This is a genomic window from Lapidilactobacillus wuchangensis, from assembly GCF_003946645.1.
Taxonomy (GTDB): Bacteria; Bacillota; Bacilli; order Lactobacillales; family Lactobacillaceae; genus Lapidilactobacillus; species Lapidilactobacillus wuchangensis.
This window is the reverse complement of the sequence record NZ_RHOU01000007.1, coordinates 57,672-115,342: the sequence shown is the minus strand read 5'-3', so window position 1 is coordinate 115,342 and position 57,671 is coordinate 57,672. Positions and strand designations below refer to the sequence as shown.

45 protein-coding genes (2 of these 45 cut by a window edge) are annotated in these 57,671 nt (G+C 38.9%); 38 read left to right on the top strand and 7 right to left on the bottom strand.

Going from position 1 to position 57,671, the window contains the following annotated elements; translation table 11 throughout:
* Both EKM82_RS07400 and EKM82_RS07395 read right to left on the bottom strand, forming a co-directional pair.
* Window positions 1-690, bottom strand: the 5' portion of a protein-coding gene (locus EKM82_RS07400; protein ID WP_225419686.1) for an alpha-galactosidase. Its footprint begins 1,587 nt before the window's first position; the window shows 690 of its 2,277 coding nt (coding positions 1-690); it begins with the start codon at window positions 688-690; its stop codon lies beyond the left edge, outside the window.
* Window positions 677-1,636: an acetylxylan esterase gene (locus EKM82_RS07395; RefSeq protein WP_125767661.1), complete on the bottom strand. Its 960-nt coding sequence runs from the start codon at window positions 1,634-1,636 to the stop codon at window positions 677-679. Before EKM82_RS07395 ends, EKM82_RS07400 begins: the two co-directional genes overlap by 14 nt.
* Window positions 1,637-2,135: 499 nt before the next feature.
* Between EKM82_RS07395 and EKM82_RS07390 the strand changes: the two genes are divergently transcribed.
* From EKM82_RS07390 to EKM82_RS07360, 7 genes are all read left to right on the top strand, one after another.
* Window positions 2,136-3,440 (top strand): ABC transporter substrate-binding protein, encoded by a 1,305-nt coding sequence (locus EKM82_RS07390; RefSeq protein WP_125767660.1) that lies wholly within the window; start codon window positions 2,136-2,138, stop codon window positions 3,438-3,440.
* A gap of 113 nt (window positions 3,441-3,553) precedes the next feature.
* Window positions 3,554-4,438 (top strand): carbohydrate ABC transporter permease, encoded by an 885-nt coding sequence (locus EKM82_RS07385; protein WP_125767659.1) that lies wholly within the window; start codon window positions 3,554-3,556, stop codon window positions 4,436-4,438.
* A complete protein-coding gene (locus EKM82_RS07380; RefSeq protein WP_125767658.1) occupies window positions 4,438-5,268 on the top strand; it encodes a carbohydrate ABC transporter permease in 831 nt (276 codons plus the stop codon). Before EKM82_RS07385 ends, EKM82_RS07380 begins: the two co-directional genes overlap by 1 nt.
* 13 nt (window positions 5,269-5,281) lie before the next feature.
* A complete protein-coding gene (locus EKM82_RS07375) occupies window positions 5,282-5,899 on the top strand; it encodes a hypothetical protein (RefSeq protein ID WP_125767657.1) in 618 nt (205 codons plus the stop codon).
* Between the two features lie 512 nt (window positions 5,900-6,411).
* Window positions 6,412-8,439, top strand: coding sequence for a glycosyltransferase family 2 protein (locus EKM82_RS07370; RefSeq protein WP_125767656.1), 2,028 nt, complete (start codon window positions 6,412-6,414; stop codon window positions 8,437-8,439).
* 41 nt (window positions 8,440-8,480) lie between these two features.
* Complete coding sequence (locus EKM82_RS07365) at window positions 8,481-10,337, top strand: glycosyltransferase family 39 protein (RefSeq protein ID WP_125767655.1); 1,857 nt, start codon at window positions 8,481-8,483, stop codon at window positions 10,335-10,337.
* 61 nt (window positions 10,338-10,398) lie between these two features.
* Window positions 10,399-11,247, top strand: coding sequence for an aldo/keto reductase (locus tag EKM82_RS07360; RefSeq protein ID WP_125767654.1), 849 nt, complete (start codon window positions 10,399-10,401; stop codon window positions 11,245-11,247).
* Between the two features lie 65 nt (window positions 11,248-11,312).
* Here EKM82_RS07360 and EKM82_RS07355 read toward each other — a convergent pair whose 3' ends face one another.
* The gene (locus EKM82_RS07355) at window positions 11,313-12,218 is read right to left on the bottom strand and encodes an ArsR/SmtB family transcription factor (protein WP_125767653.1); all 906 of its coding nucleotides are present in this window, start codon (window positions 12,216-12,218) and stop codon (window positions 11,313-11,315) included.
* 204 nt (window positions 12,219-12,422) lie between these two features.
* Between EKM82_RS07355 and arfA the strand changes: the two genes are divergently transcribed.
* The 10 genes from arfA (at window position 12,423) to EKM82_RS11955 (ending at window position 22,047) form a co-directional block, all read left to right on the top strand.
* A complete protein-coding gene (gene arfA, locus EKM82_RS07350; RefSeq protein WP_125767652.1) occupies window positions 12,423-13,922 on the top strand; it encodes an arabinosylfuranosidase ArfA in 1,500 nt (499 codons plus the stop codon).
* Window positions 13,923-13,936: 14 nt separating this feature from the next.
* Window positions 13,937-15,280 carry an ABC transporter substrate-binding protein gene (locus EKM82_RS07345; protein WP_125767651.1) on the top strand — a complete coding sequence of 448 codons (1,344 nt, stop codon included), beginning with the start codon at window positions 13,937-13,939 and terminating at the stop codon, window positions 15,278-15,280.
* A 59-nt stretch (window positions 15,281-15,339) separates the two neighbouring features.
* Window positions 15,340-16,272: a carbohydrate ABC transporter permease gene (locus tag EKM82_RS07340; RefSeq protein ID WP_125767650.1), complete on the top strand. Its 933-nt coding sequence runs from the start codon at window positions 15,340-15,342 to the stop codon at window positions 16,270-16,272.
* A 13-nt stretch (window positions 16,273-16,285) separates the two neighbouring features.
* Window positions 16,286-17,152, top strand: coding sequence for a carbohydrate ABC transporter permease (locus EKM82_RS07335; protein WP_225419685.1), 867 nt, complete (start codon window positions 16,286-16,288; stop codon window positions 17,150-17,152).
* 28 nt (window positions 17,153-17,180) lie between these two features.
* On the top strand, window positions 17,181-17,801 hold the full coding sequence (locus EKM82_RS07330) for a YesL family protein (protein ID WP_125767649.1): 621 nt from the start codon (window positions 17,181-17,183) through the stop codon (window positions 17,799-17,801).
* Window positions 17,802-17,832: 31 nt separating this feature from the next.
* Window positions 17,833-18,792 carry a glycoside hydrolase family 43 protein gene (locus tag EKM82_RS07325; RefSeq protein WP_125767648.1) on the top strand — a complete coding sequence of 320 codons (960 nt, stop codon included), beginning with the start codon at window positions 17,833-17,835 and terminating at the stop codon, window positions 18,790-18,792.
* Window positions 18,793-18,809: 17 nt separating this feature from the next.
* Window positions 18,810-20,261 carry an alpha-N-arabinofuranosidase gene (locus EKM82_RS07320; RefSeq protein ID WP_125767647.1) on the top strand — a complete coding sequence of 484 codons (1,452 nt, stop codon included), beginning with the start codon at window positions 18,810-18,812 and terminating at the stop codon, window positions 20,259-20,261.
* Window positions 20,242-20,496 carry a DUF6171 family protein gene (locus tag EKM82_RS11960; protein ID WP_125767646.1) on the top strand — a complete coding sequence of 85 codons (255 nt, stop codon included), beginning with the start codon at window positions 20,242-20,244 and terminating at the stop codon, window positions 20,494-20,496. Before EKM82_RS07320 ends, EKM82_RS11960 begins: the two co-directional genes overlap by 20 nt.
* Before the next feature lie 87 nt (window positions 20,497-20,583).
* On the top strand, window positions 20,584-21,801 hold the full coding sequence (locus EKM82_RS07310) for an arabinan endo-1,5-alpha-L-arabinosidase (RefSeq protein WP_125767645.1): 1,218 nt from the start codon (window positions 20,584-20,586) through the stop codon (window positions 21,799-21,801).
* A gap of 156 nt (window positions 21,802-21,957) precedes the next feature.
* A complete protein-coding gene (locus tag EKM82_RS11955) occupies window positions 21,958-22,047 on the top strand; it encodes a putative holin-like toxin (RefSeq protein WP_125767644.1) in 90 nt (29 codons plus the stop codon).
* Window positions 22,048-22,256: 209 nt separating this feature from the next.
* On the opposite strand, the gene EKM82_RS07300 is transcribed toward EKM82_RS11955, so the two are convergent.
* The 3 genes from EKM82_RS07300 to EKM82_RS07290 are packed head-to-tail and all read right to left on the bottom strand — an operon-like array spanning window position 22,257 to window position 26,228.
* The gene (locus EKM82_RS07300; RefSeq protein ID WP_125767643.1) at window positions 22,257-23,819 is read right to left on the bottom strand and encodes a response regulator transcription factor; all 1,563 of its coding nucleotides are present in this window, start codon (window positions 23,817-23,819) and stop codon (window positions 22,257-22,259) included.
* Window positions 23,812-25,254 carry a sensor histidine kinase gene (locus tag EKM82_RS07295; protein WP_125767642.1) on the bottom strand — a complete coding sequence of 481 codons (1,443 nt, stop codon included), beginning with the start codon at window positions 25,252-25,254 and terminating at the stop codon, window positions 23,812-23,814. The genes EKM82_RS07300 and EKM82_RS07295 overlap by 8 nt, the downstream gene beginning before the upstream one ends.
* Before the next feature lie 8 nt (window positions 25,255-25,262).
* A complete protein-coding gene (locus EKM82_RS07290) occupies window positions 25,263-26,228 on the bottom strand; it encodes an ABC transporter substrate-binding protein (protein WP_125767641.1) in 966 nt (321 codons plus the stop codon).
* Window positions 26,229-26,466: 238 nt separating this feature from the next.
* Between EKM82_RS07290 and chvE the strand changes: the two genes are divergently transcribed.
* From chvE to EKM82_RS07185, 21 genes are all read left to right on the top strand, one after another.
* Window positions 26,467-27,567: a multiple monosaccharide ABC transporter substrate-binding protein gene (gene chvE, locus EKM82_RS07285; RefSeq protein WP_125767640.1), complete on the top strand. Its 1,101-nt coding sequence runs from the start codon at window positions 26,467-26,469 to the stop codon at window positions 27,565-27,567.
* An 89-nt stretch (window positions 27,568-27,656) separates the two neighbouring features.
* Window positions 27,657-29,177, top strand: a complete 1,521-nt coding sequence (mmsA, locus tag EKM82_RS07280; protein WP_125767639.1) for a multiple monosaccharide ABC transporter ATP-binding protein — start codon at window positions 27,657-27,659, stop codon at window positions 29,175-29,177.
* Window positions 29,178-29,180: 3 nt separating this feature from the next.
* Window positions 29,181-30,392, top strand: a complete 1,212-nt coding sequence (gene mmsB, locus EKM82_RS07275) for a multiple monosaccharide ABC transporter permease (protein ID WP_125767638.1) — start codon at window positions 29,181-29,183, stop codon at window positions 30,390-30,392.
* 15 nt (window positions 30,393-30,407) lie between these two features.
* Window positions 30,408-30,746 (top strand): PTS sugar transporter subunit IIB, encoded by a 339-nt coding sequence (locus EKM82_RS07270; RefSeq protein WP_125767637.1) that lies wholly within the window; start codon window positions 30,408-30,410, stop codon window positions 30,744-30,746.
* A gap of 152 nt (window positions 30,747-30,898) precedes the next feature.
* Window positions 30,899-31,981: a GntR family transcriptional regulator gene (locus EKM82_RS07265; RefSeq protein WP_125767636.1), complete on the top strand. Its 1,083-nt coding sequence runs from the start codon at window positions 30,899-30,901 to the stop codon at window positions 31,979-31,981.
* Between the two features lie 154 nt (window positions 31,982-32,135).
* Window positions 32,136-32,837, top strand: a complete 702-nt coding sequence (locus tag EKM82_RS07260) for an L-ribulose-5-phosphate 4-epimerase (RefSeq protein ID WP_125767635.1) — start codon at window positions 32,136-32,138, stop codon at window positions 32,835-32,837.
* 143 nt (window positions 32,838-32,980) lie between these two features.
* The gene (gene araA / locus EKM82_RS07255; RefSeq protein WP_125767634.1) at window positions 32,981-34,405 is read left to right on the top strand and encodes an L-arabinose isomerase; all 1,425 of its coding nucleotides are present in this window, start codon (window positions 32,981-32,983) and stop codon (window positions 34,403-34,405) included.
* 158 nt (window positions 34,406-34,563) lie between these two features.
* A complete protein-coding gene (locus tag EKM82_RS07250; protein WP_125767633.1) occupies window positions 34,564-36,165 on the top strand; it encodes a xylulokinase in 1,602 nt (533 codons plus the stop codon).
* Between the two features lie 38 nt (window positions 36,166-36,203).
* Window positions 36,204-37,646 carry a glycoside hydrolase family 43 protein gene (locus EKM82_RS07245; RefSeq protein ID WP_225419684.1) on the top strand — a complete coding sequence of 481 codons (1,443 nt, stop codon included), beginning with the start codon at window positions 36,204-36,206 and terminating at the stop codon, window positions 37,644-37,646.
* Window positions 37,647-37,690: 44 nt separating this feature from the next.
* Complete coding sequence (locus EKM82_RS07240; RefSeq protein WP_125767632.1) at window positions 37,691-38,941, top strand: glycoside hydrolase family 27 protein; 1,251 nt, start codon at window positions 37,691-37,693, stop codon at window positions 38,939-38,941.
* Between the two features lie 256 nt (window positions 38,942-39,197).
* Window positions 39,198-41,522, top strand: a complete 2,325-nt coding sequence (locus EKM82_RS07235) for a glycosyl hydrolase family 65 protein (RefSeq protein WP_125767631.1) — start codon at window positions 39,198-39,200, stop codon at window positions 41,520-41,522.
* A 230-nt stretch (window positions 41,523-41,752) separates the two neighbouring features.
* Window positions 41,753-42,571, top strand: a complete 819-nt coding sequence (locus EKM82_RS07230) for an endonuclease/exonuclease/phosphatase family protein (RefSeq protein WP_125767630.1) — start codon at window positions 41,753-41,755, stop codon at window positions 42,569-42,571.
* A 32-nt stretch (window positions 42,572-42,603) separates the two neighbouring features.
* Window positions 42,604-44,757, top strand: a complete 2,154-nt coding sequence (locus EKM82_RS07225; RefSeq protein WP_125767629.1) for a glycoside hydrolase family 3 N-terminal domain-containing protein — start codon at window positions 42,604-42,606, stop codon at window positions 44,755-44,757.
* Between the two features lie 34 nt (window positions 44,758-44,791).
* Window positions 44,792-47,929: an amylo-alpha-1,6-glucosidase gene (locus EKM82_RS07220; RefSeq protein WP_164508165.1), complete on the top strand. Its 3,138-nt coding sequence runs from the start codon at window positions 44,792-44,794 to the stop codon at window positions 47,927-47,929.
* A 122-nt stretch (window positions 47,930-48,051) separates the two neighbouring features.
* Window positions 48,052-49,293 carry a sugar ABC transporter substrate-binding protein gene (locus EKM82_RS07215; RefSeq protein ID WP_125767627.1) on the top strand — a complete coding sequence of 414 codons (1,242 nt, stop codon included), beginning with the start codon at window positions 48,052-48,054 and terminating at the stop codon, window positions 49,291-49,293.
* Window positions 49,294-49,354: 61 nt separating this feature from the next.
* Window positions 49,355-50,245, top strand: coding sequence for a carbohydrate ABC transporter permease (locus tag EKM82_RS07210; RefSeq protein WP_125767626.1), 891 nt, complete (start codon window positions 49,355-49,357; stop codon window positions 50,243-50,245).
* Window positions 50,246-50,257: 12 nt separating this feature from the next.
* Entirely contained in the window at window positions 50,258-51,091 is an 834-nt protein-coding gene (locus EKM82_RS07205) for a carbohydrate ABC transporter permease (RefSeq protein ID WP_379880135.1), read from the top strand.
* Window positions 51,092-51,112: 21 nt separating this feature from the next.
* Window positions 51,113-52,090: a LacI family DNA-binding transcriptional regulator gene (locus EKM82_RS07200; protein ID WP_125767625.1), complete on the top strand. Its 978-nt coding sequence runs from the start codon at window positions 51,113-51,115 to the stop codon at window positions 52,088-52,090.
* 75 nt (window positions 52,091-52,165) lie between these two features.
* Window positions 52,166-52,909, top strand: coding sequence for an alpha/beta hydrolase (locus tag EKM82_RS07195; RefSeq protein ID WP_125767624.1), 744 nt, complete (start codon window positions 52,166-52,168; stop codon window positions 52,907-52,909).
* A 232-nt stretch (window positions 52,910-53,141) separates the two neighbouring features.
* Window positions 53,142-55,295 carry a glycoside hydrolase family 3 N-terminal domain-containing protein gene (locus EKM82_RS07190; RefSeq protein ID WP_125767623.1) on the top strand — a complete coding sequence of 718 codons (2,154 nt, stop codon included), beginning with the start codon at window positions 53,142-53,144 and terminating at the stop codon, window positions 55,293-55,295.
* A gap of 133 nt (window positions 55,296-55,428) precedes the next feature.
* A complete protein-coding gene (locus EKM82_RS07185; protein WP_125767622.1) occupies window positions 55,429-56,391 on the top strand; it encodes a hypothetical protein in 963 nt (320 codons plus the stop codon).
* 593 nt (window positions 56,392-56,984) lie between these two features.
* On the opposite strand, the gene EKM82_RS07180 is transcribed toward EKM82_RS07185, so the two are convergent.
* Window positions 56,985-57,671, bottom strand: partial view of an IclR family transcriptional regulator gene (locus tag EKM82_RS07180; protein WP_125767621.1) — the 3' portion only. Its footprint extends 93 nt past the window's final position; 687 of the gene's 780 nt are visible here — the last part of the coding sequence; its start codon lies beyond the right edge, outside the window — the gene reads right to left on this strand; it ends in the stop codon at window positions 56,985-56,987.

The window sequence follows — 57,671 nt, the reverse complement described above, 5'->3', positions numbered from 1 at the left end:
TGCACCACGATCGCTGTCAATTGCCATTCGTCCAGTCATGAGATGACGTCGTTCGATTTGCATCTCTTTGGCCCAAGCGCCATGTAAATGAAGCAAGTCATAATTGGCATCAGGCAAATCTAAGCTAAAACTTAGCGCACGTTGTAAATGATAGCTAGTTGTTGTGTCAAGGTTGCGGAAAGTCGTACTGCGAATAATAATCGCATTTTCTTGGCTAATCGTGTAATGCAATAAAATCTGTAAAGGCGAATAGGCGTCTTGTAACGTAATCGTTAAAGTAGTGGCCGTTTCATCATGGTAACGAGCATGGGGCAACTCACCTAGGTTTAAATAGCCTGGTGTAATTTCAAATTTTTGATATTTAAACTCTGAAATGTAATCACCATCAGGATATTTAATGGCATAGGCTCCCTGACGGAAATCGGTCGTGCCAAAACAAGGATATTCTTGCTGGATGTGTTCTAGGGATGAAGTGTAATCGCCAGTTAGTTGATTATCGGCTGGCCGCAGATCACGGACAATCAAATGATGATAATCAATCGGCGTTTGAATGGCTGGGCCAAAATAGAGTTGTTCTAGTTGACCAATTTCAGGAATCACTCGGAAAAGATAACTAATTTGCTGATTGTGTAAATGAAAAACTAAATTCTGATTATCAATGGTGATCAGTTGACTATCAGTTGTCATCATGAATAAAGAACCCCCTAATTTTATCGCTGACTTTCGGTAGATATTCGTGACCATATTCAGGTAAAACAATTAAATGCTTTTTACTGCTAATTTTATTATAAGTCGCAAATTGGGTTTCTGGTGGCACAGTTGTATCCTGCAATCCCATTGACCAGTAAACTTCACCGCGAATTCTAGAGGCCAAATTCTGGATATCAATGTACTCTAATGTATGAAAGATTTCGGCTTCTCGCTCATGTAATGGATCGCGGAATTGGAACCAATATGGAATTTCTTCAAAGGCTGAATTCTGCGCACCTATTTGATAGGCATAGCGGAAGTCAGAAAGAAATGGATAACTAACTTGAATACGGTAGATTTCCGGAACTAAACTTGCACAGGCAATGGCCAGACCACCACCCTGGGAAGCACCAGTAGCATAGATGCGTTGCTGATTGACACCAGGATAGTTCATTAGAATTTTGGTTGCTTGCGCTGTATCCAAATAAACACTGCGGTAATACAGACTAGCAGGGCCACTTTCCATGCCCCGAATAATCAGCCCCTTCATTACATCGCCCTTGGGTGCAGTTGCAATCTCCGACAAGCCACCCTGACCGCGAGCATCCATTGCCAAAACAACATAGCCCTCAGCAGCCCAACCAAATTTGTCTTGATAGTCGCCAGAATCACAATGATAACCGTGAAACATGATCATTCCAGGATGAGCAATTGCTGGATCATAAGGTTTGGGAGTAATTAATTGACAATGAATCCGCGCTCCCTGAACGCCAGTAAAGAATAAATCATAGGCCTGAGCGACGTTTGAAGGAATAGCGACTTTAGTAACTTCATAAGTGTCAGGCAAGGCATTCATTTCTGCCAACCCTTGTTGCCAGAAATCATCAAAATCAGCCGGTTTTTGCGCGCTACCGGTGTAAGTTTGCCATTTTTTTAGATCAATCATTTGCGAACTTCCTTAATATAAAAAAGTGATTTCTTTTTTGATGTAGCGTTTTCATGATATAAGTATATACATATAAAAATAAATGTCAAATAGATCTATTGAAATAGCAATTTTTAAATTGAAAGTGGCTTATTATTATTAGATATAACAAATCGTTATGCCTAATTTAATTTTCTATAACTGAACTTTATTGTTAGTTATCAGTGATATATCAATGATTTTAATTTAAATAAAAATATTTTCAAATAAAGACTATACATTTAAAATGAGTCGTGCTATCATTTCATCTGTAAGCGATTTCGCTCTGAATCAAATTCGAATTAATCTAGCTGATATTTTTGCCTAAACTTAATTACTTGCCGGCAGCTATTAATAATTAAGGATAAGTTAAGCGATTAATTGGAATAACTTGTTTTGAATCGTATGGGAAATAGCAATCATCGTGTGTGACTGGTGGTTAGTTAATATTTCTGATACTCGATTTTAGGAGGATGTAAGAATGAAAAAGCGTTTGGTTTTACTTGCTGGTGTTTCGGCAGCATTGATGTTACTTTTAACGGCTTGCGGCAGCAAAAAGTCTGCTGACAAGGCTGATAAGACAGAAACAATTACGTTCATTAATCATAAAACTGACTGGCAAAGTAATGGTAAGTGGAAAGCTTATATGAAAGAGTTCAATAAAAAGAACCCTAACATTAAGGTTAAAATCGAAACCATCACGGACTATGCTGGTCAAATGAAGACACGGATGAACTCGAACCAATATGGTGATGTTTTCATGTTGCCAGATACAGTAAAACCACAAAATTATGCTCATTTCGTTGAACCGCTTGGTAAGCAAAAAGATCTTGAGAAAAAGTATATTGGATTAACAAATAAATCTTATAATGGCACTTCTTATGGGATTCCTTCACAATTAAATGCTTCAGGGATGGTTGTCAATATGAAAGTCTTTAAGGATGCTGGCATTAGCAAGTTTCCAACTAATACCGAAGACTTCATTGCTGCTTTGAAGAAAATCAAAGAAAAGAACCCTGAAGTCACACCACTTTACACGAACTATGCGGCTGGTTGGACCATGGCTAACTGGGATTTCATGCGGCCAGGTATTACTGGTGATCCGCAAGTCACTAATAAGTTATTAACTAATAAAGCGCCATTTTCTAAAGGCGAAGTGATGTACACAATTTACGACACACTGTACAAAGTCGCTAATGATAAATTAATTGAAAGTGATCCAACCACTTCTGATTGGGAACAATCTAAAGTTGATATGGCCAACAATAAGATCGGGGTCATGGTCTTAGGCAGTTGGGCAGTACCACAAATTCAAGAAGCGAATAAAGACAATGCCAAGAATATTACTTTCCAGACTTTCCCTGCTAAAGCCAAGGATGGTAAGCAATACATCAGTGTTGGTGCCGACTACAATTACGCTATCAATGTTCACAGCAAGCACAAAAAGGCTGCGCGCAAATTGATTGATTGGTTAGTTAATGATTCTGATTATGCCATTGATAATGGTGGTCTCCCTACTAAGAAGGGAGCCGAATATCCAGAAGCATTGAAGTCAATGCAAAAATCAGGTGTTAAATTGATTGAACCTGCTGCAGCACCAAAGGGCAAAGAATCATTATTTGCTGAAATTGATGATGCTTCAGAAATCGGTTTGGATACGACCGATAAGACGAAACAACGGATTGTTGATGCCGGTATTGGTAATTCTAAAGAGAGTTTTGCTGATATTATGAAGGATCTCAATACTAAATGGGGCGACGCAATCAAATCCGTCGGTAACAATTAGTTTTTGAATTAACAGAACGCTTGGAAGTATTCTGAGAAATTAGAATACTTTCTTTATTTCAAACTGCAATCAGTATTAATAATTAACCGCAGTGAATAAAAGGACGGGTTAAGATGAAAGAATCACGTTTCGATTATCGCAAGCAAAAAAAATTAATAGTGGTCCTCTTTACAATTATTCCCATTGCACTTTTGCTTGTGTTCTCGTATTACCCACTATTAAAAATGATTCAGTATAGTTTGACGGATTGGGACGGATTCTCGCCATCAAGTCATTTTGTGGGACTCCAAAATTACAAAACGGTCTTTACCAATCCAACTTATTTTTCAGTTTTCCGAACTAGTTTGTATTACTTTATTGCCACGTTCTTTCAACTTGGCTTAGCTTTGTTATTCGCAACCTTGTTATCATTCAAAGTGAAGTTTGCCAACTTCTGGAAGGGCATCTTATTCTTCCCTTATTTACTGAATGGTGTTGCCATTGGCTTTATCTTTCTCTATTTCTATAAGCAAAATGGTACTTTAGATACGGTCATGAACTTCATTGGGTTGAAAGGTCAAATTCATCTTTGGTTAGGTGATCGCTCAATTAACAATATTTCCTTAGCCTTTACTTCAATTTGGCGCTATACCGGTTTTAACTTCTTAATTTTCTTAGGGGCGATCCAATCAATTAACCCTGAAGTTTACGAGGCCGCTGAAATGGATGGCGCTAATCGTTGGGCTCAGTTTAAATACATTATTATTCCTGGTATTAAGGAAATTCTGTTCTTGAATATTATCCTCGGCGTCAGTGGTTCATTGAGCGTTTTCGATATTCCATATATCATGACCAGTGGTTCCAATGGGACGAATACGTTTGTTATTCAGACGATTGATACAGCATTTAAGTACAATAAACTAGGGCTTGCTTCAGCGATGGCGATTGTTTTATTAGCGATTGTCGTGGTTGTCACTGTGATCCAGCGGCTAGCAACTAGAGAAAGAGGTGCCAAATAATGGTTCAATCTAAGAAATTTACAATTGGTGCGTTCTTTAAGTATCTGATTTTAGTGATTGGTGCGATTGTTGCCCTGCTGCCAATCTTGGTTGTTTTCCTCGGCTCGTTCAAATCAAACAATGAATTTCTGACAACTAGTGTGCTAAGCTTGCCAAAGCACTTGGATTTTTCAAATTATAAAACGGCCTTTGTTAATGGACAGATGTTGATTGGTTTTAAAAACACCTTGATTATTTTTGTTATTAGTATGGCCGGTAAATTATTGCTCGGGTCGGCTTTTGCTTATGCCGTTAACCGTTTCGACTTTAAACTTAAGAAGACGATCATGAGTTTGTTTATGGTAGCCATGTTGATTCCAGCAATTACCAGCCAAGTAGCCACTTTCCAAATCATTAATAATATGGGCTTATTCAACAAAATTTGGTCAGTGATCATCTTGAACCTGGGAACTGATGTCATCTCGATTTATATTTTCCTACAGTATTTAAATGAAATTCCAGTTTCACTTGATGAATCAGCCTTTCTCGATGGCGCTAACTATTTCCAAATTTTCTACAAAATTATTTTACCTAACTTGAAAGCACCGATGGTCACTATCTTAATTATTAGTGGGGTCGCCATTTATAATGATTTCTACAACCCATTCTTATATATGCCTGATTCTAATTTGAAGGTTATTTCCACCGCGTTATTTGCCTTCAAGGGTCCTTATGGTACTAATTGGCCAGTCATTCTTGCTGGTGTGATCATCGTTATCTTACCAATTCTGATTGTCTTCTTGTCATTGCAGAAATATATTTACAATGGGGTCGTCGGATCAGTTAAATAGGAGCTTAAGTGTAATGAGTCAAAAAAGTAGGTTAGTTCGCATTGTTGAACAATTTTATATCTTAGTGAAGGCTGCGGTGATTTTCTGGTGGGCCGTGATTCGCAATGGTGTCGTTTACGGCTGGGTCAAAGCATATTCAGAATTAGCATTATATCTTCGCATGCCGGATTTAGGTATTAAGTACCTACGTGGACATTACGCTGAGCAAATAACTAAAAATAAATTACTATCATTTTTGGTTAGCATCGATCTGGCGTTATTTTTCCTCTTGAGTCAACAAGCGAAGCCTTGGCACACATTCGTCTGGTATCAAATTATGATTGTGGTGTTATTGCTGGCCAGCATTATTTACAGTATCTATCTAACAATCCTGATTTGGTGTCAACAACAATATCAAATGATGCCACAGCAACATTATCTACTTGCGTTAACTATTTTAGTTAAGAAGCCATTGTTGAGTTTGACGTTATTGATGTGTGTGACTGCTTTAGGATTGCTGGCTTGGCTTAATCTCTGGTTATTCTTATTCATCGGACCATCAGTCTATTGTTGGTTAACGACGAAAATCATGCAGCGTCTGCTTAATCATGCCGAAGGAGTGGGCAACTGGAAGTTAGTTGAATATCATTAATGCGTGCGTTGTTTATAAAACCAGGTATGAAAAGGCGGATAGCTCTGATTAGCATTAAGATAGAATTCTGAATAATTGGTACTAATTATTGTCTAGTCATCATTGAAATAATAGTGTTGCTTAAACGATCTTATCCCAGCATTCTATTGGGACAGGATCGTTTTTTAGATTAACTAATTAGTAGATCCAACCAACTTGGTGAAAAAAATATAAAGCCATTTCAATGATGAACAATTCCTTGGCAGGAACCAACAATACTGAGTAATCTATTGAATTACAGGAAATTAAGTTAATAAATAATCAATTTAAGTATCACCAAATATGTGATAATCTTATATAAGCATTATTATTTATGCTAAGTTGTGATATTTTGTGTATTTTAATATTACTCATGATAATGGTACTCAAATTTAGACGCATTCTGACTAATCTGTAGTGGTAACTGACAATTAAGGCCCTGATGACCAAAATTTTTCAGTTGAAAAAGAAATTTATCTGTAAGGAGCATCAACATGTCCAAGACTAAAAAGATTACTTATATCTTGGCAATTATATTATCAATCATTTATTTATTGTGGCGAGTATTTTTTACGATTCCTTGGCAGGCCAATATTTTTGTACTGATTTTTGCGTTGCTGCTCGTTATCAGTGAACTGATTTCAAATTTCACAGCGTTTATTTTGATCTTTTTCCGGTTACTTGCGAAGAAGAATCAAATAAAATTAACGATTCCAGAATTTGAGCCTAATGTCCCATTGCCAGCCGTTGATATTATTATTGTGACTCATAATGAAGATTCCGAGTTGTTACGTAAAACAATTAATGCTGCGACTTTTATCAGTTATCCTGAACAACATAAAGTTAATATTGTCGTTGCCGATGATGGCAATCGACCTGAAATTGCGCAGTTAGCCGCGGAGTATCAGGTGCAATATATCGGTATGGATGACAATAAAGAGGCTAAGTCGGGCAATATTAACCATGCTTTAGAGCAGTTATCAGCACCACTTTTTGCAATCTTTGATGCTGATATGATCCCTTTTTCTGGTTTTTTAACGGATACTGTACCGCTCTTTATGCAGAATTTTCAAGAATGCGAGCAAGATGATACCGTTGCTCGCCTAGGATTTGTGCAAACACCACAAAGCTTCTATAATGCCGATATTTTTCAATTCAATTTGTTTTCCGAGAAGGCTATTCCTAATGAACAGGATTTCTTCTCGCGTGATGTTAATGTCTTAAATGGCACTAATCAAACCGCTTTATTCACTGGCTCAAATGCTGTTTTTTTAAGATCAGCAGTTGATGAAGTTGGCGGTTTCCCAACGGACACTTTAACTGAGGATTTTGAACTTGGTACTAAAATAAATATTGCTGGCTATACAAGCTTGGCAACTTCTGAACCACAATCTAGTGGTATAACACCAATTGACTTGAAGGGCGTTATTAAACAACGCACTCGTTGGGCGAGGGGCGTGATTCAAAGTTGTCATAATCTGCATATTTTTATCAATCCCAAATTACCATTTAAAAATCGCCTCATCCTGATTAATTCATATTTTTATTGGTGGTCCTTTTTCAGACGGATGGTGTATATGATTGCTCCTATCCTGTATGCCTTATTTAAAATTCAGGTGGTTAATGCTAACTTTTGGATTCTAATGCTGATCTGGGCACCTGGTTATTTCTTATTACATTATGTTTTAAAGGATACTTCTGACTCAATTCGTAATGAACGTTGGGGAGAAATTCAAGAAACATTTTTTGCGCCCTATTTATTTATCCCAGTTATTTTGGAAACTTTAAGAATTAAGGCGAAAAAGTTTAAAGTTACGACCAAAAATGCTAATTCGACCTTTAAAGATAAGCTCTATATTTTACCGTATTTAATTTTATGGTTAGTCACGTTAGCAGCAATTATTAAATTCAATTATGGAAAATTTGGTTCCGAAATATTAGTGGGTAGTGTGATAACTTTTTGGTTACTGATGCATTTTATCAATTTAAGTTTTTGTCTGTTTATTGCCATGGGACGCCCAGTTTATCGTAAAAGTGAACGCTTTTCTAGACAAATTCAAGGGACAATCCAACTCGTGACCAAGTGGCTACCAAATCAGAGCGTTGGACAAGCAGAATCGTCTCAAAATGAATATGAACAATATCGTTGGTTACCAATTCAAACGTTGGATGTGTCAGAGGGCGGTTTATCATTTTTTTTTAAATCATCAGCTGATGACGAACAACTGGAAGAGTCTGAAGTCGTGCCAATTAAATTACAAACTAATCGCCAAAATGTGGCGCTGAAAATAAAAATTATGCGAATTAGTCAAGGCGACAATCAGTTGGAGTATAGCGGCCAAATCGTTGATCTTAATGCAGCTGACCGTAATCAGTATTTCCAATTAATTTATGATGGGTTTAATGATAATCTACCTCTGACTCAAGATAATTGGGTTTCGCCCTTTGACGAGCTTTATATGAACATTATATTGCGCTTGAAGAAAGTTGAACGGCGGCTAAGTAGACTCAATCGCGTGTAGCAAAATAACAGTTATAGTTTTTGTAATTAATGGAGGAAAAAATGATTTGGTGGGGTTTAATTGTTTTTAGCTTGGCGTTAATTGGCTATAGTGGGACATTGCGTTATTTAGGAATTAATCCATATTTATCATGGATCACTGCTATCATGGTTGAAATTATTTTGCTATATATTTCAGCCATGCTTAAGATACTTGAAATTGGCTATTTTGTCGTCGTGATTTTAGGGTTACTTTTATTTGTAGGTCGTCTTATTTTTACTTTTTTAGGCAAAGGTCGGTTGCAATTTGAAGGCATCCATTTGTTTGATATTTGGATGCTTGCTTTAGGCATTGCCATGGCAGTGGTATTGTTTCATAGTTCGTTAATACATTATGATAATTTTTCCCACTGGGCAATAATTGTTAAATTCCTTCATTTTGAAGCTAGATTGCCTGGTGCGGCTGATACAATTATTTCATTTACATCCTATCCACCAGCAACATCGTTATTCGTTGCTTTGTTTACCAAGCTTGTTGGCTTTAGTGACGGCAGTATGTTGGTGGGGCAATTTTTGATTATTTGGGCCGCGTTATATTCGTTATTTGCCACGCTAAGAGATCGTACGCGGGGACTGATGTCGACGGTAATGTGTCTGATTATTGCATTATCGTTTATCTTTAATATTGCAATCCGGTTAAATAATCTATTAGTTGATTATGTATTGCCAGTATTAACCATTGCCGCTTTAGTGGGTATTTTTGTCTATCGACTACAGCCAAAACTTCTTTGTGCGCATACTGCTTTATTTGTGGGTGGGCTGCTGTTAGTTAAAAACTCGGCGATTTTCTTTGTGGTGATTATTCTCGGGTACTTCTTATATACGTTATTTAAAGTGAATAATGATAAGCGCTGGCAATCTACTGTGGCGGTAATTGGTACATTTCTTGGTACAACCATGATTTCATTTTTGCCATTTATTTGGTGGGGGATACATGTTCATCGTACCTTTAAGGTTTCCAAGCATGAAATTAGTTTGAAAATGTATCAACATCAATTTGCTACCGAGGGCAGTGACCATATTCTTAAAATTGGTCATAAAATGTTGGCAGCTTTATCGAATATTCAGTCGCTTTCAGTTCAAGGTGTTCTACTCGTTAATTTAGTCTTATTTATTAGTTGGCTCCTTATCTACAAGGGATTACGACATAAAAACTCACTTTTAAAAATAATGTTTGGTCTGGACGTTATTTTTCTCGTCTATGTTTTTAGCCTGTTTGGGATGTACATTTTTTCAATGCCTTATGCTGAAGCAATCAATCTTGATGGTTATGAGCGTTATATGTCTAGCATTGTTGTTTTAAATCTATTTATCGCAGGTATTTTTTTAGTTCGAGTAATGGATCAAGCGTTGTATGAGCAACGATTTGAAAAGCGTAATTTACGTTCATTCAAGTCACTTTTTTCGAAAAACCTTTATCAAATGTCAACCTTTATTGTTTTAATCTTTTCTATTATTGCGATGCTTTCAGAGATTAATGGGACTCAGTTTACTAATCGTTTTAGCGGTAACCAGTTACCTCAACAAATGAAAGCAATTGCCCAGCCAACGACAAAACTAAATAAAGCTAAGATTTTAGTGGTTGATCCGCATCCAATAGATGTCGCCGATTATTATGCAGGTTATGTTGGTAAATATTACTTTTTCAGTGATAAGGTTGTGGCGCAGGAAAACTTTATGGAATCACCTGCTCAATTTCAAAATAATGTTCAGCGCTACCAGTATGTCGCCATTCCTGAGTATCATCATACATTCACGGTGATGACGCGTAAGGTTTATCGGCAACACATTAAGATCGGCCTGTTCAAAGTAACGCCCCAGGGTTTACAGCGTATTACCAAAGTGGAGCCTTCAAACTAGCACTTACTTATTGATAGTGCTAAACTCAAGTTGAATGTTTTAAAATGAACGGAGGATGCACATGACTGTATTGACAGAAACATATAAGTTAAGTAATGGTGTTGAAATTCCTAAAGTTGCCTTTGGGACTTGGCAGATTCCTAATGGGGATGCAACCTACAATTCTGTAGCAACGGCTTTAAAGAATGGTTATCGCCATATCGACACTGCCAAGGCTTACGGCAATGAAAAGAGTGTTGGCCAGGCCATTCGCGATTCTGGTATTGATCGCAAGGAAATTTTCGTTACTTCTAAGTTGCCAGCTGAAATTAAAACATATGATGGTGCCTTAAAGGCTTTTGATGAGACGATGGCTGATCTGGATATCGATTATTTGGATCTTTACATCATTCACGCACCATGGCCATGGAGCCAGATTGGTAAGAATTGTGACCAAGGTAATATCGACGTTTGGCAAGCCATGGAGAAGATTTATGCTAGTGGCCGCGTTCGCGCAATCGGTGTTTCCAACTTTGCTGTCCGCGATTTGGAGAACTTGTTGCCGCACGCTAAGGTTAAGCCAATGGTTAATCAAATCCAATATTATGTTGGCTTTACTGAACCTAAGATTACTAAGTATTCAGAAGAGCACGGTATTTTAATCGAAGCTTATTCACCATTAGCGACTGGTCGCATGTTAGCCAATGAGAAAGTCATTGCCATTGCAAAGAAATATGACGTTACTCCAGCCCAATTAGCCATTCGCTTCTGTGTTGAAAATGGTGTTTTACCATTACCAAAGGCCGTTACACCAGCTCATATCGTCAGCAACAAGGAACTTGATTTTACAATCTCTGCCGCTGACATGGCAGAATTAAACGATTTGAAAGATACTACTGATGGCACGAACCATAACCCAACTCAAGGTTAAGCTGATCAATAGCTAAATTAAAAAGCACTTCGGAAATTTTTCCGAAGTGCTTTTTTGTATGGTTTTTAACTGTAATAAACTTTAAAGACAATGTTTTGGTCATGATTTCCGAAACCACTGCCGAATAAGGTAACCCCACCAACGTGTTCCGCATCAGCTTTAACTTCAATTTTGAAGTCCCAAATATCTTCGACGTTTTTGAAATCGGAGATGTTGATGTTTGAAAGAGAATCACCATCAATATAAGTGCCATTATCTTTCGTAATTCGTAACGTTTTTAATAAGCCGTATTGGTTAATATTAGTTGGCCACCAAGTTGGTGTGTACTTGCCGCGAGCGTCACCAAAGTCACCAGGACTAGTCCAGGTGCCTAATTCGGTACCATTAAGTGAAAAGCTAATATCAGAGGGCCATTCATTATTAGTGAAAGGAAATTCTGAAGAAATTTCAAAACTGATTTCAATTTGTTCAAGACGTTCCTTGGGCTTAAGAAGATTAGGTGTTTTGTAATCGACAAACCCCTTGGTAAACCAGAGAATTCCGGCATCCATTCGTTCAGAATCCATAAAGTATTTAGGCTCATCCACTTCACCAATGAAATGACTAGTAGTGGCTAAACCACAGGTCGGCGAAACCTTATAGTCAACAAAATGACCAACAGGAATACTGGATTCGTAGTTTTCAAAGGAATGGTAAATCTTTTGGGGAAATTCAATGTTGATTTGATCAACCTTTAAGATTGAAATTCGTTGTAATCCCGATTTTCCTGGAATCCTTTCAGTTTTAATTAACCCCGCGGTTTCTAATTTGTTAATGTGTTTGGTGACAATCGCACTACTAATATTAAGTGCTTTAGCCAAGTCCTTGATGTTCATTTTATTTTTTGATAATAAGCGAATGATTTTGAGACGAACATCACTTGCTAAAGCCTCATATATCGGTAACGAATCGTTTGAAATATCAAGTTGCATAGCATTATCCTTCTGTTAATTATATTTTACTTACTTAATATAAATGTTTTTTAAAGCTTAGTCAACAAATTTGATAGCAAATGTAGTTAATATTTTAGTTAATGTTACATTTTATAATTCTAGAAAGAATTACTTATATGTTATTGACAGCGATTACAAATGATGATATATATAACTATGTAGTTAATTAAAGGAGGAACGAATATGAAAGGAAGCTTGATCTTAGACACACATACTAGCGTTGCTAAGATTGATCCACGCATATTTGGTTCTTTTATTGAGCATATGGGACGTGCAGTTTATACCGGGATTTATCAACCTGATTCACCATACGCGGATCAGGACGGTTATCGAAAGGACGTCATTGATTTAGTAAAAGAACTAAATGTACCAATCATCCGTTATCCAGGAGGCAACTTTGTCTCCGGCTATAACTGGGAAGATGGTGTTGGCCCAGTAGCAAATCGGCCAAAACGTCTTGACTTAGCTTGGCGAACAGTAGAGACTAACGAATTTGGCCTTCACGAATTTATGAAATGGTCACAGAAAGTTAACTCTGATGTTTCGATGGCAGTTAACCTTGGAACGCGCGGGTTAGATGCTGCTCGTCATTTGCTAGAATATTGCAACTTTCCCCAAGGCACTTATTATAGTGATTTACGTCGCCAAAATGGTGCTGAAGAACCGTTCAATGTTAAAACTTGGTGTTTAGGCAACGAGATGGACGGGCCTTGGCAAATCGGTCATAAAACCGCCGATGAATATGGTCGCCTTGCTGAAGAAACTGGGAAAGCAATGAAGCTGGTTGATCCAGATATTGAGCTGATTGCTTGTGGTAGCTCAGCATTAGATATGCCAACTTTCGGTCAATGGGAACAGACAGTGCTTGACCATACGTATGATCAAATTGATTACTTGTCGTTGCACCGTTACTACGGCAATCGCGATAATGATACAGCTAATTATTTAGCTCAAAGTCTAGATATGGATGATTTTATCACTGGCGTTCTCGCAATTTGCGACGCTGCTAAGGCCAAACGTCACAGCCATAAAACAATCAATCTTTCCTTCGATGAATGGAATGTTTGGTATCACTCTGATCAACAAACTGCTGACAATAAGCCATGGCAGGTTGCCCCGCACTTATTGGAAGATATTTATAATTTTGAAGATGCCTTGCTTGTTGGCACGTTGTTGATTACTTTACTGAAACATTCAGATCGAGTAAAAATTGCTTGTTTAGCACAATTAGTTAATGTGATTGCCCCAATTATGACCTCTGAGAATGGTAAAGCTTGGCAACAATCAATTTTCTTCCCATTCATGCAAGCCTCAGAGTATGGTCGCGGAACCGCACTAACTCCGATTCAAAGCTCACCAACTTATGAAACCAAACAGTTTGAACAAGTACCATATTTAGAAAGTATTGCGGTTTTAAGCGAAGATCAACAAACAGTGACCGTTTTTGCAGTCAATCGTTCTGCTAAGGAAAGTTTAGAATTAAATGTCAGCGCCGGCAATCTTAATTTCGACCACGTGCTAATGGCAACTGAATTCGCCGGATATGATGTGAAAGAAACCAACGAGCAAGGGCAAATGAAGCTCGTGAACAATTCAGCTGTATCAGTTGAAGCCGATAACTTAACTGCTCAGTTGAAACCACTATCTTGGAATGTAATCAGAATTGCATTAAATAAGGCATAGGGAGTGTCAATACAATGAAAATTTGGAAAAAGCTTGGGTTAGTCGCATTATCAACCATGATGGTTTTAGGGATGGCAGCTTGTGGTAGTAAGAGTTCTTCATCTGATTCTAAGAAACACACAATTACATTTATGTATCGTGGTGGTGAAGATGAAAAGAAAGCATATGGGCAGGCAATTAAACAATTCGAGAAGACTCACAAGAATGTTAACGTGAAAATAATTGTGACCAGTGCTGATAATTATGCTACTAAATTACAGGCAGCTATTTCTGGTAATAAAGTTCCTGATGTTTTCTATATTGAGCAGAATAATTTATTAGCTTATGTTAATAATGGCGTTTTGAAAGACATTAGCAAAGAAGTTAAGAAATCAAATATTGATTTGGATAACGTATGGTCATATGGCGTGAATAGTTATCGTACCAATGGCAAGACTGTTGGCAAGGGCCCATTATATGGCTTACCTAAAGATGTTGGCCCAATGTCATTAGGCTATAACAAGACGATGTTTGAAAAGAACAATATTCCTTTGCCTGACAAGGACAAACCATATACTTGGGATCAATTCATTGAAGTTTCTAAGAAATTAACTAAGGATACCAATGGCGACGGCAAGATCGATCAATATGCTACTGGTTTCAATGTTAACTGGAGTTTACAAGCATTTGTTTGGAGCAATGGTGGCGACTGGACAAATAAGAATAAAACCAAGGTAACAATCAATACACCACAGTTTGCTGAAGCATTGCAATACTTCGCTGATTTCCAAAACAAGTACCATATCACACCTTCTGCTAAGGAATCTCAATCACTTGATACCTATCAACGTTGGATGAAAGGTGAACTGGCCTTCTTCCCGGTAGGACCTTGGGACTTGAGCACTTACAATAAATTGAAATTCGATTATGATTTAATGCCTTGGCCAGCAGGTAAGACTGGTAAGTCAGCAACTTATGTAGGTTCATTAGGTATTGGTGTTTCCAACAAAACAAAATATAGTCAAGATGCTGTTGAATTAGCTGAATACCTGTCAACTAATAAAAAAGCACAAAAGACATTAGTTGATGCTGGTGTACAAATTCCTAACTTAAAGAATATGGCACAAACTTGGGCTGATGATAAATCATTAAAACCTGCTAATCGTGAAGAATTCTTACAAATTGTTAACGATTATGGTCGGGCAATGCCTGCAGCAACCACATACAACTCTGAATGGTATGACGTCTTCATGACTGATATTCAACCAGTTCTTGATGGTAAAGTTACTGCTAAAGAATATGTTAAGAAAGAACAACCTAAGATGCAGACAAAATTAGATGCTGCTAATCAGCAATTAAAGGCTACTGCACAAAAATAGATTAAATTTGGAAAGGGATGGGAGATTGCCCATCCTTTTCCTGTTCAGGAGGTCTAAATATGACTGAAGAAACCGTCGTAGAAAAAAAGAAAAAAACATTTTTCCATCATGATTCAAAATTATATCGCGACGAACATCGAGCAGCGTTATTAATGATTGTTTTGCCTGTGATTGGGTTTACTATTTTTACACTATTACCATTAATCTATTCGATCTTCGCTTCCTTCACTAATTGGAACGGTTTGGGTGAGATGACCTTTACCGGTTGGCGAAACTTCCAATTAATGATGAAAGATAATTATTTCTGGCAAACATTGGGAAATACCTTTTATTTAATGTTGGGTATTCCAATTGGGTTAATATTATCGTTTCTTTTGGCATCAGCTTTGAGTCGTGGCTTAAAAGGGACAACTTTTTTCCGAGTCGTTTATTATATTCCAGTTATTTCTTCTTTGGCAGCCATCGCAATTATGTGGCAATGGGCATACAACGGCGATTACGGCTTAGTTAACCAGGTACTAGCATTGGTTGGCATTAAGGGGCCAAACTGGTTACAAAATGTTCATACTGTTAAACCGGCTATTATTGCAATGAGTGTTTGGAAGGGCTTAGGCTACTCCATGTTACTTTATTTGGCAGCAATTCAGAGTGTACCGAAATCATTCTATGAAGCTGCTGATCTGGATGGTGCTAATGCTTTCCAGAAGTTTAAGAACATCACTTGGCCAATGTGTCGTCCAGTTACGTTCTTCTTAATTATTACCAATGTTATTGGCGGTTCACAGATTTTTACAGAAATTAACATTATGACGCCAACTGGTGGTCCTGAATATAGTTCAGCGACAATTGTTTGGTACATCTGGCAGAAAGCATTCAAAAACTTCCAAATGGGATATGCCTCTGCTATGTCAATGATCCTTGGTATTCTGATTTTTATTATTACTGCCTTGCAGTTCTATGTTAATCGGAAATCGGATTACAAATTAAGTTAGGAGGAACTGTACAGTGGCCAAGTCAAAAAACACGCAACAAAAGGTTAAACGTCAAAGTACAGGCGCCAATATCCTGATCTACATCATTCTTATACTCGGTGGCATTATTATGGTTGGACCATTGATTTGGATGGTTTCGACATCATTGAAAGATAAAATGGGTGTTTTCCAATTGCCACCACAATGGATCCCCAATCCAATACGTTGGGATGCCTATAAGCGTCTGTTCTCATTAAGTGAAATGTATGCAGGTTTTAAAAATACAATAATTGTTTCCTTTACTGTAACAATTATCGGGTCAATTACATCTAGTGTCGCAGCTTTCTCATTTGCAAAGTTACGATTGCCATTTAAAAACACAATTTTCTTAATTTTGTTAATTGCATTAATGGTGCCGTACCCAGCCGTTATGATTCCCCAATTTATGATCTTTTCCAAGATTGGGTGGGTCGATACACTGAAGCCATTAATTGTTCCAGGATTGTTTGGTAACATTACAATGATTTTCTTCTTAAAACAATATTTACAAAGTGTGCCAGATTCAGTAATAGAGTCCGCCAAAATTGATGGTGCTGGTTATACAAAGATTTTTACAAGTATTATTTTCCCACTGATTCGGCCTGCAGTAGCTGCACAATTTATTTTATGGTTTATGGGTGCGTGGAATGATTACTTGGCACCATTGATCTACTTAAATTCACCAGAAAAGCAGACATTGCAAGTTGTTATTGCAAACTTGTCGGCAACATATGCTACACAAACTGATTATCCATTAATTATGGCTATGTCATTTGTTGCATTGTTACCAGTATTAATCATTTTCTTGATTTTCCAGAAACAAATTATTGAATCAATTGCATTATCAGGTACTAAGGGATAATCAAATTAGGATATGGAGTGTGAGTAGTATGGGATGGGCGCAAAAAATAATGGTTGTGCTACATTTTATTGAAGTGATTTTTTTACTTAATATTTTGTGGATTATGGGTGCCATTGCAGGATTGGGAGTTTTTGGGATCTTTCCTAGTACTCGCGCTGTCTTTCTTTTGATTAATAATGGTATTTTGAAAAAAGAGGATGAAAGTTCTTTTAAAGAAATTAGTAAGGACTTTTATAGAAAATATCGAACTGATTTTTTGATGATAAATAAGTTTGCATTGATTTATATTCCGATATATTTAATCTTGATGTTTGATTTTAACGCAACAGCTTTAATGCCAACCCAAATCAAGGTTTTTGCTTTAACATTATTGATTGTTTTATTAGTATATGTATTTCTGACCAATGTTTATCTGTTGATGGATGAACAGATAATATTTGGTAAAGTGCTTATCAAGAAAATAATGGTTATGCCAATGGTATTTCCTATTGCATCAATTGTTTTCTTTGTTTTTGTAGCAACGTTAACGTTATTGACAATCAGGTTTTCTTTTATTTTTGTGGCATGTTATTTCAGCATTATTATTTTGATTCAAGTATATTTCCTTAACGAAAATATCAAAAAGCGTATAGCGCCAAGTAACGAATAGTATTATTTTTAATTTTAGTAGGGAGTTAATTATGCAAGAAGCGGAACAAAAACAACCGATCGTCCTACAACGTGCCGATCCTTGGGTATATTATCATACGGATGGTTATTATTATTTTACTGGTTCAGTGCCGGGTTATCAGGAAATTGAAGTTCGACGTGCTCGCCATTTGTCAGAACTAGAAAATGGGGAACGTGTGAGTGTTTGGCAGGCGCCAGCAACTGGCATTATGAGTCGTTTGATTTGGGCGCCGGAAATTCATTATCTCAATGGCAAGTGGTATATCTATTTTGCCGCTGCTGATGATGAGTCAGTGCGTAATGCACAACACCATCACCGGATGTTCGTTATTGAATGTTCCGAAACATCACCAATGACCACGAATTGGCAAGTTAAAGGGCAGATTAAAACGCCACAGGATAGTTTTAGCCTTGATGCCACTGTGTTCGAATTTAAAAATGAACTTTATTATTTATGGGCCCAGCAAGCACCAGCAATTCCGGGCAATTCGAACCTCTACTTAGCAAAAATGAGTAATCCCTGGACTTTAGCCACCGCACCAACTTTACTCTCAATTCCCGAGCATTCTTGGGAAAAAATTGGTTTTAAAGTTAATGAGGGCGCAGCAGTTTTGATTCGGAATCATCGGGTATTGATTACTTATTCCGGGAGCGCCACTGACGAGAATTATGCCATGGGCTTACTTTGGGCTGATGCAGACAGTAATTTACTTGATGCCTATTCTTGGCACAAAATTGATCACCCAGTTTTCAAGAGTTCACCCAAGAATCATTTGTTTGGTCCCGGTCACAATAGTTTTACAACGACGCCAGATGGGCAAACCGATATTTTGGTTTATCACGCTCGTCCTTATGATAATCACGGTATTACCGGTGATTCCTTAGCTAATCCTGATCGACATGCCTATGCCCAAGCTTTTACTTGGGATGATCAGGGATTTCCAGTATTCGGTGAGCCTGGCGACAACTAGAAAGGATAATTAACTTCATGTCAAAAATTACTGTTCATAATCAACAACGCCATAAAATCAGCAAGTATCTCTATGGCCAATTTTCGGAGCATTTAGGTCGCTGTATTTATGAAGGACTTTGGGTTGGTGAAGACTCAGATATTCCCAACGTTAACGGCATTCGTTCTGATGTTGTTCAAGCACTAAAAGAAATTAAGGTGCCCGTTCTTCGTTGGCCAGGTGGCTGTTTTGCTGATGAGTATCATTGGCGTGACGGTATTGGACCGCGCGAAGATCGTAAAAAAATTGTGAATACCAATTGGGGTGGTGTCGTTGAGAACAACCACTTTGGTACCCATGAATTTTTCGAACTTTGTCGACAACTAAATACTGAAGCCTATATTAACGGTAATGTTGGTAGTGGCACAGTTCAAGAAATGTCAGAATGGGTTGAATATATGACCTTTAATGGGATTTCACCAATGGCCGATCTACGGGCTAAAAATGGTCATCCTGATCCTTGGCACGTGAAATTCTTTGGCGTCGGCAACGAAAGCTGGGGTTGCGGTGGTAACATGCGACCTGAATACTATTCAGATTTGTATCGCCGCTATCAAACCTTTGTCCGTAATTATAATGGTGCAGAACCAATTTATAAGATTGCTTCCGGTCCTAATATTGATGATTACAATTGGATGGACGTTTTAATGAAAAATGCTGCGCCATTAATGGATGGCATTAGCTTGCATCATTATGCATTGGCCTCAGAATGGGAAGACAAACGACCTGCTTTGGGTTTCCCAGAAAAAGAATGGTTCTCCCTCATTAAGAGTGCTCAAAAGATGGACGAATTAGTCACTAAACATAGTGCCATCATGGATAAATATGACCCTGATAAACGCGTTGGCTTGATTGTGGACGAGTGGGGCTCATGGTTGGCCGTGGAACCTGGGACTAATCCAGGCTTCTTATATCAACAAAATACGATTCGTGATGCAATGATTGCTGCAATTACCTTGCATATTTTCCAAGATCATGCTGACCGGGTACAAATGGCGAACATTGCCCAAATGGTTAATGTTTTGCAGGCGATGATTTTGACAGATGGTGCCAAAATGGTTAAGACACCAACATACTATGTGTTCAAAATGTTTCTGGACCATCAAGATGCTGAAACAATGGTCACTGATCAGCAGTTAGCAGCAACAACTAGTGTTTCTGTTTCAAAAAAAGACGGGGAATATCTAGTTTCCTTATGCAACTATGGCTTGGATGCAGCTGATGATTTACAGGTTGACTTCGACGAAGCAATTACGGCAGTTACTGGTGAGGTATTAAGTGGTCAAGTGATGGATCAGCATAACGACTTTGATCAACCAGATGCCGTTGCACCAGAAAAATTGCAGAACGTGCAGTTATCTGGGCAAAGTGTCACTGCAACAATTCCAGCAATGAGTGTTGTGACTTTACATGTCAAAACGTCAAAATAATTGTATTCGCTGCGATTTATTAGAAGGCCTTGATCGCCAAGATACTGAAGCACTAATTGACGAACAGCTTGCTCTGGAAGTGGGCCATTTTGTGACCGACGATTTACGTGAGCAGCGTTTGGCAATTTGCCGAACTTGTCCCTTTTTTCAAAATGGTCTTTGTCAGAAGTGCGGTTGTTACTGTCGATTCCGCGCCAGTTTAAATAATAAAAAGTGTCCCTTAAATAAATGGTGACACATTAAGTCAGAACACCCTCAGAATTCAGGTTTGATTCTGAGGGTGTTTATTTAGTTTAGCTATTTTTGAGAGGAGTTTAATGAAATGATTTCGCAAACAAAATGGGCTCAAGATCAATGGGGCTTGATTGGCGTTCATGATCCGACAATCGTTAAAGATCAAGATAAGTATTACCTGTTTTCCACAGATACCGCGGTAGACGGTAAGCCAACAGCTGGTGCCCAAATTCGAGTTTCTGCGGATTTACAACATTGGCAATATTTGCGAACTGCTTTGCCCGGCGTTCCAGCAGTAGCCAGGCAATGGAGTCAGGCTAGCGGATTGTGGGCCCCAGAAGTTAAAAAGGTTGGCACCAAGTTTCTGATGTATTATTCTGCTTCGACATTTGGCAGTCGTACATCCTGCATTGGTCTGGCGACGGCCGATCGTGCAGCTGGTCCTTGGCAAGATCAAGGCCTTGTTGTGAAAACCAATGGCCAGCAACATGGCCAAAATGCCATTGATGCAAACTTAATTGCAGATCGTAATGGTGATTATTGGCTAGTCTACGGATCGTTCTTCGGTGGAATTTATATTGTGGCGATTGATGCGAAAACTGGTTTTACCAAGGTTGCCAATGATGAGGGGACTCAAATCGCCCAACGACCAAGTCGAGCACAAGATGGTGCCATTGAAGGTTGTTTTATTCAATATCAATCAGATCAAGATTATTATTATTTGTTTATGTCGTACGATTCGTTGACCTGGTCGTATCATGTTCGCGTGGCAAGATCACGAGAAATCACCGGACCTTATGTGGACTTTAAGAGCAATTCTGTTATTTATCCTGAAGGCACTGACTATGGTCAAATTGGTACCAAGATTCTAGGTAGTTATCAATTTGCCGAACACTATCCTTGGGTTGCCCCTGGTCATAATTCAATTTTCACTGATGACCAGCAACAGTTTATGGTCCACCATGTTCGTGACCACGCCTTGCAAAATAGTTCGTATGGTTTTATTCGCAAGTTGTACTGGCTAAACAATGGCTGGCCGGTGGTATCGCCCAATTTTTATCATCCTGGTGAGCAACAAATTCAATTGGAGCAAAATATAAATGAGCAACAGACTGGTGAAATTATTCGCTGGCCGGCCACATCTGAACTAATCCCTAGCCACCAAGTAGTCATTAATCAAGCGCTATTAGATACCTTGACCAGCTATTTAGTTGTTCGTAGCTATGATTGGGAATTAGCCGCGTGGAGAAATTACTTGCTTGGTATGGATAAACAGGGAAGTGCTGTCTGGCTCCAATTAAGTTAAAGAAATCAAATTATTAGAAGTTGAATTGATAACTAATGATCAATATGTTAGTCTAATGATACATGGAGAGGTTAAGCGGTGGCTGTTCTGATTGGAAGGGACTGATGCTGATGGAAAAATCCTAAAGCAGACAGACTTCAATGAAAGGAGCAGCAAGTGTCTGTTAAAGATACGCTGGATTTAATGTTGTGCTTTGGCATGTTTGTCATTACACTACTGACAGCCAGCGATTATCGAAAAAAATAGCACAAAAAAACCGCTGATCACTTTGGCAAGTTAGCGGTTTTACAACAAAAATAACAGCCACCATTATAACGGCTTCATGTGGAGCGTTCAGTATACCGCCTGGACGCTTCTTTTAGTATCTTCATTGTAGCATGAAGGTACTCATTTGGCCAATTTGTTTGCGGAATTATCTGCATAACAGACTATTTTTTTAGGTAATGGTAATTAGGTTAGTTCATAAACTTCTGGCGATATTCAGTAGGTGATATTCCTTGTTTCTTTTTAAAGAGAAAGCTGAAATAATTTGGATCGTTGTAACCAATGTCTAGCGCAATTTCGGCTAGTCTTTTATTGGAATTGGTTAGTAGCATTTTTGCATATTTTATTCTTTGTTCAGTTAAATATTCAATAAATGTTTGATTTAATGACTGTGAAAATATGGTGCTAAAATGTGCAGGACTAAGTGAAACAACTGCCGCAACTGAATTTAGTGAAATATCGGGATCAGTATAATTAGCGTTAATATAATTAATTGCTTGATTGATGACACTTTGATATTTAGACATTGAAGGTTGAATTTTTGTTTTGCGCAAGTAATTAATAGCAGAGACTAAAATATCCTGGTATTCTTCGTTATTATTGGCGATTGAGATTAAGTCATTTAGATTAGTTAATTCAGCTGAATAAGATTCGTCAAAATCACCTCGGCGCTGAATTAATCCTCGTAATTCAGTCAATATGAAGAAACGAAACATCCTTGTTCGCTCATGGCTTCCTTGAGTTTGCATCAGTCTTTGAATTAAGTAGTCATGATTCTTTGTTGAAAGTTCCGTAATTTCTTTAGCAAGATCCATTTTGAAAGGATGAGTTGGGGAGAGCTCGCCTTCCTTCATATCGTCCTCAAAACTAATAATCTTTTCAGTACGAACGTTACCATAGGTTGATAATAAGTTTTGAGCGTTTTCAAAAGAAAAAGAAATATCACTGAGCCGTTCAACAACAGGGCCAATCCCAACGGCAATATTACCAATTATGTTTCGGTCTAATTCATGAATTAGAGTATTCGCAATTTGATAGCTAGTTTCCAAAGTGCTTACACGATTATTAGCAAAAACGAGAAATTTAATATAATTCGAAGACATACTGGAAAAGATGGTATTGGGATTAGTTATAAATAGGTAATTTAAATATTTACTAAATTGAGTATAATCAGCTAATGAATTATTGTAATGATTATTTGCCAGTAAGACAGTATAGTTTTTTCCTGCCAATTGGCGCTGGAAAAGGTTATCTGCCTTTTCCAGCGTCTCAGGAACTGTTAACTCGTTCTTAAATAGCTCATCGAGAAAGTTACTTTTTTGAATGTCAGAAAAGAGTGAACTTTCGGATTTAATCTGTTGGTTTTGCTTAGCTAAATCTAGGTTTTTAATTGCTTCAATAATTGTTTTAGTCAGTTCTTCGTTTTTAATTGGTTTAAGAAGATAATTATCTGCCTGTACCTGAATAGCGCCTTTAGCATATTCAAAATCATCAAAACCACTTATAAAAATAATTCGACACCATGGCAAAATCTTTCGCGCCTCTTTGGCAAAAGAGATGCCATCCATAAAAGGCATTTTAATGTCAGAAATAATAATATCTGGCTGTAATTCAATTATTGACGCCAGAGCCATTTCACCATCGCTGGCCTCTCCAGCGTAGGAAATGTTGTATTGTTGACTTAACTTCATAATTTGAGTTCTTAGACTATCACGAATTAGATGCTCGTCTTCAACAATGAAAGTTTTATACACGCTCGCTAGCTCCTTTTTTAGGGACTGTTATTACAACAGTCGTTCCCTGACCATAATTACTTTTGAAATCAATTGCAGCATCTTTGCCATAATAAAGTAATAATCGTTTGTTTACATTGAAGAGGCCGTAACCAATACTAGTGTCTGATTCAATACCACGTTTTAATTCTGTTGTAATTTCTTTTAGTCGTTCTGGCTTTACCCCGATACCATTATCAGTGACTGTAAAAATAATATTAGTTCCAGTAATTTTTGCAGACAGTGTTACTAAGCCAACACGTCGGGTAAATTTAATTCCATGGTAAATAGCGTTCTCAATAATTGGTTGTAAAATCATTTTTAACATTCGATAAGATTTTATTTCTGGTGGTATATTGACTTGATAGTTAAGCATTTCGCCATAACGTATTTTTAGAATTTTCAAGTAATCAGTTGCATGTCGAATTTCAGTGTCAATAGGTATCCAGTCTTTACCTTTGCTTAGAGAAATTCTAAAAAAGTCTGAGAGTGCAAATGTTAATTCTTTAGCCTCCTCATATTGCTGCTGCTCAATAAGCGCAATAATGGCATCAACGCTGTTGTAAACAAAATGCGGTGTGATTTGTGCTTGTAAAACTCGTGCTTCACTTTGTGCCAAATAATATTGTTTCTGAGCGTTTTCTTCGAGTAAACGAACTAGGTTATCGGCCATATTATTTAGACTCATGGTTAGTGCTGCCAGCTCTGGTGTTTGTGGTACTGATAAGCGATAGTTAAAGTGTCCCTTTGAAAGTTCAGTGGAAATTTCAGCCAAATTGTGCAATGGTTGTTCCACGTTTTTAACTAAAAAACGATGATTCTTTTGAGAAATATAAATGGCGATTATAACAAGGACTACTTCAAATAACGTTAAAAAAACAAACGAATGAATCAATTCTTGATTCTTACTGTTGGCCATATTAATTTCAATTCGAACAAATTCTTGCAATATTTTTGATAGCAGTGTTGTAGCAGACTTCACCTGTGTCATTATCTCGGTATTTGCATCATATGAATTATCATGAGCCAGATTAGTAATAATCTCGTTTTGCTGATCATTAAGTGTATCAATTACCCGAGAAGATACATCCAAAACACTTCGTTCTTCACTGGTAGTAATATTTTTTTGTAATGTATTAATTTCATTTTGCAATTCCTGAACAATACTTTTCTGTTCGTATCTTTTAACAGTGATTTGACCAGTCACAACATCCCACATTTCCTCTAGAACATCATTGTCTACTTTGGCTGCTATGTTATTAGCGTTTTGAATATTAGTTAGTGTATGCTGATAGGCTAAGATTTGTCTGGAATACATAATGGCACTAATTAATAGAGGCAAAATCGCAAAGATGAGCATTAGTCGGTTAACTTGAGAAAATATTTGTTTGATACTTAAGTTTTTATTTGAACGCATGAGTACCTCTAATAATTTCTAGTAGGGATTTTATCAATATTTGATTCAGAAAAGGTTGTTTCAGAAATATATATTTCGTGAGCTAATTGATGACCAGAAAAATGACGATTAATGGCGTTAACGACATACCAACCAACATCTGGGTTGCACTCAACAACACAGTTCACTTCACCATTAGCTAGCTTCTTAATGATATTCTCTTGCCCATCAATTGTGATCACAACAATATTTCGACCGGGTTTAATATGGTTTTCTTTTAATGCTGACAGTGCTCCTAGGGTCATTTCATCGCTATGACTATAAAGAATGTTGAATGATTTATTTTTGTGAGTTTGCAGATACTTATTAACGACATCATAAGCTTTATTTCTAGTGTAATTGCCTACTAACGTTGAGGTTATTTTCATTCTAGAATCTCGTGAAATTGTTTCGCGAAAACCGTCATGTCTTAACTTACTCGGTGAAGTTCCTGGTAGTCCAACCAATTCGAGAATGTCAATTGAATCAAGCTTCTTCTCAGCAAAGTAGTTGGTAGCGTAAAGGCCAGCTCGATTTCCCTCAGCTTTAAAACTTGGCCCAATGTGAGTTAAGAATAAAGTCTGATCCGCAGTATCAATATGACGATCAACAATAATTACTGGGATATGGGCCTTCTTTGCCGCTCTCAACACGTTATCCCAGCCTGCTTCCTGCAAGGGGGCGATAATGATTAAATCAACTTTGTATGAAATAAAAGTTCGTACGTCTTGAAGCTGCTGCTCCTGGTTCATAAAGGCGTTGCGATAAAGTACCTCATAGTCGTTCTTTTTAAGCTCGGTTTTGATCGATTTAGTATGAGCTTTTCTCCAGCTACTTTCTGTGCCAGACTGTGAAAAACCGATTACTGGATTATGGACGCCATCATTTGTTGGCGCTTTACTGCAACCGGCAAAAAGAAATATGATGAGCAAGAATAGCAAAGATATTTTACGCATGAGGGACATCCTCCGCAGATAAGCAAGTTTATTTATCTTCATTTTAGCAGAAAAAGCGCTTTATTTGCTGATATATCGGAACTTTAAAATAAAAATCTAAGAGATTCTAAAAAAAATCAAGATTCAGAATAGAATTCAAAAGAAAATAATAATTGTTAAAAAGATAATTAATGAATCGTAAAAATGTAAGCGCTATACTAGCGAAGTAATCAAATGCAGAGATGGAGGTTTCAGGTGCATGAAAATTAATTTGAAAAAGGTAGCAATTACTATGGCGGCTTTGTTAATGGGATTGGGTGCATTAACTGGGTGTAGTAAAAAATCTAGTTCTGGAGATAGTGCGGGAAATAAAGGTTATGTAGGCATTGCCATGCCGACTAAATCCGCTGAACGTTGGATTGCCGATGGTAATAACATGGTCAAAGAACTAAAGAAGTTAGGCTATAAAACTGATTTGCAATACGGTGAAGATAAAGTAGAAAACCAAGTTGCTCAAATTGAAAATATGATTACTAAGGGTGTTGATACATTAGTAATTGCGTCCATTGATGGCTCAGCCTTAACTGATGTCTTAGAAAAAGCCCATAAAGAGAATATTAAAGTAATTGCCTATGATCGTTTGTTAATGAATTCAAAATATGTCGACTATTATGCGACGTTTGATAATTTTGGTGTTGGTGTTTTACAGGCATCTTATATTGAAGACAAGTTGGGATTGAAAGATGGAAAAGGACCATTCAACATTGAATTGTTTGGTGGCTCTCCAGACGATAACAATGCTTTGATTAATTACAATGGTGTCATGTCCGTCTTTAAACCTTACATTAAGAGTAAGCAACTAGTTGTACCTTCTGGTCAAACTAAATTTAATCAGATTGCGACACTACGTTGGGATGGATCAACAGCACAAGCTCGGATGGATAACCTTTTAAGTGCAAATTATACTGATAAAAATTTAGATGCTGTTTTATCGCCATATGATCCAATTAGTTTAGGAATTATTTCCTCACTTAAAGGTGTTGGTTATGGATCTGAAAGTAAGCCATTACCGGTTATTACTGGACAAGATGCAACTGTTGCAGGGGTTAAGTCAATTATTGCCGGCGAGCAAACTGAAACAATCTTTAAAGACACTCGGATTTTAGCAAAAAATACGATTGAAATGATTAAAGCCATTAGTGCGGGTAAGAAAGTACCAGTTAATGATACAAAAACATATGATAATGGTGTGAAAGTTGTGCCAACTTATCTGTCTAAACCAGTTTCAGTTGATAAAGAAAATTACAAGGCTGAATTAATTGATACCGACTATTATAAAGAATCACAATTAAAAGAATAATTGAAGTGAGTGAGGATCGAACTGGCTTCGGTCCTTTCTCAATTTAACGGTCAATTTGATGAAAATGTTGTCAGAAAGGCAGAGAGTATATGGCAGACTACATTTTAGAAATGAAAAATATTATTAAAGAGTTCTCAGGCTTTCGTGCCCTAGATCAAGTGAATTTAAATATTGAACGTGGTGAAATTCACGGATTATGTGGTGAGAATGGTGCTGGGAAATCCACCTTAATGAATGTTTTAAGCGGCTTATACCCATATGGTAGTTATGATGGTGATATCGTTTATAACGGTGATATTTGTAAGTTTAAAGACTTAGGCGACAGTGAAAATAAAGGAATTGTTATTATTCATCAAGAACTGGCACTCAGCCCTTATTTATCAGTCAAAGAGAATATTTTCTTAGGCAATGAACAAGCCAAGCACGGCGTGATCGATTGGGATTTGACTGAGAAGAAAACAACTAATCTTTTGAAAACTGTCGGTCTAAAATTGAGTCCTAATACGCTAATTTCTCAAATTGGTGTTGGGCAACAACAGCTAGTTGAAATTGCTAAGGCTTTTTCTAAATCGGTTAAATTATTGATTCTAGATGAACCAACAGCAGCGCTTAATGAAGAGGAAAGTGCAAATCTTCTGGATTTAATTCGTGAGTTTAAAAAGCAAGGAATCACATCGATTATCATCTCGCATAAATTGAGCGAAATTGTTAATGTAGCTGATCGAATTACAATTATTCGTGATGGTAAAACTATTGAGACTTTAGATCATGAAGAAATCAGTGAAGATCGTATTATTCGTGGCATGGTTGGTCGTGAGTTAACCAATCGTTTCCCTGATCGTCATCCCAAAATTGGTGATGTTTACTTTGAAGTAAAAGATTGGCAGGTTCACCATCCCGTTGATACTAACCGTGTTGTTGATAATGTTAAGGACTTTAACATTAAGCGTGGAGAAATCGTTGGAATTGCTGGACTGATGGGGGCTGGTCGAACTGAATTTGCCATGAGTATTTTTGGCCATTCTTATGGTCAAGAGATCCAGGGAACGGTCTATAAAAATGGTCAAGAAATCTCAGTTAAAAATGTGGCCGATGCAATCAATAATGGTTTGGCTTATGTATCTGAAGATCGTAAAGAGCTAGGTCTGGATTTATTAATGGATATCAGAGAGAACACTTCTGTAGCTAGTTTAAATAAAATTAGTAAAAACGGCATTTTAGATAAAGATCAAGAGATAAAAACAGCTGAGAAATTGAATGAAAAAATGTCGACGAAATACACCTCAATTTTTCAAAATGTAGGTAGTTTAAGTGGTGGTAATCAACAAAAAGTAGTTTTAGCGAAATGGCTAATGACTGAGCCAGATATTCTGTTTTTGGATGAGCCCACTCGAGGAATTGATGTCGGTGCAAAGTATGAAATTTATACGATTATTGAAGAGATGGCTGCATCTGGCAAGAGTATCTGCATAATCTCTTCAGAACTTCCAGAAATAATTGGTATGTGTGATCGTATTTATACAATGAGCAATGGAAAAATGACCGGTGAAGTTGTTAGAAAAGATGCAAATCAAGAAACATTAATGAGTCTGATGACCATGGAGGCGTAGACAATGGAGACAACACATGAAGTTCATGAAGTAAAAGCTGACAAGAAAAAAATGAACATAAAAGATAAAGTAATGGATATTTTCAGTCGTTATAGCATGGTTATTATTTTGATTGTTTTGTTGATTGCGTTTCAGGTGATGACTGGCGGTATTTTCTGGCGGCCATTGAATGTCACTAACTTAGTTTTACAAAATAGTCATATTCTTATTTTAGCGGCAGGAATGTTATTAGTTGTTCTATTAGGTCACGTTGACTTATCAGTTGGTTCAGTTATGGCCTTTGTTGGCTCGATTGCTGGTATCATGATGGTTAACAATAAGATGAATCCCTGGGTAACCATCATTGCTTGTTTAGCCGTAGGTGCGTTAATTGGTGCCTGGCAGGGCTTTTGGGTAGCTCATGTTGGTATTCCAGCCTTTATTGTAACTTTAGCTGGTTTATTAATGTTTCGGGGATTGACCCAAGTAGTTCTTGGTGGTCAATCACTGGCTCCTTTTCCCAAAGTGTTTCAAAAAATGGCCACAGGTTATTTGCCAGATATTGCCGGTGGTGAACATCTACACTATTTGACAATGATTATTGGTATTCTCTTAGCTGCTGTATTAATTTATTCTCAATGGCGCGCACGGCAGCATCATAAGAGTAATTTATTCGAAGTTGAGTCAATTTATGCTTTTGCTTTTAAAGCTATCTTTACCGGTGTGATTGTTATTGGCGTTACGTATATTTTTGCGGCCTATTCAGGCTACCCAGTTATTTTAATTATCTTAGGTGTGATTGTAGCTGCCTACGGATTTTTAACAAATAAAACCGTCCCTGGACGTCAGATCTATGCAACTGGTGGTAACAAAAAAGCAGCTGAACTATCAGGAATTAAGACTAAGAAAATTACTTTTTGGGTTTTTGTAAATATGGGAGTTATGGCAGCGCTAGCTGGACTAGTATTAGCTGCCCGACTAAATGCGGCAACACCACAAGCAGGAACTTCACTAGAATTAGATGCGATGGCTGCTGTTTACTTCGGTGGTGCATCCACTTCTGGTGGTATTGGGACTATTCTAGGTGCCATTGTCGGTGGTTTAGTAATGGGTGTCTTGAATAATGGGATGTCCATCATGGGTGTCGGCGTTGACTGGCAACAAGCAATTAAAGGTCTAATCCTTCTTTTGGCCGTAGTACTGGATGTATATAATAAACGCAAAAAGGTTGCATAGTTGAGGTGAATACGAATGGAAGAGTCACAGCATGTTAAACATATCTTACTTATTTGTACAGCAGGGATTACAACTGGACTACTAGTTAAGAATGTTCAATCAGCGGCAGATGCACACCATTTAAGTGTACATGTTTATTCTGCCCCGGCAATTCTTGCTGATCAAATTCTTCAAAATGAACCAGTTGATGCGTTGCTAATTGGTCCACAATCGAAATACGAAATTGAACGTCTGAGGGATTATCTGACATATAAAAAAGTTCCTTATAAGTTAATTTCTAATGAAGATTATCAGACTTTGAATGGTGAAGCGGTGCTAGCCGATAGTATGAAGTTACTAAAAGTAGAAATATAGTTAAAAAGATTCTGACCAAGTAAAATCTGGTTCAGAATTTTTTTTATCCGTATAAATTATTAATTGATGTAATTTATTGAAAAAACACTTTTTCCCGTCTATACTAACCTTTATAATTAATAAACAATCGTGAAGTATGATAAGGAAGAAATATGCCAACCAAATATGAATTAATCAAAAAGAAATTATTAGAAGATATTTTGGCGGGGAAGTATGCCGTCAATGACAAACTACCTACTGAATCAGAGCTAATGCAGTCCTTCAAAGTCAGTCGTTACACAGTTCGCCGGGCAATTGGTGATCTGGAGAATGATCATTATGTCTACCGGATTCAGGGCGGTGGTATTTTTGTTGACGATTGGGAAAAGCAAGAAAGTCGTACGCTGAAGAATAAAATGATTGGCGTGATCACCACACATATTGCCAATTATATTTTCCCAAATATTATTACGGGGATTGATCGGACGATTTCTAATAATGGCTATTCATTACTGTTAAGCAACACGCAAAATGATCCGCGTAAAGAGCGAGCCAGCTTGTTAAAGATGATGGAGAATAATCTTTCAGGATTAATTATTGAACCGACGCAAAGTGCCATTAATCAGGAAAATTTTGATCTTTATCAAAAGTTACAGACGTTGAGAATGCCAGTTCTTTTTATTAATGCCCACTATGAAGAGTTAAACTTTCCTTATGTTGAGGTGGCTGATACCAAAGGGGCCGAGTTGTTGACCAATCAACTTTTTACTGAAGGCCATCAGCGAATTTTAGGGATTTTTAAAACAGATGATTTGCAAGGAATTCATCGCATGAATGGCTATATTAAATCTTATCAGCAGCATTCTGCACAGTCGGCTTTTAGTGAAATTTTAATGTTCCAGACCAAGGATAATATGCAGACAGTTTTCAAACGCGTGGCGGCAATTTTACAACGGGATGATCGGCCAACTGCGGTTGTTTGTTACAACGACCAGTTAGCAATTCAGCTAATTGCTTTTGCTAAATCGTTGCATTTACAGGTGCCACATGATTTATCAATTGTTGGATTTGATGATTATCAGTTGTCGGCCTTTGTGGATCCTGCGCTGACAACAATGGCCCATCCTAAAGAAAAAATGGGTCATGATGCTGGGGCATTGATGCTGACAATGATTAATCATAAGCCGGTCGAGTCAGTTATTTATCCACCAGAGCTAGTTATGCGCAAATCGATCAGAAATATAACAGATAAATAAAATAGCCATTGACTTATACGGACAAATATTCTAGAATCTTTATGTAAGCAATTACATGGAGATTCTTTTTGTTACCCGATAATTTTAGCGGCGATAAAAATGAATTCAATTTTTAGCCAACAGGATTGATTTTGATAGTAAAGGAGTTAGGAAATTGCTAGAAAATCTAAAAAAAGAAGTTTACGAAGCCAATATGCTGTTACCCAAGTATGATTTAGTTACTTTCACTTGGGGCAACGTCAGCGCGATTGACCGCGACAAGGGGTTGTTTGTCATCAAACCTTCTGGTGTTGATTATGATAAGTTGACGCCTGACGATATGGTTGTTGTCGATTTAAACGGGAAAGTTGTTGAAGGCAAATTAAATCCTTCCAGTGACACACCAACACATACTGTTCTTTACAATGCTTATCCTGAATTAGGTGGGATCGTTCATACTCATTCACCATGGGCGGTTTCTTTTGCCCAAGCAGGCATGGATTTGCCGGCAACAGGAACAACCCACGCTGATACATTCTACGGTCCGGTGCCAGTTTCAGACGCGTTGACCAAAGAAGAAATTGAAAACGACTACGAAGAGAATACTGGTAAAGTCATTGTGCGCACATTTAAAGAACGCGGCCTAAAACCGATGGATGTGCCCGCAGTCTTGGTTCAAGATCATGGTCCCTTCACTTGGGGCGCCACTGCTGAAAAAGCTGTCTACAACGCCAAGGTTTTGGAAGTGAGCGCCGAAATGGCCTATCATACTATGCAATTACAAGGTCATGGCGACGTTTCAGTACCCCAGTATTTACTAGACAAACATTACTTTCGGAAACACGGTGCCAATGCGTATTATGGCCAGAAAAAGTAGCTGAAACGTGTTCGGAGTGACAAAAGGCTATGCCTAATTTAAATATCTGCTCAATCGACATGCGTCGCTTAATCAGATATTTGAAATTACGCTACGCCAAAAGTTCACCACCTCTCACAACTTATTAAAAAGGAGATTTTTATATGTTAGCTGTACCTGAATATAAATTTTGGTTTATTGTTGGTAGTCAAGCGCTTTATGGCGAAGATGATTTAAAGGCTGTTGAAAAGGATGCGCGGCAAATTGTTGCTAGTCTAAACGACAGCAAGCAATTACCTTATCCCGTTGAATTTAAAGAGGTGGCCATTGATGCTGAAACAATCACTTCAGCTATGAAAGAGGCTAACTTCAACGATGAAGTTGCCGGTGTCATCACTTGGATGCATACTTTCTCGCCAGCCAAGAACTGGATCCGTGGGACTAAATTATTACAAAAACCATTACTGCACTTAGCCACTCAATTCCGCAACGATATTCCTTGGTCAACCATTGATATGGATTACATGAACTTGAACCAAAGTGCTCATGGTGATCGCGAATATGGTTTCATCAACGCTCGGTTACGTAAGCATAATAAAGTTGTTTATGGTTTCTGGGGCGATGAAGAAGTTCAGCATGAAATTGCTGACTGGATGGATGTTGCCGTTGGTTTTAACGAAAGCTTCAAGATCAAAGTTGCTCGTTTTGGCGACAACATGCGTAATGTTGCCGTGACTGAAGGCGATAAAATCGAAGCGCAGATTCAATTCGGCTGGACGGTTGATTACTTCGGAATTGGCGATTTAGTTGCTGAAATGAAACAAGTCAGTGAAGCTGATATCGATAAAGAATATGCTGATCTTGAAAGTCGTTATGATCTAGTTGTTGGTGACAATGACCCTGAATTCTTCAAGGAACATGTTCGTTATCAATTACAAGAAAAAATTGCCATGGAACGTTTCTTTGAACGTGGTGGCTATTCAGCCTTTACTACTAACTTCGAAGATCTCTGGGGCATCAAACAATTACCAGGCTTAGCAGTGCAATTGTTAAACCGCGAAGGCTATGGTTTTGCCGGTGAAGGCGACTGGAAGACCGCTGCATTGGATCGGTTACTGAAAGTTGTTAGCCATAACGAAGCCACTGGTTTTATGGAAGATTACACGTTGGACTTACGCAAAGGCCACGAACAAATCTTGGGCTCACATATGCTTGAAGTAGACCCAACATTGGCTAGCACGAAGCCACGGGTTGAAGTTCACCCATTAGGTATTGGCGATCGGGAAGATCCTGCACGGTTGGTTTTCGATGGTGTTAATGGCGACGCAATTGATGTCACGATGTCTGATTTCGGCGACGAATATCGCCTGATTGGTTATCCTGTGACCGCTATGAAGCCTGATCAACCAGCACCACACTTACCAGTTGCCCGGCAACTTTGGGTACCAAAGGCTGGTTTGAAACAGGGCGCCACTCGATGGATCGAGAATGGTGGCGGCCACCATACGGTCTTCTCAACGAAAGTAACCAACCAACAGTTAGCCGATTTAGCACAGTTATTTGAACTAAAATTTGTTGATATTCAGTAATATTCTTTGACAATTCTCCTCCTAGAAAAGCAAAGATTCTTGTCTAACCGCAACAAATTTTAGCGTAAATAAGCTTGGGCTGGTTCAAAACAATTTGTTTTGCGCCGGCCCATTTTTTTGAGGAAAACTACTAAAACATCATGAGACAGGTGAATGAAATGCATGATTTTAAAAATGAAATTCAGAATGGTCAAACAACTTTAGGGATTGAATTAGGTTCAACCAGAATTAAGGCGGTCCTCATTAGTCAAGATTGCACAACTTTAGCGGCCGGCAGTTATTCTTGGGAAAACCAGTACGTCGATGGCATTTGGACTTATTCGTTGGACCAAGTTTGGACGGGGATTCAAGCTAGTTACCAAGAATTGCAACAAACGGTTAGCGAGCAGTACCAAGTTGAACTCACTAAGATTGGTGCCATTGGGGTCAGTGCCATGATGCACGGCTACTTAGCCTTTGACGCGCAGAATCAACAATTGGTTCCGTTCCGAACTTGGCGGAATAATACCACTGGTGAAGCTAGTGATCAATTAACGAAATTATTTAATTTCAATATTCCTCAACGGTGGAGTATTGCACATTTATATCAGGCCATTTTAAATCAAGAACCTCATGTTAAGCAGGTCGATTTCCTAACGACTTTAGCTGGTTATGTCCATTGGCAATTATCAGGTGAGAAGGTCCTCGGGATTGGCGATGCTTCCGGAATGTTCCCAATTGACGAAGCGAGTCATAATTATGATCAAACGAAAATTGAACAGTTTGAACGTTATACCAATGTTTTAGGCTATCAATTTAATTTGAAAGAATTGTTACCTAAAGTTTTGGTTGCTGGTGAAGTGGCGGGCCATTTAACCACTGCTGGTGCCCAAAAACTTGATCCAACTGGTCAACTGCAAGCAGGGTCAGTCATGGCACCACCTGAAGGCGACGCTGGGACTGGTATGACGGCGACTAATAGTGTTAAGAAGCGGACTGGTAATATTTCGGCGGGTACGTCGGCCTTTTCAATGGTGGTTTTGGATCAGCCGTTGCATGAAGTTCATCGTGATATTGATTTGGTAACGACGCCAGAAGGTGCGCCGGTCGCCATGGTTCATACTAATAATTGCACCTCTGATATTAATGCTTGGGTTGGTTTATTCGGTGAAGTTGCCCAAGCTCTTGGTCAGAAAGTGACACCAGATCAGCTTTATGCAACTTTATTTGGTGAATCAACTACTGCGGCCGTTGATGGTGGTGGCTTGGTTAATTATGCCTATTTATCCGGTGAGAATATTACTGACGTTCAGGCAGGTCGCCCCTTGTTTGTGCGGACGCCAAACAGTCAATTTAATTTAGCCAATTTTATGAAGGCTCAATTGTATTCGGCTTTTGCACCATTGAAAATTGGCATGGATATTTTAACTAAAGAGGAGCATATTAGCACAGATGTCCTCATTGCCCAAGGCGGTATTTTCCGGACGCCAGTCGTTGCCCAACAAGTCTTGGCTGACGCTCTAAATACGCCAATTACAGTCATGGAAAATGCCGGTGAAGGTGGACCATGGGGGATGGCTGTTTTAGCAGCATATGTGCTTGCTAAAAAGTCGGATGAAGATTTGGCTGGCTATTTAGATCGAGTCGTCTTCCAGAATCCTGCAAGCAGCACCTTGGCACCTAACACGGATGGCGTGCAGGGCTTCGATCAATTCATTGACCGGTACCAAGCAGGACTGCCAATTGTGAAAGCTGCTGAAGTATTACCAGACAAAGCCTAACAAATTATTTCCAAGTAAGTTAGAAATGGGTTGAGCAAATGAAACAATGGGTAAAACTACGATTAGTTTTAATGGGGATTATTGGGTGTGCGCTTTTATTAACCGGTTGCCAGCAAAAACCGGCAGCAGTCAAACAGAAATTAACGGATCCGAAGTTTACAGATATTTCGGTGCATGATCCTTCAGTAATTCGCGCCAACGGCCAGTATTATGTGATTGGTTCGCATATGCAAACGGCAAAAACTAAAGATTTCATTCATTGGCAGCAGCTGTCGACCAGTGTTGCCGATCAAAAAATGTTTCCCGATATTCAAAGTGATTTAAGTGATGTCTTTAGTGATACGAATAGTGATACATTGTGGGCCGGCGATATTGAGCGACTGGCTGATGGGCAATATTATATGTATTATTGTGCCTGCGAAGGAGATAATCCTACGTCAGTTCTCGGCATGGCCAAGGCCAAGAAAATTACTGGTCCATATCATGATCAGGGGATTTTCCTGCGCTCAGGAAACGCCGTTGCAGACGATGCCAGCTATGACGCCACTAAACAGCCGAATGTTGTTGATCCCCATACTTTTCATGATAAGAATGGCAAATTGTGGATGATCTATGGTTCTTATTCTGGTGGGATTTTTATTTTAAAAATGAATGAGCAGACCGGGTTACCCGAGGCGGGCCAAGGCTATGGCAAACGGCTGTTAGGTGGCAATCATCTGCGTATTGAAGGCCCGTATGTGTTGTATAACGCTCAAACTGACTATTACTATCTCTTCTTATCATTTGGTGGTTTAGCCGCCGATGGTGGTTACAATCTTCGGGTTGCCCGTTCGAAAAATCCTGACGGACCGTATGTTGATGCGCAAGGTCATGATTTTCGCCAGCTTCGCGGGCCTAACGGGACTACTTTCGATGATGAAACGATTGCCAAGTATGGGGTTAAATTAATTGGTAACTATACCTTAGATACTAAGAAGCCAGATAGCAGTGGTTATGTGTCACCAGGACATAACTCTGCTATCTATCAAGCGAGTAGTCAGAAGTACTTCATGATTTTCCATACGCGTTTTCCTAATCAAGGTGAGGCATATCAAGACCGAGTTCACCAGCTTTTCTTCACAAAGCAAGGATGGCCCGTTACAACGCCGTTACGCTATGGTGGCGAAACCAGAACGAAGTATGATTTGCAGCAGATAATTGGTGATTATCAGGCAGTTCAATTTAGTAAAACTATTTCAGCAAAAATCACTCAGCCTAAGGATTTAACTATTAAAAATAATGGTCAAGTTAAGGCCGATCAGACTGCTAAATTACAGTTTCAGAAATCTGGTCAAGAAAGTGTGCTGACGCTTGGTAATCATCAGTACCATGGCTATTTCATTTCGCAATGGGATGAGTATACTAAGAAACAGACCATGTGCTTTACAGGTACGGATCAAAATGGTGAACCACTTTTTCTAGTGCGCAAAGCGACTAAATAATTTTATAACGGCGTTCAAAACGCTGAGCTTAAGGAGCAATAATTATGTCATTTTTAGATTTTGCACAAACACCGCCAATGGGATGGAATTCATGGGATGCCTATGGCGCCTCAATTAATGAAAAGCAAGTTCGTGCTCAAGCCGAATATCAAGCTGAGCATTTAAAACAATTCGGTTGGGACTACTTCGTAATTGATATTCAGTGGAGTGAGCCAACCGCTGAGTCCATGGCTTACCACACGTTTGCGCCATTACGCATGGATCAATATTCACGATTGATTCCGGCTGAGGAACGCTTCCCTTCAGCCGCTAATGGCCAAGGCTTCAAGCCAATTGGCGACTATTTGCACAGTTTAGGGTTGAAATTTGGGATGCATATGATGCGGGGAATTCCCCGCCAAGCTGTGGCACAGAACACCGCAATTTTGGGTACAGATTTGCGCGCTCGCGATATTGCTCTAAACAATATTTGTGAATGGAATTCTGATATGTATGGTGTTGATGTTAGCTTACCGGCTGGCCAACAATACTATAATTCTTTATTTGAATTATATGCTAGCTGGGGCGTTGATTTCATCAAGGTTGATGATATTGCCGATGCTAAGCTCTATCACGATGCCCATAAGCCAGAAATTGCAGCGATTCGACAAGCAATTGATCAAGCTGGTCGACCAATGGTTTTGTCATTATCACCAGGTCCAGCGGCGTTGAAAAATGGCCACTTTTTCCAGAACAATGCCAATATGTGGCGGATCACGGATGATTTCTGGGATAATTGGGCGGCTTTACGGAATATGTTTGACCGTGCCGCTGAATGGGCACCATTTATTCGCCCCGGCAATTGGCCTGATTGCGATATGATTCCTTTTGGTCACGTCCGCGTTTGTTACGGTGAAGAAAATGTCAGTCAATTTACTCGGGCCGAGCAGTACAGTTTGATGAGCCTGTGGACGATTTGCCAATCACCACTAATGTTTGGCGGACGGCTCACTGATTTGGATCCAGAAATTCTAAAACTTTTGACAAACAAGAAAGTTTTAGAAATGCACCACACGCTAATCGATCAACGAGAAATTATCGACCAAGACAATTGGCGCGTTTGGCTAGCTCATAGTGAGACCAAGACCTATCTGGCTATTTTTAATTTGGCTGATCAGGAGCGGCAGTTACCAGAAACAATTGTTGCGCAATTAGGTCAGCAATCGTTAACTGATTTATGGCGACAGCAAGATCAGCACCTCGCAACGAATCTAACGATTGCCAGCCATGGTGCGTTTTTGGGAATGAATAAATAGACCATCTAATTTTCTCTCTTTGAATCATGAGTTTGGTGATTTGGAGAGAGATTTTTTTGTTTTATGAGTTAAAAATTAGTTCTCTATTGTCTATCTTTTCCAGTCCAGACAAGTAGTTGCGCAATTTCGGCTTGATGTTTTGACACTCATGGAAGCTCCCCAATATACTCAGGATAGCTAAGCACGTCTGATTAATTACTGGTAATTTCGAAATTGGCCAATGGCGTAATTTGACTTCTGAGGGGACGGTTTCACAATGAAAAATATTAACCAATTGCTAGCCTATAGTACTGGTCGTGAGAATAAGCTGTATGAACGCTTTTTTGATGTGACCCATCAACAAAAGTTTGAATCGATTTTTTGTCTGGGGAATGGTTATTTAGGGTTGCGTGCGACCCACGAAGAGACCTATCCTTTTCAGGTTCGTGGGTTATTCGTCAATGGGACTTTCCAGACGGCTGGTGGCAGTACGGTGCCTGAACTGCCTAATTTTCCTGATATTGTTGGTAATGAAATTGAGTTGGATGGTCAGTTATTTGATTTGACCCGGGGCAAATTAACGAATTATAAACGTTATTTAAATATCAGTAATGGCGAAAGTGTGCGGGTCGCCAAATGGGAAATGGCTGGGCGCCGTTACCAGATCGAATTTCACCGGTTTGCTTCTTTTGCTGAGAAGCATTTGATCGTCTCGCAAATTAAAATTACCCCCGCCCAGGATACGGAATTGAATTACACCACTTCGATCAATGGCCAAGTTGGTAATCATGGAACCCAATATTTTGCTGATGGTCAACAACGCCATGAAAAAGATGACGGCTTATCTTATCAATTTTCCGGGCTAGATCGTAATTTAGACGCGGTGATTTATCAATTAACAGAGATGAGCCAAGATCCTGAGAAAGTGACGGCTTCTGTTGATCGGCGGCGCATCGACAAGATTTATCAATTCAAACTTGCTAAAGATACCACTTTTACTTTCGAGACTTTTTCAGCAATTACCACTTCGCGAGATCGCGATTCAATCTATCATGATCAGGAAAGCCTGTTTCATCGCGCTCGACACATTGCCCGAGCAGCTAAAGATGACGGCTATCGGAAAAATTTATTGTTAAGCAATCGTGCTTGGCAACGCGAAGTTTGGCAAGTTGTGCCAATTGAAATCACCAGTACGAATTCGCTGGACCAGCTACTTTTGAATTTTGGTCGCTATCATTTACATGTCATGACGGCGAAAGATGATGATCAGACCAGCATAGCGGCAAAAGGGCTGTCAGGTGAAGGCTATAAAGGTCATGCCTTCTGGGATACTGATATGTTTATTTTTCCTTATTTCCAATATGAATTTCCAAAAATTGCCCGTAATTTAGTTAATTATCGCTACCAACAGCTGCCAGCCAGTCGTCGTAACGCCGTGACGAACGGCTATCGTGGTGCCCAATATCCTTGGGAATCGGCGGACGTTACTCATGGTGAGACGACGCCAAAATGGGGCAGCTTCAATATCGATACTGGCAAACCGTCGAGAATTTGGACGGGGGAGATTGAGGTGCACATTACGGCGGATGTGGCCTACACCTTGTTACAGTATTGTATCGGTTTACCCGAGGGCGATGATTATTTCTTAACTCATGGGTTAGAAATTTTATTTGATAGCGCCCATTTTTGGACCAGTCGGGTTCACTACAATGAGAAGCGGCGGCGCTACGAAATTCGTGATGTCATTGGTCCCGACGAGTATAAGGAGCACGTTGATAATAATGCCTACACGAATTATATGGCCTTTTATAATATGGTTAATGCCCTACAATGGATTGCCAATTTGAAAGATCATCCCGCGACTTATGCTCATTGTGCCGAATGCTTTGATTTACCACAGCTACAACGTGATCTTGAGCGCATTACGGCCGACTTTTATTTGCCCAAGGTTAATAGTGATAACATTCTTCCAGAAAATGATACTTTTTTGACTTTGCCGAATTTTAATACTTCGCAATTTCAAAATCCGGCTGGTGATCATTTGTTGCGCGACATGAGTATTGATACCGTTAATCAGTATCAAATCAGTAAGCAGGCCGACGTGGTTTTGATTTTGCAAGCCTTTCGCCATTACTTTACGCAAAAAGCGGTGACGACGAATATTGATTATTATGAAGAGCGGACGCAACACGATTCTTCCTTGTCTTATGGTAGTTATGCCGTTGTTCGTGCCCGCAATGACCAGGCCGATAAAGCCTATGACCTTTTCCACCAGGCTGGGCTAGTGGATTTGAATGATAATCCAACTGGTTCTGATGTTGGGATTCACGCTGCCGCGATGGCCCAAATCTGGAATAGCACAATTCAAGGATTTGCGGGCATCCAGATTGACCGTGATTTATTACGAGTTGATCCGCATTTACCCAATGAGTGGCAAAAATTAACTTTTCCGATTTTCTGGCGTGATAATAAAATCAATTTCGAAATTACCGCCAAACAAATCGCCATTAATAACACAGGCAAAACAACCGTCTCAATTATTCAAGGCAAGGATCAGGTGGTTGAGGTAGCGCCACATCAAATCGTGACTTGTGCGTATTAATTAAATAGGATTAGGCGTCAGCTTAAAATTGAAAAATTCTTGAAGGTCACTGAATTAGCAGAAGCTAAGTCAATGACCTTTTTATTAGTAAGGATTTTCAGTTTTATTAAATAACGTTTGCTTTCCAATTGGAAACGCTATATACTTTTAATCGAAACGTTTCGATGATAACTCAAACTAAATGTTGAAAATGTTTTTATCACTTTTAGCATAGATAAGGAGTTTTTTGAATGGAAGACTGCATTAGGGTAGCAACCTATAATCTTAGTTGTATGTCGCAACAAGCAAAAAGCGTTGCTCAGGCGAGATTATTAGTTGAAGAACATGTAGATATTGCTGGATTACAAGAAATCAACTGGCAGAATCATCGCTTCTCAGGAGTGGCCTATAATACTTTGGATTATTTTCAGGCTTATCCACAACAGTATTTTGGCGCTGCAAGTCCTTATGGTGGTGGTGGCTATGGTAATGCTGTTGTTGGGCAGCTGCCATTTCTTAAGACGGATAACTGGAATTATGATAATGGTGCTTTGGGTCAAGAACACGAGGCTGAACTAATTGCTGCCTATGCCAATATTAATGAATCCAAACCAGAGACAGTGCAAGTCCGTAATGATTTATTCGCTAAATATGGTTTAAAAGTCATCGAACCTCGAGCTTATCAACGAGTGGTCTTTGAAGTAGGTACTAAGCAAGTCGCGTTCTATAATACTCATTTGAGTTTTGAATTTTTAGAATTACGATTAAATCAAATGCAGCAATTGAAATCCGCAGTATTGGCTGACAAAACACCATACAAAGTGATCACAGGTGATTTCAACGCTGATTTGAATACAACTGATTGGCAAGTATTCAAGCCTGAATTTGAGTTAGCTAATGGTTATCAAGGAACTTGGCATGATACTTTTATTGGCATCGATCCCGTTATGAAAGTGAATACGATCGACAATATTATTGTGACACCTAATATTAAATTTCATGATATCAGAACAATTAAATCGACAGCTTCCGACCATTTGCCATTAATTGCTGATCTTGAATTGATTTAGTTAAACGTTTATATAAAAAGGTAGGTTTTATTATGAGCTCGCAAAAAGTACAGAATATTATGCAGCAAATGACAATTGAAGAAAAAATTGGACAATTAATCCAATTGAGTGCTGACTTTTTCCAGGATGGTCAAGCCGTTATTACTGGACCAATGAAATCATCTAATTTAACACTTGATACTGTTTATACAGTCGGATCAGTTTTAGGAATTTCCGGAGCTAAAAAAGTTCGTCAGATTCAACACGATTACTTAAAGAACAGTCGCCTAAAAGTACCATTATTATTTATGGCTGATGTTGTTCATGGCTATCAAACTATTTTCCCGATTCCTTTAGCATTAGGCGCTAGTTTTAATCCAGAAACGATGAAAATAGCTTCGCAAGTAGCTGCCCAAGAATCTGCAGCTGGTGGTGTTCATGTTACTTTTGCACCAATGGTTGATTTAGTACGTGATCCACGTTGGGGTCGAGTAATGGAGTCAACTGGGGAAGATCCGTACTTGAATTCTGTGATGGCTGACGCCAGTGTTCGCGGATTTCAAGGTACTGATTTAGATGGTCAACATGTGGCAGCCTGCGTGAAGCACTTTGCCGCGTATGGTGCGCCAGAAGCTGGCCGGGAATACAATACTGTTGATATTTCGGAATGGCGTTTTAAAGAACAATATTTGCCAGCATATCAAGCAGCAGTTGATGCACAGGCTCTGTTGGTGATGACCTCATTTAATACCTTATTTGGTGTACCAGCCACTGCCAACCAGCATTTAATGCGCGATATTTTGCGAAATGAATTGAAGTTTGATGGTGTACTTATCTCTGATTGGGATGCCATTGCGGAATTAATCAATCATAGTGTGGCTGGTGATTTGGAGACGGCGGCCGATCTAGCGCTAAAAGCTGGCGTAGATATTGACATGATGGCTTTTGCTTATTCTAAATATTTAAAAAAGGCGGCTAGCTTAGATCAAACAACGGCTGATTTAATTGATGAGTCTGTCACCAGAATTCTTGAATTAAAAGATAAATTAGGTTTGTTTGATGATCCATATCGTGGCATCACAGAAGAACGTGAACAAAGCGAAATTAAGACCTCAGCAAATTTAACAGCAGCACAAACTGCAGCTGAAGAATCAATTGTTTTATTGAAAAATCAGCGGCAAACATTACCTTTAGCTGCAGACACACAGGCCGCTTTAATTGGGCCAGTTGCTGAGACTGGTGATTTATTGGGTAGTTGGTCTTGGCAAGGTAAAGCGTCCGAAACTGAGTCGATTCAATCAGCCCTTGGAGCAGAAATGCCAAACTTGAAGGTTGCCACAGGCGTTGCCTACCGCTCGTTAAATCAAAAAGAATTGGCAGCGGCAGTGACAGTTGCACGGCAGCAGGATGTCATTATCGTTGCCTTGGGCCTACCAAGTTCCGAGAGTGGTGAGGCAACAAGTTTAACCAATATTAAGCTGCCGGACGAACAACTAATGCTATTAAGAAAATTGGCCCAATTAAATAAACCGATCATCAGTCTCATTATTTCTGGTCGTCCAATGGACTTAAGTGAAGTAGATGCATTGTCAGATGCAGTTGTATTTGCTTGGTTCCCTGGATCTCGTGGTGCCAAGGCAATTAGTAATATTTTGCTTGGTAAAGTTAATCCAAGTGGTAAATTACCAATGACTTTCCCACGGTCAGTTGGCCAAGTACCCATTTATTACAATCATTATCGTACTGGTCGCCCAATTACTAATACACCTGAAGACGATGAAAATAAGTATCAGTCTAAATACACCGACCAAAAGAATTCACCATTATATCCGTTTGGCTTTGGTCTCAGCTATGCCGAGATTAAAGTTAAAGACGTTGAAATAGTAGCTGATCAAATCACTACTGACGGCAAACTACAAGTAAATGTGACTTTGGTAAATCAGTCGTCTCGTCAAGGCAAGACAGTTATTGAAGCTTATGTTCATCAACATGTTAGTGAAACTGTTCGTCCCGTTAAGAGCTTAGTTGATTTCGATAAGGTAACCATCACGGCTAATAGTAGTCAGAAGTTTAGAATAAGCATTCCTTGCGAACGTTTCGCCGCAGTGCACACGAATCTTGAAAAGTATGTGGATGCGGGACAATATACACTGATGGTTGGCCTAGATTCAGAAAATGTTGTTGCAGTACCTTTTGTTATTAAATAAATCAGATTTAGAAATGAATGGAGAGAGGGATAACATGCCTAAAATAAAAAATGGTCGATTACAGATGACTTTGTTGCATAATGGTGCGATTGGCCAAATTAGTGATGATGGTATTATGGTCAACCAAATCAAGGGTAATGCTTTGGATGGTAGCCTAAGCAATATTTATTTGCGAATTAAAACCATGAATCATTGGGAATATACACCCTTGACCGGCCCAAGTGCTGATAGTCAGGTTACTTACAGCAATAATACAGTTTTATGGCGAGGCAACTTTCATCAAATAGCCTATCAAGTTAAGCTTCTTTTAGGCGCTGATCAATGGTTTTGGCAAATCAATTTGACGAGTAGTACTGAAGTTGAAGCTGATTTAACTTATGCACAGGATCTTGGTTTGGGTGAAGAAGGATTTGTTACTAGTAATGAGGCCTATGCTTCACAATATTTAGATCACTTTATTAGTCAGCAAGATTCGCACATTACCATTGCTACTCGACAGAATCAGGCCCAAAAAGGCGGCTATCCATATCTACAAGAAGGTTCTTTCTCACCATTAGATAGTTTTTCAACAGATGGCATTCAATTCTTCGGTACTTCTTACCGTCAGAATAATGTTCCGGTGGCGATGCAACGAGAGAAACTAGAAAATAAGAATTACCAATACGAATTAGGATTAACTGCCTTAAGAACAAAGCCATTTAAAGTAACCGGGAAAACAACAGAAGTTGTGTTTTATAACGCTTTTCAGGTCAGTCAACCCGCTGCAAATCAAACCTTACTATTTGATTCGCCGAAATTACAACAGACGTATCAGGATGTACTTGGCCAGACAACTACGCCAACAACAAAATTAGCGTCGACTAAGTTAGCATTGCCATTTGCAGAATCTATTGCTGGGAAAGCATATACATCAGCAGAATTACAAGAATTATTTATGGATCAAAAGCAGGTCGAAAAGGATCAAAATGGTCAAATTTTATCATTCTTCACTGCTGATAATAGTCATGTTGTTTTACCAAATAAGGAAGTAGCACAGCAACGTCAAACCGGAAATATCATTTTGGCCGGTCGCACAATTACTCCGGGAACGCCACTTTTGGCTTCGACACAGTTTATGTCTGGTATTTTTCAGTCGCATATCGTTTTTGGTAACACGAATATGAATATTTTAGCGACCAACGTTCGTGATCCTTACAACCTGTTTAAAGTAACAGGTACTCGGATTTATCTCAAGGTAGCCGGCAAGTATCGTGTTTTAGGCTTACCTTCAGCTTACGTTATGACTTACAATGGCGCCGACTGGTACTACAAGTTTGCTGATGACACCGTGATTGTCAGCAGTGATGCTGCTAGTGAGCATCAACAAATTTCATTGCAGCTTCGCTCATTGCAAAATAGAAAATATGATGTTTTAGTAACAACTCAGTTGAATGATACAACTATGGGGGCAACTCCAGAAATTTCAACAAAAGACTTTAAGACTGTGATTACCCCAGCGGCAGGCACTTTAGTTGCGCAGAGAAATAAGCAGTTGGGTTATCAAATTGACTATCACAACTATCATGGCCAGCAGTTAAAACTTACAGACGAGAATAGTTTGTTCGGAAATAGTGACCATGAAATAACAGATCAGCTAGTTGCAAGTTATCAGCAAACTGACAGCTTTGAGATTATCACAGGTTTAAAGAACGCTGAACTTGTTCATTGTGATATTAAACAGGAACGAAGCGCCCATAGTAATTATCTTGAGGAGATTCTAAGACACTTTAAACTCAACACAAACGATATTGATCAAGTGGATAAAGTTCAACAAACCAACATTATTATGCGTTGGTTCGCTCACGATGCCTTAGTTCATTTGTTGTCACCACATGGTCTTGAACAATATGGTGGTGCTGCATGGGGGACTCGTGATCTTTCACAGGGACCAACGGAATTCTTCTTAAGTACTGGTCATTATCAACAAGTACGACAAATTATTTTAAAGCTGTATGCTCATCAGTTTGTTGAGAACGGCAATTGGCCACAATGGTTTATGTTTGACGAATACAGCGATCAGTTTGCTGATGAAAGTCACGGCGATGTCATTGTATGGCCATTAAAGGTTGTTGCTGACTATTTAGCAGTTACTAATGACCAAAGTATTTTGACGGAACAGTTACCATATATGTCATTGACAACTAAAAAAATGACAGAAGAAAAGGCGACATTAAGTGCACATATTAAAAAGCAATTAGATTATATCCAAGATCATTTCTTGTTTGATACCTATGTATCGGCCTATGGTGATGGTGATTGGGATGATACCTTGCAACCAGCAGATCCGGCGCAAAAGCAGACGATGGCAAGCACCTGGACTGAAGAATTAACCATCGAAACGATGCGTAAGTGTCAGCAGGTCTTTACTGAAAATCATGACTTGCAGGAGCTTACTGCTAAACTTGCTAAAAATATGATGGCTGATTTCACGAAATATTTTGAACAAGATTCAGTATTACCAGGCTTTATTAGAATGAATGCGCAACATGAGGTAACGCCCTTGATCCATCCTAAAGATGGGATTACCGGCATTGATTATCGGCTTTTACCATTATCACAGGGCGTCTTAAGTCAGATTCTGACAGGTGATAAAGCAGATCAAGCTTTAAGCCTGATTAAAACCCACTTACTGTTTCCAGATGGTGTCCGCTTAATGGATAAACCATCAACTTATCATGGCGGCACAAGTATTATTTTTAAGCGAGCTGAACAGGCAGCTAATTTTGGTCGAGAAATTGGACTGTTATACGTTCATGCACATATTCGTTATGCCGAGGCGATTGCAACCCATGGTGATCAAGCCACCTCTTGGGAACTGCTACAGTTAGTTAATCCTATTCGCTTACAAGCTCGAGTTAAGAACGCGGCGCTACGGCAGGCAAATACCTATTTTTCTAGTTCAGATGCTGACTTCTCTGATCGCTATCAAGCACAAACTGAATTTGATCGTTTGAAGTCACAGACTATTCCAGTTAAGGGTGGCTGGCGTTTATACAGTAGCGGCCCTGGCATTTATATTGGCTCAATTTTAAATGATATCTTCAGTATTTCTACAAGAAAAACGTTTAACCAGAGCGCTTTTTCGGAAGATATTAGTTTTGCACCAGAAGTCAAACTAAGCATAAACCATTGATATCAAGGCATTTCGATAACCTTAAAGAAAATAATTAGAGAATACTATTGAAATCGGTTGCAAAATGCGTATAATAAGCTTTAGAAACGTTTCGATAGATTGTTTTAAGAGGAGGATATAAAATGCATTTCAAGAAAATTCTAGGTTTGGCTGCTGTTGCGGCAAGTGCAATTTTATTAGCATCTTGTGGTAATAACTCATCTAAATCTTCATCGAAAGCAAATGATACATTAACATTCTGGTATGGTGGTGACGCTGACACTGCTGTTAAACCAATTGCTAGTGAATTTACAAAGAAAACTGGGGTTAAGGTTAAGATTCAAAGTATTCCTTGGAGTCAATATAACGACAAGCTGTTAACAGCTGCTGCATCAAAGACGGGCCCTGATGTATTAGTCGTTGGGACTACACAAATGCCTAATTTTGTCGGTTCTAAAACATTAATGGACATTACTGATACAGTTAAGAGCGACAGTAGTATTGCACCAGATAAGTTCTTTACTGGATCTGAAAATACCACGAAATTCAATGGCAAGTATTATGGCTTACCTTGGTATGTTGAAACACGTGTGCTTTATTACCGGAAAGATTTATTGAAGAGCGTTGGCTATAATGAAGCACCAAAAACATGGGATGAATTATACGATGCTTCGACTAAGTTAGCTAAACGTGGTAAGAATATGTATGGATTCAACGTTGATGGTGCAGAACCAACATTTGGTTTCATGTTTGCCCGTCAAAATGGTGCTACTTTATTGAAGAATGGCAAACCACAGTTCAATAAAAAAGCTATGGTCGATTCACTCGAATATCTCAATAAATTTACTAAGAATGGTGCTTCACCAAAACAAGATACTAAATTATCAATTGGTCAATCATTCGGCGGTAATGGTCCAATCCCAATGTTTATTTCCGGCCCTTGGATGATGTCAAGCATTAAAAATGATGCTGGTTTGAAGGACAGTCAATGGGGTGTCGCTGAATTACCAAAGGGTAAGGTCAGCAACATGTCAAGTACCGGTGGTGGTGACTTAGCTGTCTTTAACTACACTAAGAATAAGAAAAATGCCATCAAATTTGTTAAGTTCATGTCTAAGAAAGAAAATCAATTAAAGTATTACAAGAATAGTGATTCAATGCCAACATTGAAGGCGGCATGGCAAGATAAGTCCTTAAGTGATTCACGGATTCAAGTATTCCGTAAACAATTAGATAATTCAGAACCAATGCCTTTGATCAAGCAATGGGATCAAATTGGTCAGAATTATTTGAAGTCTTGGGAACAGATCTCATTAAACAATGCGAATGTTCAAAAGACAATGGATAACTTTAATACCCAAACAGAACAATTAATTAACAAATAGCAATGACATCGTCCCGTTGGAAACAATGGGACGTTTTGCTAAGTGAAAGGGGATAATAAGTATGGGTAAGTCAATTCGGAATCGTTTGATGCCTTATACTTTCGTACTGCCAGCTTTACTGCTTTTATTTCTGTTCTCATTGATTCCAATTTTGATTGCACTAGTAATTAGTTTTACTGGTCTTGATATCACTGGGTTAGGAAATTGGTCAACTGTTAAATTTGTGGGCATGGATAATTTCGTCAAACTTTTCCATGATTCGCAGTTCTTACAATCAATTGGTAATACTTTGTACTATGTTGTGATCGGTGTTCCTTTAGTTGTACTATTATCATTAACTGTCGCAATTTTGATTAACTTTGGTAATAACAAGTTCTTTTCGTTTTTGCGCTTGATTTTCTACACGCCATCAATTACCAATACCGTCGCAGTTGCCGTTGTTTGGACATACATGTACAATCCTAATATGGGCTTGTTAAACAATATGCTTGGTAAAATTGGTCTTGGACCTTTGCAATGGTTAAATGATCCAGCAACAGCAAAGATTTCCTTAATTATCTTAGCTGTTTGGAAAGCAATTGGGCTAAACATGTTGATCTTCTTAGCTGCCTTACAAGGAATTCCTCGCTCGTTATATGAAGCCGCAGAATTAGACGGTGCTAACTGGTGGGAACAAACCCGACATATTACCCTTCCTTCACTTCGCTTCTCAATCTTCTTCGTTAGTGTCACAACTTTGATTGGTTGGTTCCAGTTCTTCGATGAACCATTTGTCATGACCAAAGGTGGACCATTGAATAGTACGAATTCAGTTGCCCTCTTTGTTTATCAGAATGGTTTCCAGAATAGCAACTTTGGTTATGCAGCAGCTGGCTCGTTTATTATGTTTGCAGCAATCATTGTGGCAACCTTAATCCAGTTTAAGATTCAGAAGAAACAACAAGGCGAATAGGAGGCGGACAAGTTGGATACTAATTTTCGTAGTGAAAGAAAATTATCAAAAGGTGTTGTCGGCTTGATCTTAGCTTTCTGGGGGTTAATGACGATTTTACCGTTCTTGTGGATGTTCTTATCATCCTTTAAGAGCAATGCAGAAATCTCACAGATGACTCAGAACTTTTTGCCGCAACATTGGACTTTAATGAATTATAAGAACTTATTTGTCAGTGGTAATTTTGGTGTTTATTTAAAGAATACGCTGATTATCACATTGGCATCATTTGTTGGTCTATTGTTTAATGCCATGGCTGGTTATGGCTTTGCCAAGTTCAAGTTTAAAGGCAAGGCATTCCTGTTTATTGCTGTTTTATCAACAATGATGATTCCTGGACAAGTAACAATGATTCCAGTTTACTTGATTTTAAATCAATTGCATCTGACGAATACGCTATTAGGCATTATTTTGCCCGGTTTAGTAGGTGCCTTTGCAATTTTCCTATTTAGACAATTTATGTCAAATATTTCTGACTCCATCATTGAAGCAGCACGACTTGATGGTGCCAGTGAATGGTACATTTTCTGGCATATCATTTTGCCAATTTCAAAACCAGTTTTGGCTGTTCAAGGTATCTTGACTTTTATTGGTGGTTGGAATGCTTTCTTGTGGCCATTAATTATTGCCAATGATCAGAAGTACTATACCCTTTCAGTTGGGTTACAATTACTACAGGGTCAGCATACAACAGATTATGGTTTGCAAATGGCTGGTTCGTCATTTATGGTTATTCCAATCATCATTATCTTTTTAATTTTCCAAAAATATATTTTACAAGGCTTCAATGTGCAAGCTGAGAAATAAATTAAGTTGGGAGTAATTTAGGTGGTAGGCATTCGAGAAATTGCAAAAAATGCGGGTGTTTCTATTTCAACCGTTTCATATGCGTTAAATGGAAGCTCAAAGGTTACTGAAGAAACTCGTGATCGTATTCTTGCGATTGCCAAGGAGTTGCACTACACACCCAACATTGCTGGTCGAACTTTAAAGAAGCAAAAAACAAATATTATTGGCATGTATGTCACTGATTTTGGCGGTGAATTCTACAGCCATATGATTGATGGTGTTGCTAGTGTGTTAAAGCAACATCACTATGAGTTAATTGTTGGTACTGGTGGCGGACGCTCTCGCTCGTTTATTTCCCAACGTTTCGTTGATGGCGCAATTATTTTAGACGCCAACTTCACTGACGATTTAATTCATAATTATGCGGATGATGGTAGTAAATTAGTCGTCATGGATCGTGAAATGAAAAATAAAAATGTGCGGCATGTATTGTTGGACAATGCTGAGGGTGCTCGACAAGCCATTGCTGCTTTAAATGATGCTAAAGTAGATCATTTCGTTTTAGTTACTGGTCCGACAGATTCATTTGACTCGCGAATTCGGTTGCAGGCAGCAATCAAACAGGTTGAGCAGATGACTGGTAAAACTATTTTAGTAATTCCAAGTGATTTTACGATTGCTGGTGGTCACCGAGCTGCTCGATCAATTATTGAAATGAGTTTACACAATATTGGGATATTTGCTTTAAATGATGAAATGGCAATCGGCCTTTACGAAGAATTCACTGCTAATCAAGTGATTGTTGGTCAAGATGTTAAAATAATTGGCTTTGATAATGATATGTTAGGTCAGTATTTACGACCACAGTTAACAACGGTCGACTATTCTAAACATCATTGGGGAGAAGTTGCGGCTGAAACCCTAATTGATTTACTTGAAGGAACCAAGGTAGATAATCAGTTTATTCATACCCAAGTGATTCATCGCGGGTCGCTTGGCGAGAATGAACAGCAATAATCTTAGTGAAAATAGCTCTGCTAATCTGATTATTGATTAGCAGAGCTATTATTTTAAAGAAAGAAGTGTTGAAAAATGGCCATTAGCCATTTAGAATTTTTTGCAGAAAGTTTAGGTATGCGTACTCGTGTAAATGTGGTTCTACCAGAACATCCAGCAGAAGATTTATCCGTTTTACTATTACTTCATGGTTTAAGTGATGACGAAAATGTCTGGCTTGAGCAGACCAAGTTAGCTGCTTATGCTAGTAACAAGCAAGTCGCAATTATTATGCCACGAGTTGATCGTAGCTATTATACAAACGAAGTTAATGGTAGCCACTATTTTGATTATTTAACCGAACTGCTGCAACGCTGTCGGCAATGGTTTAATCTGACAATAAAACCTAGTCGGACATTTGTTGCCGGTGTTTCTATGGGCGGTTTTGGTGCCTTAAAAGTGGCCCTTAATCAGCCAGAAGAATTCAGCAAAGCTTATTTATTGTCGGCAATGGTTGACATTCAGGCCAGCTGGCGAGCACATCCAGATCGGGATGCTTGGTATCGCAGTTTATTTGGCTCGCCAGCCGCGCTTCAGGGGACCGAAAATGATTTAACTGGCTTAATCAAGCATTGGTCAGCGGCAATTAGGCGACCAGCAATCATGCAAATTTGCGGTGATCACGATCCGTTTTATGAAATCAATCAACAGTTGCATCAGGATTTATTAGCCAATCAATTTGATAATGATCTTGAAATAGTCCCTGGTGCCCACGAATGGCGAGTTTGGGATAGTGCGATTCAAACGGTATTGAGTGATATTGATGAGAAAATAAATTAAATAAAATCTTTGTATGCCGCTTTTATGAAACGTTTTTCAAAAGAAGGTTCATTTCTACAACCAAATAAGGACAATTCTAACGTTAAACGGGCATCAAATTGTATTCGCTCTGAAAGCGCTATATACTCAAAAGCGTTATTAACAGTCAGATAAAATTAAGATCATGATTTAATAATCCTAATGAGCATTTAATTGTTTGCCGATTATTGAGTTGTAGAAAGCAGGCTTTCAAGTGAGTTCAGAACAAGTTGATCAATTAATGCAGGCGATGACGACGGCCGAAAAAATCGGTCAGTTGATTCAAACAACCGCCGATGTTTTTCCTGATGGAGATGCGGTGGTGACTGGCCCGATGAAGTCGGCCAACATGTCCACTGAATCTGTGTATACGATTGGCACAGTTTTAGGTATTTCCGGCGCTGAAAAAATTCGTCAGATTCAGCACGATTATTTACAACACAATCGGTTGAAAATTCCGCTGATTTTTATGGCCGATGTGATTCACGGTTACCAAACAATTTTCCCAATTCCCTTGGCGTTAGGCGCTAGTTTCAATCCTGAGACCATGAAAACCGCCTCAGAAGTGGCGGCACAGGAATCAGCTGCTGGTGGGATTCACGTCACTTTTGCGCCTATGGTCGATTTAGTCCGTGATCCACGTTGGGGTCGGGTGATGGAATCAACTGGTGAAGATCCATATTTGAATTCGGTGATGGCCGCAGCCAGCGTCCGTGGTTTCCAAGGTGACCAATTAGACGATCATCATGTGGCGGCTTGTGTGAAACACTTTGCGGCCTATGGTGCGGCTGAAGCTGGTCGAGAATACAATACGGTCGATGTTTCCGAGTGGCGTTTCAAAGAACAATACTTACCAGCTTATCAAGCGGCCGTTGATGCTCAGGCAGCACTAGTCATGACTTCTTTCAACACTTTATTTGGCGTACCAGCTTCAGCTAATCAACATTTGATGCGGGACATTTTACGTCAAGAAATGAAATTTAATGGTGTGCTGATTTCTGACTGGGGCGCCGTAGCTGAATTAATTAATCACGGTGTGGCTGGCGACCATCAAGCGGCTGCCGATTTAGCACTAAAGGCGGGCGTGGACATTGATATGATGGGCTATGCTTATGCTAAATATTTGGAAAAAGCCGCCAACCTTGATCCAACAACCACCCAACTCATTGATGAATCTGCTCGGCGAGTTTTGGAATTAAAGGATAAATTAGGCTTATTTGCTGATCCTTATCGCGGACTTGATGACACTCGCGAAGCAACGGAGATCAAGACAGCGGCCAATTTACAAGCTGCCCAAGCTGCAGCCGAAGATTCAATTGTTTTGTTAAAGAATCACCGCTCAATTTTACCATTAACTACTGAAACTTCGGCTGCCCTGATTGGACCCGTGGCTGATAGTGGCGATTTACTGGGTAGCTGGTCGTGGCAAGGCGATCCAGCGGCGACGGAAACTATCAAAACTGCTTTATCAGCAGCGATGCCTAATCTAACCTTTGCTGCTGGTAGTGGTTATCGCACCGGCAACATTCGTGACTTAAACGAAGCCGTCGCTGCTGCACGCCAACAAGATGTGATTATTGCCGCCTTGGGCTTACCAGCAGACGAAAGTGGCGAGGCGACCAGCTTAGCCAATATTCAATTGCCGGCTGAACAATTACAATTATTGCGGGAATTAGCCAAATTAAACAAACCAATTATTAGTGTGATTGTTGCTGGACGACCATTAGATTTAACCGAAGTTGCTGATTTATCAGATGCCATTATCTTTACGTGGTTCCCTGGTTCTAAGGGTGCTGCAGCAATCAGCCGTGTTTTATTGGGCGAAGTTAATCCTAGCGGTAAATTGCCAATGACCTTCCCACGTTCAGTTGGGCAAGTGCCAATTTATTACAACGAATATCGTACCGGTCGCCCTAGCACCAATCCCTTTGGCCGCGACGACATTAAATACCAGTCGAAGTATATGGATGAAGTTAACGCGCCATTGTATCCTTTTGGCTTTGGTTTAAGTTATGCCGATATTAAGGTTAAGGCAATCGAACTAGCGCAAACGACGCTGACACCTGCTGATTCGCTGACCGTGACTGTTCACTTAGAGAATCAGTCGGCCAGCGCTGGTAAAACAGTGATTGAATGTTATGCCCATCAACAAGCTGGCGAAACCGTTCGGCCCGTCAAGAGCTTAGTCGCCTTTGAAAAAGTCGCAATTGATGCCGAAACCTTAGCCGACTTTACGATTGAAATCCCCTGTGAACACTTAGCTTCAGTTCACCAAGACCTCCACAAAGCCGTTGACTCAGGTGAATATCAATTGATGGTCGGTTTGGATTCAGATCATTTGATTACGGTGCCATTTACGATTGAGTAAGATTTTACTGTTGTGAATAGAAAATATATTGTCAATAAATATGTTATCTTATCACGAGACGCTATTGTTGCCAGTTTAACAATGTGATAACATTTAATTATTATATCTAGTTATTACATTGGAGGACGTTGGAATGAAAAAAGGGCATTTTGCATTGGGCATAATTACAATCGTTTTAGGAGGACTTGGTCTTTTAGGATCGTTAATTCCTATAGTCAATAATATTTCTTTTGTGTTTGGAGTAATTGCTTTAATTCTAGGAATAATCACACTAATTATTTCGAAGAAAGCAAAGGGCAAAATTACATTAGGGTTGATAGGGACAATTTTATCTGTTGTGACAATAATTCTAGTTCTTGTGTCACAATCCTTTTACTCAAAAAGTATTGAAAATGCTACGAAAGATACAAAGGAAACGTCGTCAATTTCTTCAAATGGTGTAAAAAAAGCTGACTCAACTTCGTCTAAGAAAGATAGTAAGAAAGAAAGCTCACTTGAATTATTGAATCAGTTAGCTGCAAACGGAAAATCAACTGGAGATTTGATGGTAACAGGAACTATTTCTGTTAGCAAAGATTCCGAAGTTGTACCCGGAATTTACGATTTAGAAATTCTTGGTGGGAGCGGTAATATTACAGGCGAAAGAAAAAGTGTTGATAGTTTATTTATCAATTTTCTTGGTGCTGTTAGTGGCAGTGATAATGGCTATCCAAGTAAGATTCGTATAATTCTATTTGATGGCGATACTCTTAAATTAGATAGTATATCGAAAATTAAGCTTACCGCAGTTTCAAAGGATACTACTGCAGGAAATCAATTAGGTCAGGGTGAATGGGTAGTTGGCCGTGATATTAAGGCTGGAACCTATAAGCTATCAACCAATGGTGTTCTGGATGAAGAATATGACAATCTTGGCTGGACAATTTCTCAATATGATGACACAACTGGTGATAGCCGAGATGTTCAATTAAATCCAAGTTCAAAGGATGTTGTTATGGAATTAAAGGATGGCCAGGTATTATCAACAAGTTATGATAATACATCTGATACTGTTAATGCTGATAGTGTTAAATTAATCTTTAGTCCACAAAAATAGTGTTTCGAATCGACGTTTTTTGGTACTTATTCAATTATATTTTGAATAAAAATTTTGTAAATAAAGTTTTTTAAAAAAGCATCCGTAAATTGTAATACTGATCCAGAGTTATCTGTGGACATTACAATAATGGATGCTTTTTTGTTTTCTAGAATAAAAAACCTTGTAAATAACGAATGAAAGAATTTTGTTAATTATGTTCCGTAAGTAGGTTCTACATCTATATCGATCTGAGGTGTTTCACTTTATCACTTAGTGGTTAAGTCAGTTATAGTGAGATAACTAAATTTAGTTCAAATTGTGGTTACAAGTAAACTACGATCTGATTTTTTAAATAGTGGTGCTCAATTCTGTTAGTTTAATCCAGGCAGGGGCCCAGCGATTGGCGTCAATGGTGAAATTATTCTTACCGTCTTTAGCGGTTAGAATAAGGCTTGTATTTGAGATTGTTGCGTTAGCAATAAGCTCAAATCAACGCCCACCATGTTCCACGCCCATAAAATCGCTGGGCCCCTGCCGTTTTCAACTAAGGTAGGACCTTTAGAAAGGTTTCGTTTTTTTAAGCAAGCTTGAAAAATTCCGAACCAGTCGCTTTAATTCTCAGTTCGCATATAAGTCAACTTCGCTTCAATGTCCTGTTTGGTTTTAAGAATCGCTTTTTCCATCTCGGCCTTATTCTCTGGCGTCAGCCGATAGCTGGGAATACTAATGCTAAAGGCACCAAACAATTTATTATGGGCGGTAATCGTGGTGGCAATGCAGTAGACGTCTTCATCGCGCTCGGAATTATCATAGGCCAAATGGTTTTGCTGAGTAGCGGCAATTTGACGTTGCAACTCACGCTGGTTGGTGACGGTGGTTTTCGTCAAAGCTTTCAAGGGATGGTTGGCCAAATAATCGCTTAAATGATTTTCGCCGAAAGTACTGAGGATGGCCTTGCCCATGCCAGTGGCGTATAACGGCGCATGAACGCCGATCTTTGAAGTCATTACGGTGATGGATTTCTTCCCTGGAAACTTGTCCAAGTAAATCAAATCGTCGTTTTCCATAGTGCCTAAGTGAACCGTCTCGCCAAATTCATCGCGAAGTTTTAGCAAGTCGGGATGGCACAAGTTAACAATACTAAACGTATTCAAATAAGCATCGCTATATTTTAGAAAAGCGGAGCCAATTTGATATTTTTTGTTGTGGTCATTTTTTTCGACGTACTGTAATTGCAGCAGGGTGTCGAGAATTTTTAAAGTGGTCGAGCGGGTGAAACCAGTTGCCGTCGCAATATC

Excerpts from the sequence above, each read along its gene's own strand:
- EKM82_RS07245 (WP_225419684.1), top strand. The coding sequence starts at position 36,204 with ATGAAACAATGGGTAAAACTACGATTAGTTTTAATGGGGATTATTGGG.
- EKM82_RS07310 (WP_125767645.1), top strand. The coding sequence starts at position 20,584 with ATGATTTCGCAAACAAAATGGGCTCAAGATCAATGGGGCTTGATTGGC.
- EKM82_RS07195 (WP_125767624.1), top strand. The coding sequence starts at position 52,166 with ATGGCCATTAGCCATTTAGAATTTTTTGCAGAAAGTTTAGGTATGCGT.
- mmsA (WP_125767639.1), top strand. The coding sequence starts at position 27,657 with ATGGCAGACTACATTTTAGAAATGAAAAATATTATTAAAGAGTTCTCA.
- EKM82_RS07290 (WP_125767641.1), bottom strand. The coding sequence starts at position 26,228 with ATGCGTAAAATATCTTTGCTATTCTTGCTCATCATATTTCTTTTTGCC.
- EKM82_RS07215 (WP_125767627.1), top strand. The coding sequence starts at position 48,052 with ATGCATTTCAAGAAAATTCTAGGTTTGGCTGCTGTTGCGGCAAGTGCA.
- EKM82_RS07340 (WP_125767650.1), top strand. The coding sequence starts at position 15,340 with ATGACTGAAGAAACCGTCGTAGAAAAAAAGAAAAAAACATTTTTCCAT.
- EKM82_RS07185 (WP_125767622.1), top strand. The coding sequence starts at position 55,429 with ATGAAAAAAGGGCATTTTGCATTGGGCATAATTACAATCGTTTTAGGA.
- EKM82_RS07230 (WP_125767630.1), top strand. The coding sequence starts at position 41,753 with ATGGAAGACTGCATTAGGGTAGCAACCTATAATCTTAGTTGTATGTCG.
- EKM82_RS07380 (WP_125767658.1), top strand. The coding sequence starts at position 4,438 with ATGGTTCAATCTAAGAAATTTACAATTGGTGCGTTCTTTAAGTATCTG.
- EKM82_RS07240 (WP_125767632.1), top strand. The coding sequence starts at position 37,691 with ATGTCATTTTTAGATTTTGCACAAACACCGCCAATGGGATGGAATTCA.
- EKM82_RS07265 (WP_125767636.1), top strand. The coding sequence starts at position 30,899 with ATGCCAACCAAATATGAATTAATCAAAAAGAAATTATTAGAAGATATT.
- EKM82_RS07355 (WP_125767653.1), bottom strand. The coding sequence starts at position 12,218 with ATGCAACTTGATATTTCAAACGATTCGTTACCGATATATGAGGCTTTA.
- EKM82_RS07370 (WP_125767656.1), top strand. The coding sequence starts at position 6,412 with ATGTCCAAGACTAAAAAGATTACTTATATCTTGGCAATTATATTATCA.
- EKM82_RS07295 (WP_125767642.1), bottom strand. The coding sequence starts at position 25,254 with ATGCGTTCAAATAAAAACTTAAGTATCAAACAAATATTTTCTCAAGTT.
- EKM82_RS07320 (WP_125767647.1), top strand. The coding sequence starts at position 18,810 with ATGTCAAAAATTACTGTTCATAATCAACAACGCCATAAAATCAGCAAG.
- EKM82_RS07235 (WP_125767631.1), top strand. The coding sequence starts at position 39,198 with ATGAAAAATATTAACCAATTGCTAGCCTATAGTACTGGTCGTGAGAAT.
- EKM82_RS11960 (WP_125767646.1), top strand. The coding sequence starts at position 20,242 with ATGTCAAAACGTCAAAATAATTGTATTCGCTGCGATTTATTAGAAGGC.
- arfA (WP_125767652.1), top strand. The coding sequence starts at position 12,423 with ATGAAAGGAAGCTTGATCTTAGACACACATACTAGCGTTGCTAAGATT.
- EKM82_RS07375 (WP_125767657.1), top strand. The coding sequence starts at position 5,282 with ATGAGTCAAAAAAGTAGGTTAGTTCGCATTGTTGAACAATTTTATATC.
- EKM82_RS07390 (WP_125767660.1), top strand. The coding sequence starts at position 2,136 with ATGAAAAAGCGTTTGGTTTTACTTGCTGGTGTTTCGGCAGCATTGATG.
- EKM82_RS07210 (WP_125767626.1), top strand. The coding sequence starts at position 49,355 with ATGGGTAAGTCAATTCGGAATCGTTTGATGCCTTATACTTTCGTACTG.
- EKM82_RS07270 (WP_125767637.1), top strand. The coding sequence starts at position 30,408 with ATGGAAGAGTCACAGCATGTTAAACATATCTTACTTATTTGTACAGCA.
- EKM82_RS07345 (WP_125767651.1), top strand. The coding sequence starts at position 13,937 with ATGAAAATTTGGAAAAAGCTTGGGTTAGTCGCATTATCAACCATGATG.
- chvE (WP_125767640.1), top strand. The coding sequence starts at position 26,467 with ATGAAAATTAATTTGAAAAAGGTAGCAATTACTATGGCGGCTTTGTTA.
- EKM82_RS07395 (WP_125767661.1), bottom strand. The coding sequence starts at position 1,636 with ATGATTGATCTAAAAAAATGGCAAACTTACACCGGTAGCGCGCAAAAA.
- EKM82_RS07220 (WP_164508165.1), top strand. The coding sequence starts at position 44,792 with ATGCCTAAAATAAAAAATGGTCGATTACAGATGACTTTGTTGCATAAT.
- EKM82_RS07330 (WP_125767649.1), top strand. The coding sequence starts at position 17,181 with ATGGGATGGGCGCAAAAAATAATGGTTGTGCTACATTTTATTGAAGTG.
- EKM82_RS07225 (WP_125767629.1), top strand. The coding sequence starts at position 42,604 with ATGAGCTCGCAAAAAGTACAGAATATTATGCAGCAAATGACAATTGAA.
- EKM82_RS07365 (WP_125767655.1), top strand. The coding sequence starts at position 8,481 with ATGATTTGGTGGGGTTTAATTGTTTTTAGCTTGGCGTTAATTGGCTAT.
- EKM82_RS07250 (WP_125767633.1), top strand. The coding sequence starts at position 34,564 with ATGCATGATTTTAAAAATGAAATTCAGAATGGTCAAACAACTTTAGGG.
- EKM82_RS07325 (WP_125767648.1), top strand. The coding sequence starts at position 17,833 with ATGCAAGAAGCGGAACAAAAACAACCGATCGTCCTACAACGTGCCGAT.
- EKM82_RS07360 (WP_125767654.1), top strand. The coding sequence starts at position 10,399 with ATGACTGTATTGACAGAAACATATAAGTTAAGTAATGGTGTTGAAATT.
- mmsB (WP_125767638.1), top strand. The coding sequence starts at position 29,181 with ATGGAGACAACACATGAAGTTCATGAAGTAAAAGCTGACAAGAAAAAA.
- EKM82_RS07385 (WP_125767659.1), top strand. The coding sequence starts at position 3,554 with ATGAAAGAATCACGTTTCGATTATCGCAAGCAAAAAAAATTAATAGTG.
- araA (WP_125767634.1), top strand. The coding sequence starts at position 32,981 with ATGTTAGCTGTACCTGAATATAAATTTTGGTTTATTGTTGGTAGTCAA.